At 47.0% G+C, this 46,578-nt stretch carries 36 protein-coding genes and 1 pseudogene; 7 read left to right on the forward strand and 30 right to left on the reverse strand.

The features are described from left to right. Positions 1-569: 569 nt before the first annotated feature. Together Psfp_RS13110 and Psfp_RS13115 are read left to right on the forward strand one after the other, a co-directional pair. On the forward strand, positions 570-869 hold the full coding sequence (locus Psfp_RS13110) for a type II toxin-antitoxin system RelB/DinJ family antitoxin (RefSeq protein ID WP_134218995.1): 300 nt from the start codon (positions 570-572) through the stop codon (positions 867-869). Between the two features lie 3 nt (positions 870-872). Then, on the forward strand, positions 873-1,211 hold the full coding sequence (locus Psfp_RS13115; RefSeq protein WP_134218996.1) for a type II toxin-antitoxin system RelE/ParE family toxin: 339 nt from the start codon (positions 873-875) through the stop codon (positions 1,209-1,211). A gap of 276 nt (positions 1,212-1,487) precedes the next feature. Here the strand turns inward: Psfp_RS13115 and Psfp_RS13120 are convergent, their stop codons facing one another. From Psfp_RS13120 to Psfp_RS13140, 5 genes are all read right to left on the reverse strand, one after another. Then, positions 1,488-1,895, reverse strand: coding sequence for a hypothetical protein (locus Psfp_RS13120; protein ID WP_134218997.1), 408 nt, complete (start codon positions 1,893-1,895; stop codon positions 1,488-1,490). A 316-nt stretch (positions 1,896-2,211) separates the two neighbouring features. Next, entirely contained in the window at positions 2,212-3,840 is a 1,629-nt protein-coding gene (locus Psfp_RS13125) for an ATP-binding protein (RefSeq protein WP_134218998.1), read from the reverse strand. A gap of 62 nt (positions 3,841-3,902) precedes the next feature. Beyond that, positions 3,903-4,034, reverse strand: coding sequence for a cyclic lactone autoinducer peptide (locus tag Psfp_RS13130; RefSeq protein ID WP_134218999.1), 132 nt, complete (start codon positions 4,032-4,034; stop codon positions 3,903-3,905). Next, positions 4,018-4,674, reverse strand: coding sequence for an accessory gene regulator B family protein (locus Psfp_RS13135; protein WP_134219000.1), 657 nt, complete (start codon positions 4,672-4,674; stop codon positions 4,018-4,020). Before Psfp_RS13135 ends, Psfp_RS13130 begins: the two co-directional genes overlap by 17 nt. After that, entirely contained in the window at positions 4,671-5,138 is a 468-nt protein-coding gene (locus Psfp_RS13140) for a hypothetical protein (RefSeq protein WP_134219001.1), read from the reverse strand. The genes Psfp_RS13135 and Psfp_RS13140 overlap by 4 nt, the downstream gene beginning before the upstream one ends. Before the next feature lie 659 nt (positions 5,139-5,797). Here Psfp_RS13140 and Psfp_RS22270 point away from each other — a divergent pair. The 4 genes from Psfp_RS22270 (at position 5,798) to Psfp_RS13160 (ending at position 9,861) form a co-directional block, all read left to right on the forward strand. Further along, positions 5,798-5,962: an aldehyde dehydrogenase family protein gene (locus Psfp_RS22270; RefSeq protein ID WP_348981146.1), complete on the forward strand. Its 165-nt coding sequence runs from the start codon at positions 5,798-5,800 to the stop codon at positions 5,960-5,962. Positions 5,963-6,166: 204 nt separating this feature from the next. Further along, entirely contained in the window at positions 6,167-6,664 is a 498-nt protein-coding gene (locus tag Psfp_RS13150; RefSeq protein ID WP_134219003.1) for a cation:proton antiporter regulatory subunit, read from the forward strand. Between the two features lie 3 nt (positions 6,665-6,667). Then, positions 6,668-7,918: a cation:proton antiporter gene (locus Psfp_RS13155; protein ID WP_134219004.1), complete on the forward strand. Its 1,251-nt coding sequence runs from the start codon at positions 6,668-6,670 to the stop codon at positions 7,916-7,918. Between the two features lie 284 nt (positions 7,919-8,202). Continuing rightward, the gene (locus tag Psfp_RS13160; RefSeq protein ID WP_243120640.1) at positions 8,203-9,861 is read left to right on the forward strand and encodes a malonate decarboxylase subunit alpha; all 1,659 of its coding nucleotides are present in this window, start codon (positions 8,203-8,205) and stop codon (positions 9,859-9,861) included. A gap of 222 nt (positions 9,862-10,083) precedes the next feature. Here Psfp_RS13160 and Psfp_RS13165 read toward each other — a convergent pair whose 3' ends face one another. The 15 genes from Psfp_RS13165 to Psfp_RS13240 all read right to left on the reverse strand — a co-directional run bounded on the left by Psfp_RS13165 (position 10,084) and on the right by Psfp_RS13240 (position 33,071). After that, entirely contained in the window at positions 10,084-11,229 is a 1,146-nt protein-coding gene (locus Psfp_RS13165; protein ID WP_134219006.1) for an acyl-CoA dehydrogenase family protein, read from the reverse strand. 30 nt (positions 11,230-11,259) lie between these two features. Beyond that, positions 11,260-12,396 (reverse strand): acyl-CoA dehydrogenase family protein, encoded by a 1,137-nt coding sequence (locus Psfp_RS13170; protein WP_134219007.1) that lies wholly within the window; start codon positions 12,394-12,396, stop codon positions 11,260-11,262. A 14-nt stretch (positions 12,397-12,410) separates the two neighbouring features. Then, positions 12,411-13,391, reverse strand: coding sequence for an integrase core domain-containing protein (locus Psfp_RS13175; RefSeq protein WP_192895423.1), 981 nt, complete (start codon positions 13,389-13,391; stop codon positions 12,411-12,413). A 335-nt stretch (positions 13,392-13,726) separates the two neighbouring features. After that, complete coding sequence (locus Psfp_RS13180; RefSeq protein WP_134219009.1) at positions 13,727-14,962, reverse strand: OFA family MFS transporter; 1,236 nt, start codon at positions 14,960-14,962, stop codon at positions 13,727-13,729. Positions 14,963-15,574: 612 nt separating this feature from the next. After that, a complete protein-coding gene (locus Psfp_RS13185; RefSeq protein ID WP_134219010.1) occupies positions 15,575-17,131 on the reverse strand; it encodes a malonate decarboxylase subunit alpha in 1,557 nt (518 codons plus the stop codon). Between the two features lie 132 nt (positions 17,132-17,263). Continuing rightward, positions 17,264-19,684: a xanthine dehydrogenase family protein molybdopterin-binding subunit gene (locus tag Psfp_RS13190; RefSeq protein WP_134219011.1), complete on the reverse strand. Its 2,421-nt coding sequence runs from the start codon at positions 19,682-19,684 to the stop codon at positions 17,264-17,266. Beyond that, positions 19,684-20,157: a (2Fe-2S)-binding protein gene (locus tag Psfp_RS13195; RefSeq protein ID WP_134219012.1), complete on the reverse strand. Its 474-nt coding sequence runs from the start codon at positions 20,155-20,157 to the stop codon at positions 19,684-19,686. The genes Psfp_RS13190 and Psfp_RS13195 overlap by 1 nt, the downstream gene beginning before the upstream one ends. Positions 20,158-20,160: 3 nt before the next feature. Beyond that, complete coding sequence (locus Psfp_RS13200) at positions 20,161-21,042, reverse strand: xanthine dehydrogenase family protein subunit M (protein ID WP_134219013.1); 882 nt, start codon at positions 21,040-21,042, stop codon at positions 20,161-20,163. A gap of 348 nt (positions 21,043-21,390) precedes the next feature. Continuing rightward, positions 21,391-22,914 (reverse strand): acyl-CoA dehydrogenase family protein, encoded by a 1,524-nt coding sequence (locus tag Psfp_RS13210; RefSeq protein WP_134219015.1) that lies wholly within the window; start codon positions 22,912-22,914, stop codon positions 21,391-21,393. 183 nt (positions 22,915-23,097) lie between these two features. Beyond that, entirely contained in the window at positions 23,098-24,726 is a 1,629-nt protein-coding gene (locus Psfp_RS13215; protein ID WP_134219016.1) for an FAD-binding oxidoreductase, read from the reverse strand. 14 nt (positions 24,727-24,740) lie between these two features. Further along, positions 24,741-26,069 carry a (Fe-S)-binding protein gene (locus tag Psfp_RS13220; RefSeq protein ID WP_134219017.1) on the reverse strand — a complete coding sequence of 443 codons (1,329 nt, stop codon included), beginning with the start codon at positions 26,067-26,069 and terminating at the stop codon, positions 24,741-24,743. Between the two features lie 21 nt (positions 26,070-26,090). Continuing rightward, on the reverse strand, positions 26,091-27,545 hold the full coding sequence (locus Psfp_RS13225) for an FAD-binding oxidoreductase (protein WP_134219029.1): 1,455 nt from the start codon (positions 27,543-27,545) through the stop codon (positions 26,091-26,093). Positions 27,546-27,755: 210 nt separating this feature from the next. Beyond that, a complete protein-coding gene (locus Psfp_RS13230) occupies positions 27,756-29,423 on the reverse strand; it encodes an AMP-binding protein (protein WP_134219018.1) in 1,668 nt (555 codons plus the stop codon). A 610-nt stretch (positions 29,424-30,033) separates the two neighbouring features. Further along, positions 30,034-31,329: a helix-turn-helix domain-containing protein gene (locus tag Psfp_RS13235; protein WP_192895424.1), complete on the reverse strand. Its 1,296-nt coding sequence runs from the start codon at positions 31,327-31,329 to the stop codon at positions 30,034-30,036. Between the two features lie 215 nt (positions 31,330-31,544). Beyond that, entirely contained in the window at positions 31,545-33,071 is a 1,527-nt protein-coding gene (locus Psfp_RS13240) for an acyl-CoA dehydrogenase family protein (RefSeq protein ID WP_134219020.1), read from the reverse strand. Positions 33,072-33,900: 829 nt separating this feature from the next. Here Psfp_RS13240 and Psfp_RS13245 point away from each other — a divergent pair. Beyond that, entirely contained in the window at positions 33,901-34,191 is a 291-nt protein-coding gene (locus Psfp_RS13245; protein WP_134219021.1) for a CC/Se motif family (seleno)protein, read from the forward strand. A 1,008-nt stretch (positions 34,192-35,199) separates the two neighbouring features. Here the strand turns inward: Psfp_RS13245 and Psfp_RS13250 are convergent. From Psfp_RS13250 to Psfp_RS13295, 10 genes and pseudogenes are all read right to left on the reverse strand, one after another. Next, positions 35,200-36,819, reverse strand: coding sequence for a CoA-transferase (locus Psfp_RS13250; RefSeq protein ID WP_134219022.1), 1,620 nt, complete (start codon positions 36,817-36,819; stop codon positions 35,200-35,202). Between the two features lie 75 nt (positions 36,820-36,894). After that, positions 36,895-38,418: an acyl-CoA dehydrogenase family protein gene (locus tag Psfp_RS13255; protein ID WP_134219023.1), complete on the reverse strand. Its 1,524-nt coding sequence runs from the start codon at positions 38,416-38,418 to the stop codon at positions 36,895-36,897. Between the two features lie 151 nt (positions 38,419-38,569). Beyond that, the gene (locus tag Psfp_RS13260) at positions 38,570-40,177 is read right to left on the reverse strand and encodes an FAD-binding oxidoreductase (RefSeq protein ID WP_134219024.1); all 1,608 of its coding nucleotides are present in this window, start codon (positions 40,175-40,177) and stop codon (positions 38,570-38,572) included. Positions 40,178-40,189: 12 nt separating this feature from the next. Continuing rightward, on the reverse strand, positions 40,190-41,566 hold the full coding sequence (locus tag Psfp_RS13265) for a (Fe-S)-binding protein (protein WP_134219025.1): 1,377 nt from the start codon (positions 41,564-41,566) through the stop codon (positions 40,190-40,192). Positions 41,567-41,585: 19 nt separating this feature from the next. After that, entirely contained in the window at positions 41,586-43,040 is a 1,455-nt protein-coding gene (locus Psfp_RS13270) for an FAD-binding oxidoreductase (protein WP_190258595.1), read from the reverse strand. Between the two features lie 686 nt (positions 43,041-43,726). After that, positions 43,727-44,290 (reverse strand): hypothetical protein, encoded by a 564-nt coding sequence (locus tag Psfp_RS13275; protein ID WP_134219026.1) that lies wholly within the window; start codon positions 44,288-44,290, stop codon positions 43,727-43,729. A gap of 33 nt (positions 44,291-44,323) precedes the next feature. Continuing rightward, positions 44,324-45,307: a VWA domain-containing protein gene (locus Psfp_RS13280; RefSeq protein WP_134219027.1), complete on the reverse strand. Its 984-nt coding sequence runs from the start codon at positions 45,305-45,307 to the stop codon at positions 44,324-44,326. After that, a complete protein-coding gene (locus tag Psfp_RS13285) occupies positions 45,286-46,218 on the reverse strand; it encodes a MoxR family ATPase (RefSeq protein WP_243120641.1) in 933 nt (310 codons plus the stop codon). Before Psfp_RS13285 ends, Psfp_RS13280 begins: the two co-directional genes overlap by 22 nt. Positions 46,219-46,253: 35 nt before the next feature. Next, a complete protein-coding gene (locus tag Psfp_RS13290; RefSeq protein ID WP_134219028.1) occupies positions 46,254-46,433 on the reverse strand; it encodes a hypothetical protein in 180 nt (59 codons plus the stop codon). Between the two features lie 14 nt (positions 46,434-46,447). After that, a pseudogene (locus Psfp_RS13295) lies at positions 46,448-46,578 on the reverse strand (electron transfer flavoprotein subunit alpha/FixB family protein); the annotation flags it as partial.

Raw genomic sequence — 46,578 nt, forward strand, 5'->3', positions numbered from 1 at the left:
TCACGATCTGCTTCATTTGCATGCATTTTTCAGCTTCCCTAAGAGAAAAGAGCATCCTGATAAGCTCTTCTGCCCTCATGATGCTCTTTTGCCTTGCCGACTCTTTGCTTATCTTAATGACATTGCCCGGTAGGGGGGGTATTTTTTCACTTTAAAAAATGAGAACGAACTTTTATCCGTCTTGGGCGCCACTTAGGGCTTGTTTTCGGTACTTTTTTATTTCTTTTAACTACCAATTGGCCCGCAGTGTCGGGCATCCGGTTAAACCGGTTAAGTAAGCAGGAGAGCCATAAAGGCGCGGTTCAATAGGGAAACTTAATGAACCATACCCCAAACCGATACGGAAAAGCAGGAGAGAGGTGCTATCCCTTGCGGGACAACGCCTCTCTCTTATTATTATTTGCGAAGTTCTAAACCATTTATTACTTAATGCATATCGATTAAAGTTTCAATACTTAATGATAGAATATTCGAAACGTTGAAATTCGGAGTCAGAAATAAACTTGAATAATGTATTGCTAAACGTTATACAATAGAATATAATATTTAAAAAGAAAGGTGGTGGTATTATGGCTGCTAAAACAGCAAATGTCCTCGCTCGTGTCGAGCCAGAAATAAAGGAAAAAGCGGAAGCGATCATGTCAAAACTGGGGATTCCGGCTTCCGTTGTTATCAATATGCTCTACAAGCAAATTGTTATGACCAAAAGCATTCCGTTTTCCCTGTCGCTTCCCGCCGCTCCAATGGCACGGGATGAAATGGATGCAGATACGTTCAATACAATCATGCAGAATGGTTTGAATGAAGCAAAAGCCGACCATTCTCGTCCAGCTTCTGAGGTGTTCGCTGATTTGAGACGAGGATTATAGCTTATGGCAGACAATACGTATACGGTTAAAATCACTACACAGGCGGAGGAACAACTGCAGGAAATCGTAGATTACGTCGCTTCCGAATTAAAAGCACCAAAAGCTGCCCTGCGTCTGCTCAACGAAATGGAACGCTCGATTTCGTCACTTTCACAGTTCCCGCAGCGGGTTGCGTTGACCGAGGAAGAGCCGTGGCGCACCTGCGGCGTTCGCAAAATGCCTGTGAAAAACTTTCTTATTTATTTCTGGATTGACGAAGAAAATAGTAAAGTGCAGGTTACCGCTGTTATTTACGGCAAGCGTGACCAGCTAAAACAGCTTTCGAGGATGGAAATGGAGTAAAATACTGCAGATAAAAGGTTTTTATCATTAATAGGGCTTGGCCTCGTTTGAAGCTAAGCTCTTTTGCGCATATTTACATTAAATGCAGAGCAGATAATTATAGATACCATATTTACTTTTACCCATGGTTCAATAAAAAAACAAAAAGAAGTCCGCGAAAGGGTCTCCTTTATTTTTTGCAAAACAAAGGGGCTGTAACAAGGTTCTGCAGGATGCTCTAAAAGAGAGGCCAGGTGTATGGCACAGGCACAATGGATGTCGGTTGTGCTGCAACCTCTACCTCGCTTTATTGCTGAATTTTTTGTAGAACTTCTTAGTCAAATAGAGTGTTGCTTTTATCGCCAAAAACACGCTAAGTATAGCTATAAACCCCCATAGTCCTGAAACGATGTCGGCAAATTCCATGGCGCCTCTTCCGGTTATTTTTTGCTCAATTTCCAGTCCAAACACGACCACTATCAGGACCGTACAAGTATAAATGAAAGAAATAACTGAGATACTCCATCTGGTAACATACCTGAAAATTAGATCAGACAGTACAAAGATTGCTGTGCCAATAATCCCAACGAACCAGAAATGAAGGTCTTTATCTGTTAAACCGAAGCCCAGGAATCTAAAAATGTTTACTATAAAATCATGCAAGTAATTTATGACGTTAACCAAAATCAATAAAGCTTTTTCCAAGTTAGCGCACCCCGTAGAATCTATTTTAAGCTGGTAATACTACATTATACTATACCTGCCTTTTTAGATATGAAAATTTAGCAAAATTGCCGCCTTCCCGGCGGCAAAATTATTTCACCTGAATATTAGCTTACCTGGGCGTATATCCTGGAGGTATCTAGAGCTTTGAGTGACCAAGATTGCCCTGGCTATACGCCAGCGGAGCGCCCCAATTGAGTAGGTATATTGCGGATGCCGGTTCTGGGGAGCTCCCTGTAACCGGCGTTATGCATAGTTCCAGATTATGTAGAGAAAGCGAGAAATACGGAAACTGCGGCTAATCAGCTTCACAGGAGCCTTTAAACCTGACAAAAAATTGCGTACCGTCAGGACTTGTCTTAAATTCAATCCTGGAATTATGGCGTTCGGCAATGCTGTAGCAAACAGCCAAGCCTAGACCTGTGCCGGTTTCCTTTGTGGTATAAAACGGTGTTCCGATTTTTGACAGTATATCATCCGGGATCCCTTTACCCTGATCCTGAACTGCCAAAACAACTTCCCCCGCGTCCCGGTAGGTTTTTATCGTAATTGTACCCCGGTGTTCCATGGCTTCTATCCCGTTGCGCACAAGGTTAAAGATGATTTGCTTTATTTCCTTTTCATCAAGAGACATATCCGGAATTTCGGCCAACTCGAAGACAACGTTATAGTCGCTTTTAGTAGCATCGGCTTGCAGTAAAGGAGCAATCGAACGAATAATGCTGTTAAGGTTATGCATCTTTTTTTCTATCGCCTTATTTTTAGCCAGAGATAAAAATTCGGTTATAATCGAATTAGCCCGATCCAGTTCGTCCATCATCAGGGTGAAATATTCTTTGTCTGTAGAGTAAAGTTCTTTTTTCCCAAGCAGCTGTAAAAATCCCCTTACCGTTGTCATGGGGTTCCTGACCTCGTGGCCGATTGCCGCAGCCATTTCACCCACCAGGTTTAATCTGTCCAAACGGGCCATCTCCAGTTGCAAGCCCTTCTTTTCTGTAATATCCTCTGATATCTTCAGGAAATTGGTTGTCATCCCAGCGGCGTTTTTAAAAGGAGTAAAATACGTATGCTCCCAGAACGAATCGGAGTTTTTTTTCTTGATCAGCAGTTCACCGCTCCATTCTTTCCCTTCCCGTACTTCTTCATATATTTGCTCATAGAATTCAGCGGGTTCGCTGCCCAGGCGGCTGATATTGAAACCGGTTATGTCTTCACTTGCATATCCGGTAACCCGGGTGAACTGCGGATTGACAAATTCAATATTTCCATCTGTATCCGTTAATACAATGCTCGCCGGGCTCTGTTCCACAATGCGGGATAATTTAAAGGTCTGTTCCTCTGCAAACTTGCGCCTTTCGATTTCTCCCTGTAATTCGTCCAAATTTTCCTGCAGCCGCTTCCGGCTCTCCGCTTCAAGATTGGTGATGCTGCCGATAAACCAGCCCATCAAAAACGTTACGCTGATGAGAATAAGATTTTGCTCAAGTGCCTGTATAAGGGGTTTACGATCGAAAAACACGCTGCTCCAGGTCAGGAAGGCGGAACCCAAAAAAGCAATGAACAGGCCGCCGTTTTTACCCAGTACGGTGGCAGCCACAATAACAGGCAGCAGTATTGCCACCTGTTTTCCGTATGGGCCGTGCGGGACCTGCAGCAAGACAAATGCCGTAATGAGAATGGGAAACATAACATACGCTACTTTTATATATAGAATTTTCTTTTGATTTAACAATCTTTCCAAAAACCTATACAAAAAAGCTGCCACAACACCTATTGTTCCTGTAATAAGAGCAAGACTGTGACTAAAGGAAACGCTAAAGCCCTTGCCCAAAGAAAAGGAAACAAAAAAAATCAATATGCAGGCCATCTGAGCCCCGACAATATATTCAAAGACTTCCCACTCCCTGGTTTTTTTGATATCCGTCATAAAACCATTCCCCTTTATCCAGATACGATGAAAAGAGGTGGTTGCCCACCCCTTTTCATGTGCTATTTTCTGAGCGATTCAGGGACTTCAGGCTGGTACTGGATTGAACCGCAAGCGCTGGCGGAAGCTATCACGGCGAGGAATGTCATCACCGTTACCGCCAAAAAAAACAGCCTGTTAACCAAACCCTTCATTTTTTTCACCCCCTTTTCGCAAAATAAAGGTGCGATCAATCCAATGCAGCAAGCGATGTCCGGGCCCGGTCAGCATAAAACTGACCCAGAGAAGAGAAAGAGCGAGGCTTGCCCGTACCACTTGGGCGTGTTCCCAGACACTGTCGCGCAAAATAAGCGTGATTGCTGCCGCCAGCAAAAAGACCACCAGGGCATATCTCTTGAGTTTTTTGCGCCTGAGCGGGGAAACAACCGGCGCGGCGGGGTTGTCAACCGGAGCCAGTGTAACGAGCGCGGTAAAACCTGTTAGCAATGCAAGGAAAGAGATGATATCAATACCAGTTTGACTGTATTCGGAAAAAGACACGGCGCCCACAGACATGAGGGTGGTCGACGATATTGTTATTATAGCGCAGCGCCAGGGAGAATCGGAGTGCGCGCCGCCGGCGGTGTGGCGGAACAAAAATAAGGTGGCCAGGATGGCAATCGTGGCCGGTAAAATCCCCAGCAAAAAGCCGATCAGCAGTATAGCGGCGAGGTTTAGCAGGTTGATGATGATGATGTCGGCGGCATAGGCCAGGACCGTTTCTTTTTCCGGAGAAACGCCGGTTTTGGCGCGCAAGTAGCTTGCCCAGCGCCTGCTGACAGCCATGTAACTCATATTTTCCACATGCCCTCCCCGGGTTTTTTAAATTTTGCGTACAGGATCGCCAGTAGCATCAGAACTACGGCCTGGGGAAAGCCAATCATTTTCCACAGAACCCAATTGGCGTCCGGCAGGGTGCTGATATCTAAATTGAAAAAGCGTGAAAACAGGATGTTGTTTAAGGATTCAATTATTGCTAATATCGATTCACTGACAAAAGCAGCAATAAATGCGCTTGATAATTTTGCTTTGGTTGCTGTGCACGACAGCACAACCATGGAAAGGAGTAAGAACGCCGTGTGCACCCCAAAAGAAGCGCCGGCTGTCCTAATCAGATATATGGCGGTACAAACGACAGCCGCGGCGGGTATAACGAGCAGCCACCGGATCCGTACCCTTAAAATAGCCAACGCCAAGGCAAACGTGCCAGTTATTTCGGGAATCCCCTGCACCAGAAACCAAACAAATTGTGTGTCCATGGGTCTGCCTCACTCACAAGACTTCTTACTTAATTGTTTCGACAAAAAGCTGATATCACCTAGCAATATAACTTAAAATATTCAGACACATTTTGATAAATTTCGACATTATTCCGAGGATCATATACCCCCCATACGTTGATTGGTTTCTATACGTCTCTTGGGATTGTCCATACCATATTTCTATATAAAAATAAAAAAACCGGATTGGTTTATCCGGATCCCCAACAAAACACATTGTTTCATGGTGGAAATATCCGCCGGGGGATATTGGTTATCCCGCTCAGCCAGATGGAAAACCCCTCCATAGAGGGGGCAAAGTTTATTGTTTTTCCTCACTTGCTAATATTTTTATTGCCTCTGTTTCTTCAACTGTTTTAAGGCATTTTTTCAATTGATCGGTCTCAATTTCTCAGCAAATTATCACAACAATACTATCTTCGATTTCTATGCGGCAGTTGTATTCCTTTTCCTTCCCAATTACCACCGGTATATGCTCCCTCCTTTTTTTGAAATGAATTCCTGACTACCCTTGTCTTAAAATATACTATGACATACGATTGTAATTCATTAATAATTCCAAGAAAAAAGCTCCGGCCACAGAACCTGGAATAAAAACCGTCAAGCACAACAAGCCCCGCTCCGGAGAGCGAGGCGATATCCCGCAGAAGGACCGTTCCTGGAACCTACTATATGATGTTTCTACCTTCCGTACAGACCTTATGCCCTATGGCGGCTGGAAGGAAAGCGGCACAGGTAAAGAGGGGCCTCGTTATGCAATAGAGGAGATGACTGAAGAAAAAGTCGTTGTGATAACACTCTAGTGCCGGCATCAGCAAGAGTACACCCAAACGTCCCAGAACTACACGGCCACAGTGCCGGGGTTTTGCTTCTTATAATACTTCTTTATGATTACTTAACCAGTACATGACACAATATACAATACGAGTGCTTCAGCTATAATTTTATTGTATAATTTAAATACAACAAAATAAGAATAAAATACAATCATACCAACGGGGGATAGTATGGATTTAATTCGAGAGTCGGACCTTCCCGGAATCGGGCGAAAGTTTCAAATCAATACACGCAGTGGAGATAAGCTCGTTGTTGTTATTCACGATGACGGAAGGCGTGAAATCTTCCATTTTGATAACGATGACCCCGAAGAAAGCATATCAATGGTTACCCTTGATGACGCCGAGGCCCGCCGTGTGGCAGGTATTATCGGCGGCATGTCCTATATGCCGAGGGATTTGGAATCTGTTGACGTGTGTTTTGATGAAATGTTTATTGAATGGTACAAAGTTGAGCCTGGCGCCAAATCGGCTGGTATGACGATCGGCGGTTTGGGCATTCGCAAAAGAACAGGCGCCACTATTATTGCTATTGTGAAACGTGACCAGATCAAAATAATCAATCCCGGGCCGGAGCAAATAATCAGGGAAGGGGCAACCCTGGTGATATTGGGCGAGAGGGCAAAGGTAAAAGCCTGTAAACACTTAATCCAGCACGGGAGTCTTTAGGTAGTGGAGCAGCATTTGCTCTTTGAAGTTGGGCTGGCCCTGGGCATTATTGCGTTTGCCGGCCTATTGTCCTCCCGCTTGCGGTTTTCAATTGTACCGTTGTTAATACTGGCCGGGATGCTTGTTGGACCACAAACGCCACATTTTGGGGTTCTTGATTTTCGCTTCATAGATAGTGCTCCATTAATTGAATTCCTGGGACGTTTGGGTATACTCTTTCTTTTGTTTCACCTGGGACTCGAGTTCTCCGTCGGAAGGCTGGTAAAGGCGGGCCGTTCCATTATTCGGGGTGGAATTATTTACATGGCAATCAACCTGACCCTCGGATTGCTGTTGCCCTTTTTACTGGGATGGCCGTTTAAGGAAATCTTAATCGTGGCAGGGATTACAACAATCTCGTCAAGCGCCATCGTTGCCAAAATGGTTGTTGACTTAAAGCGTACGGTTAGGCCGGAGACAGAAATGATCCTTGGCCTTATGATGTTTCAGGATGTTTTTGTAGCTGTTTATCTTTCTGTTGTATCAGGCCTTGTCTTAACCGGGGCAACGTCTACCATGAATGTATTGGCTTCAGCAGGACTGGCGCTGGGATTTATAATTGGAATTGTCTTCCTGGGACGCAGACTTCTTTCAAAGTTAAACACCATATTAAATATTCCCTCTGATGAAGTATTTATGCTGGTGTTGTTTGCAATTCTTGTACTCATCGCCGGGTTCTCGGAAACCATCCATGTTGCAGAAGCTATCGGGGCCTTGTTGGTGGGCCTGGTACTTGGTGAGACTGAGCACCGGGAACGGATTGATAAGCTTGTGGTTCCCTTTCGAGACTTATTTGGGGCCATATTTTTCTTTAGTTTTGGGCTCAGCATCGATCCCCTTGCTCTTGGTGGAGCTGTCTTGCCTGCTTTAGCGGCTGTTGGCTTGACATTAACCGGCAACTTTGCCTCCGGGATGATCGCCGGCCGTATGTCTGGATATTCGCATATGGCCTCTACCAATGTAGGCTTGACCATAACATCGCGTGGTGAGTTCTCCATTATTTTAGCAAAACTCGCCATGGCCGGAGGTCTGTTGCCTATCCTGCAGCCTTTTGCGGCTCTTTATGTCCTTATTTTAGCAGTGCTGGGACCTTTGTTGACCAAGGAATCCAGGTGGATCTACACCAGACTGAGCCGAATATTCAGATGGCCGGCATTAAAAGGCAAAGAAAAACCAAAGCAGAAACAAAAGAAAGCAGTCGCAGAAAGTTCCTGACAAATAAAGGGATCCTCTCATATATTTAAGTCTTGGAGACACACTGCCCCCTCCCTTCCCTTCAGCTGCAGTTTGGGCTGCGGCTTACTTCCATACTATGAGACCGTCTCCAACCGTGGCAGCATTGTATGAACAGGTGCGACTGCCTGTCACGTACAGAAAGGACGACTGAATCGTGAATAGAGTATGCTTTTAGCCAGGATATAATTGCATTAGCTAAAAGAGGGGCAGCTGTCAGTTGCAGTTTTGGGCTAGCAAAAAGACGGCGTATTTCAGGGAAATGATTGTGGCAAATTTCACAAGTTACTATAGCCTATATTAAGATATGTAATAATACTACAAAAGATGGTACAATAAAACCGAAAATGTTAAGGGGTGATAGTATGGCTCAAATAATAACTGCAAAAGAAGCTGCAAATCTGATTAATGACGGGGATGTAATAGTTACAGGAGTCGATGGTCTTACCGGATGGCCTCAGGAAATCGTGGATGCTATAGAGGAACGTTTTTTACGTGAAGGACATCCAAAGAACATTACCTCTATCAGAGCATCCGGAGGAGGTAATTTTACTTCACCGACTGCAGAATCTCAATATTTGCATGAAGGAATGATGACGAAAAGTATTTCATCATTCGTAAGTGTATGTCCGGATCTTGCAAAGAAAATAACTGATAATAAAATTATGGGCTGGATGCTGCCGCTTGGAGTTTTTTATCAGATGTACCGGGAGATCGGCAGAGGCATGAATGGCGCCATGTCAAAGGTTGGACTTGGCACATTTATGGATCCGAGAAATGACGGCGGTAAATTAAATCAACTCACAATGGATAAAGGTGAAGATCTCGTTAAATATGTTCCTGATTTTATGGGTGAAGAATACCTTTACTATACGCTTCCCAAATTAAATATAGGTCTCATGCGAGCTACGACAGCTGATAAACACGGAAATATAAGCTGTGAAAAGGAGCCTATAAATATTGGACTGCTTTCGCAGGCACAGGCGGTAAAAGCAAACGGTGGAAAAGTAATATGTCAGGTAGAAAAAATAGTCGAAGTCAATGAAATACATCCCCGCATGGTAAAGGTTCCGGGCATATATATTGATTATATTGTGGTTGCGGAAAAGCCTGGCGAAATTATGCAGAACTGGATCAGAAGCAATAAAGAAGGATATAATCCAGCATTCACAGGTGAAGCAATTGCCGAATTGGAAGAAATTAAGCCAATGCCGTTAAACGATGTGAAAGTTATGTGCAGAAGAGCTATAAAGGAATTTAAACCTGGATACATAATAAATTTCGGAATTGGCATGCCAACATCTATCCCAAATGTCCTGAATGAAATGGGGCAAAGCGATATGGTTACAATGATTACCGAAACGGGATGCATAGGAGGAGTCCCTGCCCTGGGAAAGGACTTCGGATGCAGCTGGAATGTAGAAGCTTTATGTGATCATGGTGATCATTTCAGCTTATTTGACGGAGGAAACCTCGACGCGGGAATTTTTGGATTGAGCGAGGTCGATGAAAAAGGTAATGTAAACACGAGCCATCTAAATGGAAAAATTGGCGGGGTAGGCGGATTTGCTAATATTTCTTTGTCATCAAAGCATCTGATCTTTATAGGCACATTTACAGCTGTTGGGATAAAAACCAAAGTTGAAAATGGCAAAATGATAATTGTAAATGAAGGGAAATTCAAAAAGTTTATCAAAAAATGTGATAAGACAACTTTTGTTGCCGAGGAATCGCTGAAAAAAGGCAACGATATTGTATTTATTACAGAAAGATGCGTAATAAGACGGGATAAACGAGGCATGGTTCTTGAAGAGGTTGCTCCCGGTATAGACATTCAAACACAGATACTTGACCAGTGTGAGTTTAAATTAATAATACCTGACGGCGGTCCTAAACTGATGGCTCCTGAACTATTCAAGGAATAGCGTTATCTTTCAGTAGCCCTTTCTTTCTAAGGTTTATCGATGATATCTTTTTCTAGGTATTTTAAACTCCCGGTTGATGAAGAATAAAACATCATCCGGGAGTTTACATATTTTACGGGGCAGCTTACAAAGTTATTACATAGATTAAAAAGATTATGCTATAGACAAGAATAATTATATTCAAATACTAAAGGCTTTGGATACAACAATAGAAGATGAAGACTAACGCAACAACTTTTCAGCTATAATTTGTTGTGGATATTCACTGATACTTTCGAAAAGCATTGTACCTTTTACATCGCGTAACAGCCTTTCAAGAATCATTTCTCTGCCGTAGCCATAGCCTCCATGAATTTGTACCGCTGTATTGCAGACGCCAACACCTGCCTTACCGGTAAGCATCCTGGCTATGGCTGCTGCGACAGTAAAAGGCTTACCCTGCATAATCAAATAAGCAGCCTGATAAGTCACTACACGGGCCATATGCACATTGCCCGCCATGCCCGCCAACATCCATTGTATAGCTTGTAAATTAGCAATCGGGCTTCCAAATTGCACGCGTTCTTTTGCGTATCTGACTGATGCATCAAGCGCTGTCTGGCTGATGCCCACAGCTTGCGCAGCAGCTGAAACACCTGCACATGCCTGGGTCTCAATTAGAATTTCATAGCCCTGGTTTTCAGTGCCCAGCAGGTTTTCTTTAGGAACGTGCGCATTTTCAAAAACCATTTCAGTAGTCGGCAACCCGCATAGGCCCATTTTGGGAATGTGCCTGCCGACACAGAGACATGGAGCAGCAGCATCGACGATAAAGGCACTCAGCCCCTCCAGGTCTGTTGCAGAATCTTTTTGAGTGAGAGCAAAAACTATGTATACGTCGGCAACGCCGCCATTATATACGAAGTACTTCTTCCCGTTCAGTACGTAGTGATTTCCATCCAAAATCGCTACAACTTTATCCGGACCTGATGCAGGTGCGGCGCCGGGTTCGGCTAACGCAAAACCACCCAGTTTTTCCCCTGTGCACATAGCAGACAAATATTTTTCTTTCTGTTCTTCGGAACCCCACTTATAAATAGGATAAGCAGCCAGCGAGCAATGGGTCGCCACAATAGCAGCGGTTGAGGCACATGAACGGGATATCTCTTCCAGCATCAGAATGTAGCTTATGAAATCTGCTCCGGCGCCCCCATATTCCACAGGATAAAACAACCCTAAAAAGCCAAGCTCCGCCATGGCTTTTATTGCCGCAGCCGGATAACGGGATTTACGATCCGTTTCAACAGCATGGGGTTCCAGTTGTTCCCTGCCAAAATCGCGGGCAATTTGCTGGATCAATTGTTGTTCTTGGGTTAAATAGAAATCCAAAAGTGCTCCTCCTACTCTAATAGACTTGGATTATCGTTTATCTAGGACTGCTTTAGAAATAACGATTCTCTGGATCTGGTTGGTACCTTCGTAAATGGGCAGGATTCTGACATCACGCCAAACCTTTTCAATATATGCATCCTTGGTATACCCGTACGCTCCCATGATTTCCATGGCATCTGTCGCTGCTTGCACAGCCACATCGGTACAAAATAATTTGGCCATAGCGGAGTATTTCGAATAGGGCTGCTGGGAGTCTTTTAATTCTGCACCGCGGTAAACAAGTTGTCTTCCAGCTTCTATTGCAGTGGCCATCTCCGCTATCTTAAAGTCGACAGACTGATGAGCAGACAGCAGCTTACCGCTATCCACGCGCTTTTTTATATAATCCACGCATTCATCCAAGGCCCTTTGAGCGACTCCGACAGCCTGCGCAGCTACCATTAACCGGCCTGCGTCCAGCGACATCATGGCTAATTTCATCCCGTCACCTTCGTTGCCGAGCAAATGCCATGCAGGTATTCTAACATTTTCCAATATCAGTTCCACTGTATTGGAAGCGTGTATTCCCATTTTATCTTCCACTTTACCGATACTGAGTCCGGGACGATCCCGCTCTACAATAAAGGCGCTCATACCCTTAGAGCCCTTGCTTTTATCCGTTGACGCAAATAAGACATAGGTAGCCGCAACCCCGCCTTGTGTAATAAAACACTTGGTCCCGTTAAGGATATACTCGTCCCCGTCTCTTTTGGCAGTTGTTGAGATAGCACCCACATCCGACCCGGCTTTCGGTTCAGTGAGGGCGAAAGCGCCATAATTACCTGCCAACAGGGGAGCAAAATGTTTTTTCTGCTGTTCCGGCGTTCCGGCCAATAAGACCGGATAGGAACACAGGTTGTTGGCGCCAAAAGCAGTAGCAACGCCAAGTTCAGCGTAGCCAAGTTCTTCCATAACTATAGTACAGGTAACAGTATCAAGTTCGGGACCGCCAGTTTCTTTTGGCGCAACCAGGCACGCCAATCCGGCATCCGCCCATGCCTTGAAAACAGATGACGGAAGTACCCCTGTAACATCGCACTCTTTGGAAATGGGATCAATGTATGCTTTAATAAAAGCGCGTACTTTTTTTTGCAGTTTCAGTTGTTCTGGTGTAAAATTACACATCTGTTTACCATCCTTCATTCTTTTTCATTTGCATAGCAGGTTCTCGCAATACGAGAAGCAGAATTTCCGCTCATCAGGGCCATATATTTATTTATCGTATCAACAGGACATTGACCCAGGTTCCGGTAACCCCTGTGAGGTCGTTCAGTATTATAGTAAACCAACCAATTATCAAAATCAGCCTGCAAGTTTTTAATATCTTTGTAGCTTCCCTTTAGTATTTTTTGAAAAAACTCTTTCAAAGCCGTCTTTTTAAAACGCTCTAAAAAGCCGTTCGTTTGCCCATGACCGCTCTTCTTGTTGCTCCTATGCTCTTTGTTATTCTTATGTTCGATGTTATTGAGCGCCAGATATAATTCAAAAGGGTGTGTTTCCCTACCACAATACTCTCTTCCGCTGTCCGTCAGGATTGTATCTACAGCCAGACCCTTTTCCCTGTAAAAGGGAATTACCTCATTGTGCAGCACAGCAACCGCATATTCCGGTACTTTAAAGCTATGGAGGAAGCCAAAAGCATAACTACCGTAGGTATCCACCACAGCCTGCAAATAGATCTTTCCCATCCTATAAGTACCGAGATGAATAGTATCCTGAGCCAGGACTTCACCAGGCCGGCTGCTTTCGTTATTACGTTCTGTGAAGCATGGATTTGTTTGTTCTATAATTGCTCTCTGTTTATCTGTAAGTACAATATTTTCCCGGATAGCTTTCTCCTCAAGTTTTAAAATACGATCGTATCCGCACGTCATACCATTTTTATTAAAGACACTTTGGATGGCGGCAGGACTAACGCTAAACCCTTGTAATGCGAACATGTTGCTTAACATCAAGTTACCACAACTAGGATTTTCATAACTTAAAGCTAATATCATTTCGTCAGTGACTTGTGGTGTGATGCTATTATTAATATCTTCAATTGGCTGAAGATCCTTAAGTCCTTCAAATCCATACTCCTGAAATATTCTTTTATAATCACTTAATTGCGTTATAGTCATCTTGCGGTTCCGGTGAATTGATCTTATGTTTCCGAAAGTCTGCTCCAGCTCCATTACACTTAAATGACGATTTGCATACTTCGTGTCCATTTTAAGTTCCTTTCTATTTCTACCAGTTTCAATACAAACTCTTCAGAAAGCTATTCATTTTCCTTTTACTTTTATAATAAAATGATAGTCATTTATCATAACAGATGAAGCCGGCATGGTATAAGCCCAGGCCGGCTTCAAATCCAGTCCCAAAGCTACCAGGCGACTATTTTTAAAATGATTCATATCCGGATCATTTTTCAAAAGTGGCCCAGCACCTTAAAGACCCTGCGCTGCAATGACTGCTAGCCAGCTATAGTGTTGGCCTCCCGGGCTTTTATATTTCTGTAACGGACATATTGGGTTAAGAGAATAGCGATAGTACTAATAACGGCTGCAATAATAAAAGCCTGTGTGTATCCGCCGCTTGCTATTTTAATCTTGGCGGCCGTGATAGGGCCAAAATACGCGGCTAAAGCGAAACCGCAGAACATTATTCCATAGTTGACACCGTTGTTTTTTGGTCCAAATGTATCTGCCGTAAGAGCAGGGAAAATACCCATTAGACCGCCGAAACAAAAGCCTACCGCCATAACTACCAACATGAAAGGTGCAAAGGTATTCACAGTTGACAATAAAAACATACTAAGGGCTAGTATAATATACATTGCTGTTAGCGAAGCATAGCGGCCGGCGATATCGGAAACCCAACCCCAGAAAATCCGTCCTGCCATATTTGCCAAAGCCAACAGGCTTACAGCGAAAGCTGCTGTGGCCGGTGTCACTTTGATGACTTCCTGCGCGATTGGAGAGGCTTGACTGACGATCATTAAACCTGAAAAAGCACCGGCCATAAGCATGAGCATTAAAACGTAGAAAGTAGGGTCCAGCAACATCTGAGGCCAATTCTTATCCACACCCGACACTGCCGACCCGGCCGCAGGCGCCGGAGGATTCCAGCCTGCCGGCTTGTACCCCGCAGGTGCTGTCATCACAAAGAACGAACTCACTAAAACGACAACTAAAAAAACTATTCCAAGTACCTTAAAAGCGTTCAGAACACCAGAGCTGGCTATTAAGGCGTTGGCAATTGGGCCGAGAAGAACAGCCGACAAACCGTAGGCGGCTGTAACGATACCAGCTACCAGCCCCCTTTTATCAGGGAAAAACTTGACGGTATTGGCTATAGTACAGCTATAGACTGTACCAACTCCCAGTCCGGCAAAAATACCATAAAATACATACAACGTGGTTATAGAGCTAGAATATCCGCTACCAATCCATCCGATTCCAAAAAGTAGCCCTCCCACAAAGATAACCCACTTCGGTCCGAATTTGTCCTGGAGCCTTCCCCCCAACACCATAGGAATTGGTGAAATCGAGTTTGCAATAGTGAATGCCATTGCCGCAGCTGCTCCAGTAATGCCTAACAAAGCAGCCACTGGTTTGGCAAAAACACTCCATGCGTAAATCGAACCGACACATAGATTAATAAGGCAACTGGCAATTAAAACAAGCCATCTTTTAGAGTCTAAGTTCATGACAAATACCTCCTAATTAATTTTTGTCATTCCTGAAGTTCCTCATTTCGCAAGCTTTATTTTGCTGAATATACAGCAGATATAAATCCTTACTAACCTAGCATAAGAATGTCGGTACGCTTCTCTATGAATTCAGATCTTTTCCTTGCTTGATGTAGGAACCTCCGGCCTGTATTGCATAAACCTATTAAGGTATTTTTGGATTCTAGATTCTTATCACAAGCACGCAACACAGGCCGGCGTCCCACCTAATTTAATTTGATACGACATAAGAATGCTTGCTTACAAACTTTCTTATATAATAATGTGTCACATCATCAACAATTACCAGCATATTCACTCCAACTCTTATTACATAAATTACTATGAAATGGTAACTTGTATTTTCAAACAAAAAAGATTATAATGTTGAAAGTCTTGTATTACGTTTGTACTGGTTATAAATATTGCTTTTCGACGGGGAATATTTATATCAGTACTTTTTTTTGTACCGTTTTAGTTGATTCATTTCGCTACAGGATTCCCGCAAGATCAAAGATAGTCCCTTTTCAATAATATTTATTTCAGTCGTTATCTAACTAAATGTTATCATTTTTTACCGTCTTTACATTTTTAGTCTTTTTTTACGATATCTTTTAATCTACCCCATACCGGCTGGAAAATCCCCTCGTCCATAAGCTTCAAATCAGGTGAGATGATTGGTTTAAAGTCCATAAGGGCCAGGATATCTTTTTCTAAATCCACACCAGGAGCGATCTCTGTTAAGACCATTCCTTCTTTTGTAAGTTCAAAAACGGCTCTTTCTGTAATGAAAAGAGTAGGCTTGTTAATTGAGACCGCATATTTGCCGCTGTAGGAAATCTGCCCAACCTGGTCCAGGAATTTTTTCTGTCTACCCTCTTTGATAATGGCTAATTTACCGTCTTTCACCTCGAGTTGCAGCCCGCCTGCGGTAAAGGTGCCGCAAAAAACCGCCTTTTTGCAGTTCGTGGTTATGTTAATAAAACCACCGACACCCATAACCTTTCCGCCAAACTTGCTCGCGTTGACGTTACCATCTTTATCCGTTTCCGCCAGCCCGAAAAAGGCCAAATCAACACCGACGCCGTCAAACCAGCTTTGATGGAAATTATGATCAACCGTAGCTTCAGGATTCCAGTGGTGTCCGAAATCTCCGCCGACTCCCGGCAAGCCGCCGATATTTCCCAACTCGGAAATCGGTATCATAATATCCCCGACACCTTCTTCAGTAGCTACGTTGGCGATACCTTGCGGAATACCGATACCTAAGTTAACAGGACCCGGCGCCAGTTCCATAGCTGAACGACGGCAGATGACTTTGCGCTCGTCCAATGGAAGCGGGGGAACGCTACCCAGGGGTACCCTTGCATCGCCTGAAAATGAAGGATTATATACAGTAACCATGCTTTGCCATTGCGGCTTTTGAGCAACCACAATATAGTCAACCAAAACACCCGGTACTTTTACACGCTTGGGATGCAATGTTCCAGCTTTAACCAATGTTTCCACCTGCACTATGACAATGCCTCCCGAAGCTTTTACCGCCTGTGCTACCGGCAGATTATCCAAACTTTTGCCTTCTTTATCAATCGTGAAATTGCCGTTTTCATCTGCTACAGTACCCCTCAAGAGCGCTACATCAATAGGGAAGGAAGGGTAAAACATCCACTCCTCCCCTTCAAATTCAACTACTTTAAGGATATCTTCCGTGGTAATATCATTAACCTTGCCGCCTTCAATACGCGGGTCAATAAAGGTCCCCAACCCAACTTTTGACAACACGCCGGGTCCTTTTCTGCCAATTTCAAGATACAATTGGGCAATGACTCCTTGCGGGAGGAAATAACACTCTGCTTTGTTCTCTTCCACCAGGCGGGCCATGCGCGGTGATGAACCAACATGCGCTACGATCAATCTCTTAATCAGACCCTCTTCGGCCATGGCACATTCGCCTCTGCCTTTCCAGTCACCGGCTCCAGGTCCATGCACCTGGGTAATGCCTTTGGGATGCCCGGTATTCCTAAATCTTTCTCCGATGGCTAAGCCTACCTCTTCCGGCCACCCGGCAAGTCCAGACACAGCATATGCTACAGTTGCGCCGTCCTTAATAAGTTCCGCCGCTTGCGCTGCCGTAATCACTTTCGCCATACTCTTCATTCTCCTTTTTGGATTATTTTCGTTAACCTATGTTAACATTGCAAATATCTTCAATTTTTCTACCATACGCCGGTTTGGAATTAACCGGCGCATGGCAGGTAGGTAGGTAACTAATCTCCGCTATTAAGCTCCGCAGCCGCAGCCGGCTTCTTTTTCTTTCTTCTCTTTTAGGGCCTTGAGAACCATTTCCGGCGTAACCGGCACCTGGTAGAACCTTACACCAATGGCGTCGTAGATAGCGTTGACAATCGCCGGGAAGGTCGGCTGAACGGCGCCTTCACCGGTTTCCTTGACCCCAAACGGCGCGTTCGGATCGTAGCTCTCTACAATGTTGGTGTCCATTTCCGGCATCTCCATGAATGTGGGACACTTGTAGTCGTGGAAGTTGGGGTTCAGGTGCCTGCCGTTTTCATCAAATTTCATTTCTTCATAAAGGGCGGCGCCCATATTAAACACGATGGAGCCTTCCACCTGTCCGTCTACGCTCATCGGGTTGACGGCTGTGCCGCAGTCACCCGCTTCGGTTACCTTCCTGACGTATACACGTCCGGTCTCGGTATCCACATCCACTTCGTGGACCTGACAGCTAAAACCGAAGGCGGGGGAATGACCGATATTAGCGCCTTGCACCCGCTTGCCAGTCGCGAGATCAATCCCTTTGCGGCGCGGCGGAGAGAAGTGTCCGATGGCAACCAGCGCACCAACGGAGTTCATATGCTTTTTAACTACTTCCTCCCAGTCAATGGTGAACTTGGGTTCAAACATGGAATAGATCTTGCGGTCTTTGATGGTTAGTTGGTTGGCCATGCAGCCAAGCATGTTGGCAGCCGTTTCCTTTAGCTTTTCATTGATTTGTTTGGCTGCTTCCCTGATCGCAGAACCGGACGCATAGGTTAAACGGCTGGCGAAACTGCCCAGGTCAAAGCTGCCCAGCTCCGTGTCACCTACTTGAACGTGCACGTCTTCATAATTGATCCCCAGCGCCTCAGCCGCCATCTGGGCCATGACAGTGGTGCAGCCCTGGCCGATTTCAGCAGCCGCGCAGAACAGGGTCGCGCCGCCCTCGGTATCTACCCGCAGGGTTACCGAGGTATGAGGCTTGTACGCCTGGTACAGGGTATAAGCCGTACCGGAAATATAAAAGCCGCCGGCCATGCCGATGCCTTTACCAAAGGGCAGCTTGCCGTGTTTCTCGAGATAACCCGATTTGTCTACCGCAGTCTGCAGGCACTCCTTGAACTCACTATGCGGCACATGGAGATTGTTAGTGGCATAATAACCTGATTCGACAGCGTTTCTCAGCCTTATTTCCAACCCGCTGATCCCCACCATATCGGCCAGTTCATCAAGCAGGCAATCCATGGCAAACCTGGGCTGCACGCCGCCCAGACCCCGCATGGCCCCGGTCGTGGGCAAGTTGGTATAAACGTTTCTCACACGGGAGCGGACGTTGGGCACTTTGTAAGGCAGGTGCACCATCGATGCGGTGTAGAACATCACCACCACGCCCCAACCTGCGTATGCCCCCTTGTCCATCGTATTGTCAAATTCTGCAGCTTGGATATAACCGTCTTTGTCCACGCCGACTTTCAATTTCATGTAGCATGGGTGCCGGCCTTTGCTCGTGAAGAATACTTCATCACGCTCGTAGGTCACTTTGACCGGTCGGCCAATCTTGCGTGACAACAGGCAGGCCACAAATTCCGATGAGGCTGCTTCGCCCTTGCCGCCAAAACCGCCGCCCACGGTGGGCAGCGTAACCCGGATCTTGCTCATGGGCATTTCTAAAACGATGGACATCTGGCGGTGCAGATAGTGCGGAACCTGGCTGCTGGCCCACAGGTGCAGCTGCCCGCTCTGGGTGTCATAGCTGGCCACGGCCGATTGCGGCTCAATGTAGGCGTGCTGCGGCCGACCGGTTTTGAATTCTCTTTCTAAAATGTACTCGCACTTTTCAAAACCTTTGTCCACGTCGCCGAAGATCTGCTCGCCTTTGTGCATGATATTGTCGGGAGCATTGTCATGAATAGTAACTTCACCAGCGCGGGCCAGGGATTCAAACGGATCCAGCAACGCCGGCAGGGGCTCGTATTCCACTTCAATCAGTTCACAGGCTTCCTCGGCCGTTTCTTCATCAATGGCGGCAACAGCAGCCACGCCTTCACCATAAAAGCGAACCTTGTCTACCGCCAGAACGGTCTCGTTGGCCGACTGGGGAACAATACCCCATTTGTTGGGAGCTTCGTCTCCGGTGAGCACCGCTAGTACCCCCGGCAACTCAAGCGCTTTGCTGCAGTCGATCTTTTTAATTTTGGCGTGCGCGTATTCCTTGCAGCGTTTGATCTTCCCGTACACCATATCCGGCAGCACCATATCGGCGGTATAAATCGCTTGACCTTTGGCCTTGGCCGGACCGTCTACCCGCGGTACGCTCCTGCCAACCTGGCTGAACCTCCTTTCATCCAAATAGGATGGCTTTCCTTCACGTACATATGCTGGATTTCCTTCACTTGTATAAGTTTCTCTTGGATCCCAAGTTCCCATCACTTCACCCCCGTTTCAGCAGCTACTTCAATGGCTTCGATAATTCTCTTGAATCCGGTGCAGCGGCAGATGTTGCCCGACATCTCATGCTTGATGTCATATACGCTGGGCTTGGGATTCCTTTTCAGCAGCCCGGTGGCCGACATCAGCATGCCCGGTGTGCAGAAACCGCACTGAATCGCGCCGTGCTGGACAAACGCATCCTGCAGCGGGTTCAGCTCGCCGTTCGGCAGAGTCAGTCCTTCCACAGTGGTAACCTTTTTGCCGTTGCAGGCGATTGCCAGCGTGATGCAGGACAGTACGGGTTTGCCTTCCACCAGCACCGTACAGGCGCCGCAGTCGCCCATCCCGCAGCCTTTTTTGGTGCCGGTAAGCCCTACTTTTTTCCTCAGAACGTCGGCCAGAATATCCCGGGGGCTGACGACAACATCGTAAACCCGTCCGTTGATTTCCAATTCAATCAGTTGTTTCATCACTTACACCTCCTGAGCGGCGGCAAACGCCTCTTTCAGCAACCTGCGGGCCAGCACCCCTACGATCTCGCGCCGGTATTCCGCCGAGGCCCGAACGTCGCTAATCGGCTTCGCTTCGTCCTGCGCTGCTTCTGCCGCTTTCGCTGCCAATTCGTCACTGAATTTCTGCCCGGTCATGAGAGCCGGAACTGCTCTGGATATCAGCGGCTTGATGAAAACCGAACCCATGACCAGTTTCACACTCTGCACGGTCTTTTTGTCGTCTTCCAGCTCAAGGGCAACCGCCATGTTGACGCTGTCAATTTCATTGGCGTCCCTGGCCCCCATATAGGCATATTTGGCTACCAGCTTGGGGGAGGGTTCCGGCAGTTTGAACTTGGTCAGAATCTCCCCTTCCTTCAGGTCGATCTGTCTGACACCCTGAATGAACTCTTCCAGAGGCATTTCCCTTTCACCCGCGGCGCTGCTCACTACAACCGAAGCGCCGTAAGCTACCAGGGGGGCCGGGGTCTCGGCCGACGGAGAGGCGTTGCAGCTGTTGCCCCCGATGGTGCCCATATGCCTTACCTGGGAGGATCCTATCTCCCCTGCCGCATAAGCCAGCGCCGGATATTTCTGCTTGACAATCTCGGAAAACTGAATCTCGGCGTTCTTCGTGGTCGCGCCGATTTCCATCCCTTTGCCCGGCTCATATTTGATGCCTTGAAACTCTTCAATATTGGTGATGTCAATCACATTTTCCGGGCTTATGATCTTGTCCTTCATCAATATGACCAGGTCGGTCCCGCCCGCCAAAATCTTGGCCTTGCCGCCCAGACGTCCCACCAGCTCATATGCTTCGCCAGGCGTCTGCGGGGCATAATACTCAAAGGGTTTCGAATACATAGAATAAGCCACCTCCTTCAATTACTTTCAGCTTCCCATCAATATCCGCTTTCTCTATTCTTCCTGCTAAATTCCCGGCTGTTGCTTTCTTTGACATTCCCCCTTTGTTTGATGCAACGCCAGGGAAGCGTTTAAACTAAAGCCGGCTGTTCTCCAGAAGTCAGGGTATAACCCGACATAGTATAAACCACTAGAGTTAAAACCCTGACCCATCGTCTTACATCCACCATATATTGTTTGTTCATGCAGTACTTCAGATGATATTACTATCATCCAGATTGCCATTTTAAAAATTTTTCCTTGCTGATAGACTATAAGATCGTGTTTGCTGACCAATCTCTCCCCGCCTTAGAACACCCTGTCTTCAGTTGCCCAGGTCGGGAACCAGCGGTAGTGCTCTTTCGGATAGGCTTTGTTTAGGCCGTCATAAGTAGCTTTAACAAGCTGGATGCCCTTCTTGTTGCGTAACACCATGACATAGCCCTTTCCTTCCAGAGCCACAATGGCTTTTTCCAGTTCGGCATCACCGGCGGCAATGTATTCCTTAATATCACCAGGCGTCATATGCAGACCCGGGTTGATCCTGTAGTCTTCGGCTAACACAGCCAGCACGTTTTCCTCACTCGCAGGCAGTTTATTCTCTACAGGTCCAAACGCGGGAACCGGCACACCCAGTTCCTGGTCGATGACGCGGCGCGGCATCTGAATATCCTCCGTCATTAACTTGAGCGCAGATCTAAAGATGACCAGCCTGCAGGCTTCGACGGTACCGCCGGCAACATGCTCAGTCTTGGCAACTTCATAGATATTTTGGACCGGATAGAAACGGTTCACGCCATCGCCGGCCATAATCTGGGTGGCTTGCTTGGCTGACTCCAAGGTTTGTTCGGCGCCAAACGCCTTAATTGCACTGGCCTCGATAGTAATGTCTTCTTCCCTATCCCAAAGCCATGCCGTGTAATAAACCGCTATCCTGGAGATCTTCAACCTGATTACGAGATCGGCGATTTTGTCCTGGTTGGCGGGGATGTCGATAGTAGGCTTGCCAAACTGAACTCTGCGCTGCGCATAAGGGACAGCGTTGTTTAACAACAGGCGCTGCCAACCGATAGTACCTGAGGCAATGACTGTTCTTTCAAAGTTCAGCCCGGCCATCATAATCTTCCAGCCTTCACCTTCTTGACCTATCCGGTCTGCCTCGGAAACGACAACATTATCAAAGTCGAGGGAGCCGTTCTGGACATTTTCAAAGGCAAGGATTTCATTCAGTTTTTCACAAGTGAAACCTGGTGTACCCTTTTTAACGACGAAGGCGGTGAGGTGACGGCGCTTTTTATAATCTTCCGGGTTATCGCTGGTCCTGGCATACACAAAATAACGTTCCGCCACTCCGGCAGCCACGATAAAGCGTTTCTTGCCGTTTAAGATGTAATGGTTCCCCTCTTTTTTTGCTGTAACCGTTACACCGGCAGCGTCTGTACCGGCAGTCATTTCAGTAATAACCACAGCGCCAATCTCACCGCCGGCGATGTCAGGTAAGAACCTCTTCTTCTGCTCTTCCGTGCCGTATTCGATAATCTGCCGCAAACCGCCGTTCATGTTGCCCACAACGATCCTGCCGATACCCGGCATCATGCTGTGCAGTTCTTCAGACAGGATGCAGGCGCCTGTCGCGCCCAGCCCCAAACCGCCGTACTCCTTGGGAATAGCGGCGCCGATGTAACCCTTTGCACCAATCTTCTTATAGATATCAAAGGGAAACTCTCTGGTCCATCTGGTCGCTGCATCTCTGGGCGCAATTTCCTTCACGAAAGCCCTTACCTCTTCAGCAAATGCTTTCTGTTCATCTGTCCACCAGGGAAATGGTTGCAATTTTCTGTCTCCTCTCATTTTAGGTATTTACTTATTTCTAGGTTGACCGGGGGCGTTTTTGTTTGCCCCCGGGTCATACCTGTAAATCACTTACCTGTATTGCGAGCCTGTGTCAAAGTTTTAATTCCGAACAGAGATTTCACTCCCGGCAAACCAATCAGCCATCAAGACTGCCTGTTTAGATTAAAACCCAGCCTTTTTATTTGGCCATTCCTCAGGATATTTTGGTGTTTCCCAATCCTTAATTTCCATCATCCAGGGCGCCCGCTCCACAAACTCGTCGGTGCCGAGGGGAATTGGCGGGTGGCATACCCATTGCGGGTCAAGTTCTGCCTTGATTTTCAGCATCCATTCGTGATAATTCGGTCCTAATTTTGGCCCGGTCAAATACAGGGGCTGGTGGGAACCCAGTAATGACGTGTAATACCCATGTTTGATATTCATCTTAGACGTCTCCACGTAGAATTGATCCACGGGGTGGGTATCCTCGCGCTGATCCCAATAAATCAGGTACTCTGAGTAACCCATGTGGCCGCCTTCGCAAACCATGGTCCAGCCCGGGTCGCCATGATCCGGCATCAGGGGCGGCGTATACTTTGCCTTCAATTCCGCGTAAGTTGGACCATGTGTTTCAGCGTGGGGGATGGACTCCTGAATGTAGTCAACGGAAACATATGAACCACACATGAGCCACATACCCGCCGAATCGGCGTTTTTGATCCATGACTCATCTGAAGGCTTGGTGCGCCGTGGTTTACCGCCCAATTCTTTAATAAAAATATCATTCAGTACGTTTTCTTGATATACCATGTCCTCTTCCGAGGTAAAACCGATAATCAATACACGTACCAGGTGGAAATTCTTCAACGATTCAGGCGACTCCTTATCCCATAATTCCCAGAACTCTTCCTTGTCTTCCGCCTTGGCAATTACACGCCAGAATACAGGTACCTTGGTAACCGCGCCGCCGACCATGGCCTTGCCAATTTCGTACATGGCCTTGTTCTCTGCTTCTCTGCTGGGTACCTGGTAATTAATCCATTTGACCCGTTTTTCCGGCAGGGTCAACGCGGTACTGGGCGAAATCCCCTCCGGGACCAGCCTCTCTTCCTGGAAGGGCATGACCTTAACGGCCATTTTGGTAACAATACCCAAACACCCCAGCACACCGGTGTAACCTCTCAAAATACCCCGCAGGTCAGGACCTATACCTTCGCCCCAGAAACCATCATCACCCACGGCCAGCGAACCCAATTTGATCAGTTCCCCATCCGGGAGCACCAGCTCAAGCCCCAGGATCCGCCGCATCGGCAGGCCTACCCTTAAGCTTAACGGGGACCACCCGTCACTGATCAGGTTGGCTATTACCGAGCACTGGGCGCCGCCGCCGCCGACAACCGTGTAAGCGCCGCGCTTCATGCATTCCTCCTGGAAGGGTGAGAAAACGACACCCGGCTGGATGGTCGCATAAAAGTGCGCGTCATCGAACTCACAGTCTTTCATCCTCTTCATGTCGATGATGAGCTCGTTTTCCTCGTGACAGTGGGAGCGTGGTCCGTAGAACCCTGTTGAATACGGCACATAGGGCGCCTTGTAACGGTTGCATATTTTCACTATTTTCTGTACGTCTTCTGTTGTCCTTGGCAGAATCACGGCGGCAGGCAATTTTGTCATTACCCGCTCATACCCGGCTCCGGCTTCGTAGCCGCCGGCTCCGGACTTGTATGCGGCCATGATGACCGGATCATCAGAAAGATACTTTGCGCCAACGACAGTTTCCAGTGCTTGCAGCGCTTCTTTAACGATGGCCATATGCTAACCCTCCTTTATAACGAAGCCAGGATGACTTCAGATATATCCAGTACCTGCAGTTTTTCACCATTTGCTTTAGCGGTTTGCGCGAAATTGTTCTTGCAGAAAGGACAGGCTGCCACAAGGGCTTCCGCTCCTACTTCCCGGACTTCGTCCAGACGTTCTTTTGCCGAGGAATCGGCCAAATCAGGGAAGGCCTCTTTCGTGCCGCGGCCTGCGCCGCAGCAGAAGGCGTTTTCCCTCAAACGCGGCATTTCAATTAGATTAAGCCCCGGAATGGCCGTCAGGATATTCCTCGGCTGCGCATAAAGCCCTGACGTACCGCGGCGCCTGTGCAGCCTTGGTTCAACACAGCCCATCCAGCCACGCTCGCCGGACCACGGGGTCCACGGGTCACAGAGGCGGCTCACGCCGCAGGCGTCATGATAGGTAAGGTTGAGATCAACGCTCTTGGCCGGCTTCAAGCTGCCGCCGGCTAACGCCTCATCTGCAAACTCCAGCAGGTGCACGACTTTGAATCCCAGGTCATCGGTAGAGATACCGAGCATCTTCGGATAATCCACTTTCCACATCCGGTAGCACTCAGCGCAGGAGGTGAGAAGGGTTTTGGCGCCGGCTGCCTTAACTGCTTCCACATTGCGCCTGGCAATTGCTGTGGCTTCGTCGATCATGCCCACCGAGTACAGCGTATTGCCGCAGCACCACTCGTCCTGCAGCAAGCTGAAAGGAGTACCTGAGGCGTTAAGAATTTTGGCGGTCGCCTGACCGATCTCCGGATTTGTATAGGAAGCGGAGCAGCCGGCAAAATAAAGCACATCCGCTTTTTCGGCAACTTTGATATCGCTGGTAAGCCATTTGCGCCTGTTAGCATGCGGCGAACCAAACTGGTTATGGCTTTTCTCGATATTTTGCGCTATTTTTTTATGAGCGGGCATGGGACCGGCCCCATCCTGAACGGCCTTGACCCTGAGCGCTTCAAGGGCTAATCCGATCTCCAGGTCGAGATTCCTCTTGCACCCAACGTCACAAGCGCCGCAGAGCGTGCAGGCGTAAAGGACTTCCAACAGCTTATCCGACCATGCCAGCTGCTCCTCATCCACGGCAGCGCCGATTCTCATTTTGCCTGCGCAATTGTAGGCGTCAAAATCATTCCACACACCGCTTGGACAGCGGGTGGTAAATTTCATACCCGGGCTATAGGTATGATCCAACCAATAACCGCCTTTGCATTTAATGCAGTGGTCCATGTCGTATCTGAAGTTCTTTAAATTTTTTACATCTAAGGCTACTTTTTCTTTTGGCGTGTCATAGCGCTCTTTATTCAGTTCACTAATTTTGGACATATTTTTCTCCTCCTTTCTCCTCTAGAAACACAAGTTTCCGGGATTCATGATGTTGTTGGGGTCAAAGATCTTCTTAACCCGCTTCAATAATGACGTATAGGAGCCGGCCCGCTCGTACATCATCGGCGCCAGCACCCCATAGGGCCTTGTGAAATAAGCCCCCTCGCTGATAAGGGCTGCTGCGGCTTCCTTGTACAGGTTGGCGATGTTTGCCTTTTCGCTTGCATCTCCGGGATTATAGAAAAAGGTGAATTCCATCTGGCAGGCCCTGTTGTGCTCGATGGGCTGCACGTACATACCGGTATCTTCAGGTTTGTAGCCGTACTTAACAGCCACAGCCTGGACCGTATTAACATAAGCCGGGGTGGCTTTCGGCTTGCAGATAAAGAAGAGGCTCTGGGAGGCGCCTTTCCACTGGTTCTTCCAATACACTTCCCTGGGCCAGGGATTTCTTAATAGAGGCAGAAGCTTTTTCCCGATCCCGGGGAAACCGGGCAGGTTATCGGTAAGAGCAATATCCTTAAATTCGTTCTTCATTACCTGATTGAGAAATTTCTCTTCATAGGCGATTTTCTCTTCGGGCCGGCGCACGAGGCCGCAAATGACCACTACCAGGGTCCAGGGCGGCAGGGTTTTCCGCAGTGCTGCAAAATCCTCGGGCCATTTGTCGGCAAGAATCGCGGCCAGATCCACATTATTGAGCAACAGGACTTCCTCGCCAATCCTTCTCGGCAGAATTCTATAAAGGAACTCCTGGCCGCGGGCTAAATCAATAATGGGCGCGAAAAGGACCTTGTCTATCTGCGGCTTGTGTTCGATTTTAAGGTTTGACCAGGTTAACGCACCCATGGTGCCCTGTGCGCCCTGGACCAAACGGTAGAAGTCAAGGCCCGGGCCTGAGGGGTTGCTCCCGTGGGATTTGGACTGGGGGAACCCGTGTACGCTGGCTGAACCGCCTCTGAAAATATCCCCGTTGGGCCAGACAACCTCAAAACCCTGCAAGGGTTCGTTATATTCATATACTGTATTGGTGGGCACTTCCCTTTCGAGATAATCGGTAAGGACTGAACGATCCTTGTGCGGACAAAGCGGCATAACCATCCGCATCCCCTGCTTATCCAATTCCGGTACCAGTTGACCCCAGGTTACACCGGGTTCAATGCGGATCCGGCGGTCAAAGACGTCAATCTCGATAATCTTGTTCATTTTGCCAAGGTCCATGACGATTCCGCCCTGCTTGGGTATCGTACTGCCATGGAAATGCACTTTTGAACTTACCGGCACCACCGGAACATTGTTCCCGTTGGCCCATTTCACCACCGCTGAAACCTGTTCCGATGACTCGGGCTGCACCACAATATTGGCCATTCCGGCAGGCAGGAGACTTAAATCCTGCGCATACTTTTGAAGTGCATCACCCGCGTCACTAACGTTCTCCTTTCCAAGAATCTTTACCAACTCGTCCTTCATACTCATTGTGTTCCTCCTTTCATATAAAAAAGCATATATCTAGATCTTCACAGATCCGACCTGCCTTTATGAGCTCTGCTTATGAAGGTCCCTCTAATATTGACGGTTTATTGATGTTATTTAAAACCACAACGAATTTAAACTACGCCCTATTCAATTTTTAAAAAAATAAGTAAATGAAGGTTAAATTTTGATTAACTAAACACCAAGTTAATGTCATATCGATACAGCAATAGTTGCATTTTGCAACCTCAACTTTTCGACCCCTAACTCGCGAAGTTTAAACTTTTGAACTTTGCCGCTGGCCGTATAAGGGTAACTGTCAATAAACACTATATACGATGGGATTTTAATGCCGGCAATTTTACCCTTGCAGAAATCTTGCAGTTCTTCCTGTGTAAGCACCGCTCCCTCTTTTAGCTGGACAAAGGCTACCACGTCTTCTCCATATTTAGGGCTGGGTACTCCCAACACCTGGGCTTCTTTAACCAAAGGGTGGGTGCACAGGTAATTCTCTATCTCTCTGGGATATATATTTTCACCGCAGCGAATAATCATATCTTTTAACCTGCAGGTAATCCTCAAAAAACCCCCATAATCCATAATGCCCAGGTCTCCTGTGTGCAGCCATCCATCCTCATCTATGGCTTCGGCGGTAGCTGCCGGCATTTTATAGTAACCCTTCATCACATTGTAGCCGCGGGCACGGATTTCACCCTGCACACCCGGAGCTGCTTCTTGTTCTGTTGCGGGGTCGACAATTTTTACCTCAACACCGGGCAGCGGCCTTCCCACGGTCGAGAGCCTCAATTCAGGCGGATCGTCAATCCTGGTTTGGGTTATACATGGCGAAGCTTCGGTCTGCCCGTAGGCATTTACAACCTCTCGCATGTTTAAAACGCTTTCTATTTTTTTTAAGACTTTTAGCTCACATGCAGCGCCTGCAACAATTCCGGTTCGCAGGGAAGATGTATCAAACTTCTCCTTCTCCATTTGCTCCAGCAACATAATAAATATGGTTGGAACCCCATGCAAAACCGTACAGCGCTCTTTTTCAACGCTTTTCAGGACTTTTACGGGATCAAATCTTTCAGATGGGAGCACCATCGTAGCCCCTGCTGCTACACTGCATATGGTCCCTGCCACAGCACCGAAGCAGTGGAAAAAAGGAACTGGTATACAAACCCGGTCCGCAACTCTAAGGTTCATACACGCTGCCATACCTTTTGAATTCAAAATAACGTTATTGTGTGTCAGCATGACACCTTTCGGAAACCCGGTTGTACCGGAGGTGTAGATCATCATATTTACATCGTCCGGCTCCATTTGAGTTACAAGAGCAGCCAATTCTTCATTTGAAACATCTTCACCCATTTTGATTACTTCATTCCAGGTAAACATGCCGGGGTATTGTTTATCACCAATCACAATCACATTCTTCAAGAAAGGCAGTTTCTCTGATACAAGTTCTCCCGGTTTACCGTTATACAGCTCCGGGCAAAGTTTATATATGATGCTTGGGTAATCTATGTTTTTCATGCTGTCCATCATAATCAAGGTTGTTGCATCCGACTGTTTCAAAAGGTATTCCAGTTCGCTTGTCTTGTAGCTGGTATTCACTGTTACAAGGACCGCTCCAATCCTTGCGATGCCAAACTGTGCAATAACCCATTCAGGAAGGTTGGTAGCCCAAACAGCGATATGATCCCCTTTTTTTATTCCAAGCTTCAACAAACCTTTGGCAACTTGATTGCAAGCTTCCCGAAATTCCTTGTAGGTGTATCTCATACTACGTTCTGGATAAACAAGCGCATCATTATTCGGATAGGCTGCTGCTGCCTGATCAAGCAGTTGACTTAAAGTAATACTTCTTGAATCCTTCATTTTGCATCCCTCCGGGATTAATGAAAAGATTTCTGAGATCCAATAATCTCAATACTATTATTGCGCATCCTATTATAGACTATAGTAATTTGTGAAAATTGTAATTAGCTTTCCCGAAAATATGGGGGCTTTTTTGCGAGCCCCCCCTAATATTAAATGCATCCCCTAATCAATCACATTATAAACGGATGTAGAATTATTAACTATTCACGTTTCCAAGGAATATTAGCAGTAAACCAGCTTGGTTTTACTTCACTTCATACAATAGTGCATCATACTATGGTGAATTATGAGTATTGCAGCAAACTTAACTAAAAAACGGGGGCATATTTAGCATATTCCCCATATTATTCTACCGTTAGCACTTTACCGTATTTAATTTTATTATAAATAGCTGATAAATTGTATTCTATTCACATTTTCATGGAATCTTGGCAGGAAACAAGCCCGGTTTTACTTCACTTTATAGTGAAAGAATCGTATCTATTCACGTTTTCATGGAATTCGAACCGGAAATAGGCCTGTTTTTTCTTCACTTCATACGAAAAGGTCCGGCTGCCCCATATCAAGGCAGCCGGACCTTTTTTACAATCGTTCACTTGGTGAGAATTTATCTCTTTAACAGGGTCTCTCCATAATATCGATACAACTTAATGGCCAATAGGAGCTCAAGCTTTGTATCCTTGTCCTTCAAATCAAGGCCGGATATTTTTTCAGCTTTTTCCAGGCGGTATCTAAGAGTGCTTGGATGGATGAACAGCTCCCTTGCCGCACTTTGAATACAGCAATCTTGTTCCAAATAACAGGCCAGGGTTTCAATCAGGTTTGTATTATGTTCAGCACCATATTCATACAGTTTTCCAATGATACGCCGTACAAACTCCGGCAGAGTTTGATCGTTGCCCGGCTGCGGCAGAATTCCCATCAGCCGCAGGGAATGATAGTAAAACACGCCTTCCTCAGCGCCCGGTTGCGGGCCCGTTAACGAGATAACCTTGCAGGCTTCGGCAAAGGCCACCCTGTAGTCCCGCGGATAAAAACACTGGCGACCTACACCTATTTTCACCTTGCATTCTGTAAAGGTTATTTTGAGCGCTTCAAATATAACCTGAAGGTACTCAGTAACTACTGATGATTCCAGTTTTCTTCCGTCGGCTGATTGAACCAACAGCACCGCTTGCTCATCATTCACAGCGATTGCATTGGCATTCAGATCCAGGTCGCTGGTAATGCTAAATAAAACATCTTCTATTTGCTGCTGTCCGGGCGCATTTTTGATTTGGATGACTGCCAGGACCATCTCTCTGGACAGATCCAGACCGAGGATCCCTTTTTCCCACTGAATAATATCGTCCTTGCCTTTGCCTTGGTCTTTAATCAGGCCAAGGATCAATGTTCTCCTCATTTCATCTTTCAGTTCCACCTGCGCATGCCGCAGAATCACCAGAAAGGTCAGGCTGTGCAGCGCAGCTTTGATCAACTTCATTTGGTCCCAGTCTAAATCTTTTATAAATATGTGCAAATATCCTTTAATTTTGTTTTTTATTACGAAAGGGAATATTTGTCTGGGGTAGGCTACCCCGTAATCCGGCAGCTCCGGTAATTCAATAGGCTGTCCGGAACTCTTTATCAGGTGGACATAATTAATGATCCTCGGATCAACACGCTGAGGCTTTAAATATTTTTTGCCTTCTCTTTTCTGAATATGTGTAAAGGCAGTTCCATTACTATTAGACCGTGCCAGGACACGGAAAAATTCATCCTCAATTAGGATGCTCGTCTGAAACTTTTTGGCCAATAGATCCGCTATACCTTGATGACCTCGCCCGTTTACAATAATTTCCATAAACTCATCATAAAACGCGTCCATTTCAAAATCGTTGGGATTAAGCAACTTTGTCTCCATAATTCCGTTTACCCCCAATGTTATTTGTGCAAAATGCGCATAAGACATTAAGAAGCTGCCGATGGAATCCTAAACCCAACAATACGTGTTAATGTCATTATATCATTGAAGCTTAAAAAACATAACCCTGTCCGGGGTAGAAACCAGACAGGGTTATCAGTAAAACAGTTGCGCATCAAAACTCTGGTATTGTATGCTAAAACGTTATTGAGCCACTAAAACATTCTATCTTCGGTTACAAATTCCGGAGCCCACCTGTAGTATTCCTTGGGATAGGCTTTCTTCAGGCCTTTGTAGTTGGCCTTGACGAGCTGCAGTCCGCCTTTTTTAGTCCGGTAGGTCATGACCAGACCCTGTTCTTCCAGAGCGTCTATAACCTTGACCAGCGCTTCGTCATCAGCCTCGATATATTCCTTGATATCACCCAAGGTCATATGCAGACCCTGGTTTACCCTGTAGTCTTCGCCCAGCACAGCCAGGACATTTTCCTCGCTGAGCGCTAATTTCTTCTCAACAGGTCCCGCCGCCGGCACCGGCACACCAAGTCTCTCACTGATAACCCGGCGCGGCATCTGCATATCTTCAGCCATCAGCTTGAGGCCGCTTCTGAACACTACCAGCCTGCAGGCTTCCAGCGTGCCGCCTGCGATAAAGTCGGTCTTGGCAACTTCGAAAATGTTCTGGATCGGGTAGAAACGGTTCACACCGTCGCCTGCCATAACCTGAGTGGCGTCACAGCTGGAAGCAAAGGTGTTTTCAGCGCCACAGGCCTTGACCATGCTTGCTTCGATAGTGATATCCTTGCCCAGATCCCAAAGGTATGCCGTGTAGTAAACAGACATGCGCGTCGTTTTAAGCCTCATGATGATATCAGCTATTCTGGTCTGGTTTCCTGCCAAATCGATGGTGGGCCGGCCGAACTGGACTCTCCTCTGGGCGTAGGGTACGGTATATTGCAACAGTATTCTCTGCCAGCCGGCGGCTGAAGCAGAGATCAGGGTCCTTTCAAAATTAAGGCCGTGCATTAAAACCTTCCAGCCTTCGCCCTCTTTACCGATCCTGTTGGCCACAGGTACGATAACATTATCAAAGTCGAGGGAACCATTCTGGACATTCTCGAACCCGAGGATCTCATTGATCCTTTCCGAGGAAAAACCAGGTGTACCCTTTTCAACGACGAAAGCGGTGAGGTGGCGGTGTTTTTTGATATCCTCAGGGTTGCTGCTTGTCCTTGTGTACACGATGTAATGCTGGGCCACGCCGGCTCCGACGATAAAACGCTTCTTGCCGTTGAGGACATAATGGTCCCCTTCCAGTTTCGCTTCCACTTCCATACCGGAAGCATCAGTGCCCGCGGTCATTTCGGTAATACCTACACACCCGATTTGACCTTTGGCGATAGCCGGAAGATACTTCTGCTTTTGCTCTTCCGTACCGAAATCCAGGAACTGCATCACGCCGCCCATCATATTTCCAACGATGACCCTGCCCATGCCGGGGCTATAGCTGTGAACTTCTTCAGCAACGATGCAGCCGCCTGTGCAACCCAGGCCCATTCCACCATACTCCTTGGGGATGGCAGCGCCTGTAAATCCTGTTTTGCCAAACTCTTCATATAGATCGAAGGGGAATTCTCTCGCCCATCTGGTTTCCATTTCCCGACCCGCGATCTTTTGCATAAATGCTTTTACATCTTTTGCCAGCTGCTTTTGCTCTTCACTCCACCAGGGAAAGAAATCCATACTTTTTTCCTCCTTTAAGATTATAGTGCTTGATTCCAGATTTCCATTGATAATTCATATTCCTATGTGGCCGGGGTTTAAGTCGATCGTTTCCAGGTTATCCCTTAGTCCCAACTCTTGCGCTCCCGGTAATGGTCTTGTTGTCCTTCCCCCTTTGCTGCTTAATTTAACTCTAGGGAAGTCTTTTCGATAAACAGTTGGTTATTTCCCCAGGGGTTAGAATGACTGCTATAGTTGATAGTATAATTAATGGTTTTAGTATCGCCTATAGTAGTTGCCACAGAAAAAAAGCTCTATTTCAAAAACAGAAGCATGTTAAATAAAACACTTTCTATGATACTATTTTAGAAGATGTTCAGGTAAAACAACATCTACAAAGGCTAGATAGATCTTTTATTAACAATAGTAATTGTATAGTAGAGTATTTAAAAGATCAAGTCTAAATTTATCTTAAACGCTGCGCCAGGCAGGCTTTACCAACTTAAAAGTCCTGCCCGTCAGAGTCAGCCGGACAGGACTTTTAAGTACAACCTGCGTTTACTTCTTATACGATATTCTGCGCTTTTACCAATACTCTATCCTCTGTTGCCCAGGTCGGGAACCACCTGTGGTATTCCTTCGGATGCGCCACTTTCAGGCCAGTAGGTAACCTCGACAAGCTGGATGTCCTTTTTGTTCCGCAAGACCATGACATAGCCTTTTTTTCCAGGGCGGCGTCATCAGCGGCAATATATTCTTTGATATCGCCCAGCGTCATATGCAGGCCGGGGTTGATCTTGTATAATAAACTAAGGAAAGTAAGAATTAAGATATGAATGAAGGTGACTAAATGATAAAGATTGAGTTTACCAATGACGCTAAGGATTATATCCGCAAAAAAAACGCCGATTCCATAACCGTAGATATGATGTCAATATACTATGGGGGCCAATACAATGAACCTGTCGTATCACACGGCAAGCCAACTTCACCTCAAAATTACGACTTAGTAGTTGTAAACGGGATTAAAGTCTATATTTTTAAGGGCGCCGAAACCGAACCGGGTGGGATTACAATATCCGTAGGAGAAGGTAATCAAAGACTGCATGTAGCAGGGTTGGTTTATGACAAACTGGGTTAAGGTAATGGAAAGAAAAATCTAACATATAAGAGCCGGCAGCCTGATTGCATTGCATACGCTTTAGTTCTGCGTTTTGAGCCAGGGAAGAGTGCTTGCAAGGCATCGCCTCCACAAAATTTTACGCATTACCCTTTCTAAAACCGTCCGCCTTTCGATTTAAACTTTCATAAAAAGAAACCGTTCTCACGACCTCCAGTAGCTTTTTCTCCCCAAGTTAAAGTAAATAAGCCCGGCTTTATTCCGGCCTGGCCGGAATAAAGCCGGGCTTATTCCTCACTTGCTCTAACGCTTATCCCAAATCAGTTTGTGCGTATACTAACCCTGATATGCGCAGCCAATTAAATGCACTCGGCTCAACTTCCAGGAATATTTTAATTCCATCGGGTTCGGTTTCGGCGCCTTTAAACATATAGACTTCGAGCCCGTTCGCATTCACTAAATCGTACTTTGCAGTTGAAAGCGGTTTGCCTGCTGACACGGCAGGTTCCCAGAAATTTCCCCCTCATCCGCCCAAATTCATCATATCCACTGTAATCGAGTCGGCGCTTTTTTGGAGGATATAATCCATGGCATCATCGGTGAACTCAACCTTTAGCATTAATTCTTCCCTCCTTCTTTTTTACTTTCTTAGTAATATATGATATTCTACACTATATTTTAATTTTCCTCCCTCTAATACCACTTGTCTTTGTAATAGTTTTTTCGAAACGTATACGTTTCGAACCTGCTGAACAGATAAAAAAAGCCACCTAATGTTTAGGTGGTTACACAAAAAATACTGAAATAAGTATGGCACAATCATATTACCATATTTTAAGGGATTTTGCTATGCTTTATAGTATTTCTACATTAAAGCAATTCTTGAAGTTATTTGAATGCATGATAGGCATTCCCAATACCGAAATTTTTTATCTGATAACGTTTTTTAAAGAGAACTGGGGGTCTCTCATAAAGTGGCCCCCAGTTCAATAATACAATCTTAAGGCTTAAAAATATTTATGCGTCTTCTTAGATTTCACCCTTAGCTTCCAGGTAAGCCTTCAAGCCGCCCCATTTTTCCTGGAACAGCTCAGCCGGCATCAATTTCGGACCGCCTTCGGGGATGATCGGCTTGAATTCCATTTGATCCAAAATATGAGCCTGTAGATCGATGCCAGGCGCTATTTCTGACAGAAGCAGGCCCTGAGCAGTCCCTACGAATACGCATCTTTCTGTTACATACAGGATTTTGTGTCCGTCATGCACGGCTTGCTTCAAGCTGAAGGAGTTCTGTGGAATCTTTTTAACGAACTTCTTGAACTTGCCTTCTTTGTCTATAACCAGCTTGCCGTCCTCGATATGTGTTTTAATGCCGCCTGCAGTAAAGGTGCCTATAAATACCGCGAGCCTGGATGTAGCACAAATGTTCATAAATCCACCTACACCCTTTAATACGCCGCCCATTAAGCTTGTATTCAAGTCACCATTTTGGTCCACTTCGCCCAAACCGAAAGCGCCGAACTCCAATCCGCCGCCGTCGAAGAAGTTGAAGTGGTCGCCCTGGTCGGATAAGGATTCGACATTGTAGTGAGCGCCGAAGTTTATGCCTGCGGCGGGTACTCCGCCAACTGCGCCTGATTCTGAAATCAGAGTAAGGGCGCCGCTGATGCCCTCTTCAGCCAATATACTGCCAACCATCTGGGGCATACCCAGACCGAAGTTGGCTTTTGCACCAAGAGTTACTTCCATGGCAGTTCTTCTTAATGCGACTTTAACTCCATCGAACGGGATTACATCTGCGCCGGTTGATACGTCGACCCTGGCTTCCCCTGTGAATGCGGGATTATATTTTCCGCCTGTAGTGCTGAGGCGTCTTTCCGGCTGCGTCTCAACAACGATATAGTCTACATAGATTCCGGGAACTTTAACCATCTTGGGATGGATTGTGCCGGTTTCAACGACTTCTTCTACCTGGACAAAAACCTTGCCGCCGTTAGCCCTAACAGCCTGGGCAATTGTTAACATTTCAAGATTGTAGGGCTCTCTGTCGGTAGAGATGTTGCCGTTTTTGTCGGCCTTAGTTCCTCTCATCCAGCCGATGTTGAGGTCCATGCCTTTGAAAAACAGCATTTCTTCTCCCCTGAAATCAGGGATGTACTCAACAAATTGCTCTTTGCTGTCTTTAGCTAACTGGTTGATTGCTCCACCGTCCACACGGGGGTCGACATAGGTGTTAAGACCGCATTGGGACAAGGTTCCCTTCATGCCTCTGGCCTGGTCCTTGTAGACCTGTAAAAGCGTACCCAGGGGCAGGCACCAGCCTGCAATTTTATTATTCATGAGCTGTTCAGTTGTAAAATCGGAGCAGGCAGAGTGCGAGCAGACCCATCTTTCCATCAAACCGGTATGCGCCAGATGGTCTTCGCACCGGCAAAAACCATTCTCTTTAGTAGCCGCAAAGCCCCCGCCGCCTGCCGCGTGGGTATAGCCGATGCTTTTCGGATGACCGGTTTCTAAATATCTTTTTTCAACTTCCATTAAAATTTCTTCCGGCGTCCCGGAGCATCCAAATGTGGCAACTGCAATGTTGTCGCCATCATTGATTAAATACGCGGCTTCCTTAGCTGTGATAAACTTCGGTTTTGACATATATTACCTCCAATATTTCATTTACTAACGTATGCTATAGATACAACATTACACAGTAACTTTATAAAGTCTTTTCTAGAATACCCGGTCCTCAGTTGCCCAAGTCGGGAACCACCTGTAGTATTCCTTCGGATGCGCCACTTTCAGGCCATCGTAGGTAGCCTTGACAAGCTGGATGCCTTTTTTGTTCCGCAATACCATGACATAGCCCTTTTCTTCCAGGGCGACAATGGCTTTTTCCAGGGCGGCGTCATCAGCGGCAATATATTCTTTGATATCGCCCAGCGTCATATGCAAGCCCGGGTTGATCTTGTAGTCTTCAGCCAATACGGCCAGAAGATTATCTTCACTCACAGCCAGTTTCTTCTCAACAGGTCCCACTGCAGGCACAGGAACGCCCAGTTTTTCGTCGATGACACGGCGCGGCATCTGAATATCCTCCGCCATCAATTTAAGAGCAGACCTGAATATGGTCAGCCTGCAGGCTTCCACGGTACCACCTGCTACGTGCTCAGTCTTGGAAACCTCAAAAATATTCTGTACCGGGTAGAAGCGGTTCACACCGTCTCCTCCCATAATCTGAGTGGCTTCATTGGCCGACAGCAGGGTTTGTTCAGCGCCATAGGCCTTAACGGCACTGGCTTCAATGGTAACATCCTCTTCCATATCCCAAAGGTATGCCGTGTAGTATACTGCAATACGCGAGACCTTTAACCTGGTCACGATATTGGCAATTTTGTCCTGGTTAGCGGGAATATCGATGGTGGCTTTGCCGAACTGGACCCTCCGCTGTGAATAAGGAACGGCGTTGTTCAATAAGAGCCTCTGCCAGCCGATTGTGCCGGCGGAAATTACAGTTCTCTCAAAATTAAGTCCCGCCATCATTATCTTCCAGGCTTCACCCTCTTCACCGATCCTGTCTTTTTCCGAGACGATCACGTTATCAAAGTCGAGGGAGCCATTCTGCACGTTCTCAAACGCGAGGATCTCATTGAGCTTTTCGCAGCTGAAACCGGGTGTGCCCTTTTTAACCACGAAAGCAGTGAGGTGACGGCGCTTTTTGAAATCTTCCGGAGCATCGCTTGTTCTGGCATACACAAAATAACGATCAGCTACACCAGCCGCAACGATAAAGCGTTTTTTACCGTTCAGGACGTAATGATCTCCTTCTTTTTTGGCGGTTAAGGTTATTCCTGCAGCGTCAGTTCCGGCTGTCATTTCAGTGATAACAACAGCCCCAATTTCGCCGCTGGCGATAGCGGGCAGGAATCTCTTCTTCTGTTCTTCCGTACCGGCTTCAATAATCTGCCGCAAGCCGCCGTTCATATTGCCCACGACGATCCGGCCAATACCCGGCATTAATGTGTGCAATTCTTCAGCCAGGATGCAGGCGCCTGTCGCGCCCAGTCCCAAGCCGCCGTACTCTTTGGGGATAGCGGCGCCAATGTAGCCTCTTTTGCCTATCTCTTTATATATTTCAAAGGGAAATTCTCTGGTCCATCTGGTTCTCGCATCAATTGGCGCGATTTGTTTACAAAATGCTCTTACCTCTTGTTGAAAAGCTAATTGCTCTTCTGTCCACCAGGGAAATCCTTTCATTTTACTACCTCCTTTAATGTAAATACCGGATTTTGATAGTAATATACTGAATATTACTACACCTGATAATACTATATGCGAGAATCACCTCATTACAGAATTACCTGGGCTATTGTTAAAATAGCCCAGGTAATTAAACGTTCCTATATTCTTACCACTTACGCATTGGCAGTTCGTCCGGAACTTCCCAATCTTTGATTTCCTGCATCCACGGCGCCCTGTTGACAAATTCGTCATGAGCAAGGGGCACCGGCGGGTGGCTGATCCATTGCGGGTCGAATTCTTCCTTGACCTTCAAAAGCCAGGTGTGATAGTTCGGGCCATACATCGGTCCGGTCAGGAACAGCGGCTGGTGAGGTCCTAACAATGAAGTATAGTAGCGGTGTTTGATGTTCATCTTCGAGGTGTCTACATAGAACTGGTCCACACCTTTGATGTCTTCGCGATGGTCCCAGTAAATGAGGAACTCGGAGTAACCCTGGTGGCCCATTTCGAAGCCCTGGAACCAACCGGGATCGCCGAAGTCCGGCATGAGCGGCGGTGTGTATTTCCGCTTGAGTTCGGCATAGGTTTCACCATGCTGTGTGGCCTGGGTGAGAGATTCAATGATATAGTCAACTGATACGTAGGAACCGCACATGAGCCACATGCCTGCCGAGTCGGCGTTTTTAATCCAGGACTCGTCTGAAGGCTTGGTGCGAGTCTGAGTTCCGCCCAGTTCCGTCATAATGTCGTTTAAGACTCTTACCTGATAGTCGAAATCTTCTTGAGAGGTATAGCCTACCACCAGCACCCTGACGATGAAGAAGTTCCTGAGGCTTTCTTCATTTTCAACCAGCCAGAGTTTCCAGAATTCTTCTTTGTCCTCAGCCTTGGCGATAGCTCTCCAGAACTTGGGAACCTTCGTCAATGCGGCGGCGATTTCAGCATGGCCAATTTCATACATGGCCTCAACCTGTTCTTTCTTGGAAGGCATCAGGAAGTTAAACCATCTTACCCGCGGCGGCAGGGCCAGGGCAGTGTTGGGAGCAATACCGCTCGGCTCCAGCTTCTCAGGCTGGAAGGGCAGGGTCTTGATCGCCATCTTGCTGACAATACCAAGGCAGCCGCGCAGTCCGGTGAAACCTCTCAACAGACCTCTTAAGTCGGGGCCGGGACCCTCACCCCAGAACGGGTCGTCCATGACTGCCAGTGAACCCATCTTCACTACGTCGCCCTCGGGCAGAACCAGTTCGGTGCCGAGGATACGCCTGTGCGGCAGACCAATCCTGTGGCTCAGGGGGGACCAACCGTCACCGATGAGGTTACAAATGGCCGAGCACTGTGCGCCGCCGCCGCCGATAACGGAGTAGGCGCCTTTGTTCAGGGCTTCCTGCTGGCAGGCTGCCAGGGTTACGCCGCTGCCCACATCAAAGTAGAAGTGTTTCTCATCATATTCAAACTGGTTGGTCCGCTTCAGGTCGATAATCAGCTCGTTTTCCACGTGGCAGTGGGTACGGGGACCATAGAAACCTGTTGAGTACGGTACGTACGGTACATCATAGCGGGCGCAGATTTTCACGACCTTCGAGATTTCTTCTGTATTCTTGGGGAGACAAACAGCATGCGGCAGAACGGTCATAACACGCTCATAACCGGTACCGTTTTCATAGCCGGCCGGACCTGAACGGTATCCTTCCATAACAGCCGGATCTTCGGAAATATACCTATCTCCCACAACCGCTTTAATAGCGTTGTATGCTTGTCTATTGATGCTCATTGTTACACCTCCTTATATTTCAACTGAGGCAGCGATAAGCTCAGCTATATCCATAACTTTCACGCTGCCGCCGTCTTCTTTGGCAACCTGGGCAAAGTTGCTCTTGCACCACGGGCAAGCGGATACAAGAACCTCGGCTCCAACTGCTTTAACCTCTTCCAAGCGATGGTTGGCCGCAAATTTGGAGAATTCCGGATAAGCTTCTTTCGTGCCACGACCGCCGCCGCAGCAGAACGCATTCTCACGGATCCTGATCGCTTCAGTGAAGTCAGCGCCGGGGATAGCATTCAACAGGTTGCGGGTTTGCGCATAGAGGCCTTGTCTGCCACGCCTTCTCAGCATTCCGGGATAAATCATACCCATCCAGCCGCGTTCGCCCTTATAAGGTTTCCAGGGGTCGCACAGTCTGCTGACGCTGCATGCGTCATGGTAGGTGAAGCGCACGTCAACCGGTTTGGTCAACTTCAGCTTGCCTGCTGCCAGCGCTTTGTCGGCAAATTCAATCAGGTGCAGGACTTCAAAGCCAAGGTCTTCCGTGGCGATGTCGAGCATCTTCGGATAATCGACCTTCCACATACGATAGCATTCAGCGCAGCTGGTCACCAGGGTTTTAGCGCCTGTGGCCTTCACTGCAGCAACGTTGGCTTCGGCCATTTTCTTGGCTTCATCAAACATACCAATGGAGAAGGGAGTGTTGCCGCAGCACTTCTCGTCTTTCAAGAGCATGAAGGGAGTGCCGGTGGCGTTGAAGATCTTCGCCGTCGCCTGTGCGATAGCGGGATTGACATAGGCGGAAGAACACCCTACAAAGTAGAGGACATCGGCCTTGTCGGCAACTTTGATGTCTTTCGTTACCCACTTGGTTCTGCTTTCAGTGGCCCCGAAATAGTTATTCTTTTTGGCGATATTGTCGACGACCTTCTTGTGAGCCGGCAGAGGAGCGGCGCCGTCTTTGACAGCCTTGACCCTCAGGGCCTCAAGGGACAACTCGATTTCCAGGTCGAGGTTACGTTTGCAACCCACGTCACAGGCTCCGCACAGCGTACAGGCATAGAGGATTTCCAGGAGCTTGTCCGTCCATTGCAGTCTGCCTTCTTCAATGGCCAGGCCGATTCTCATTTTGCCCATGGCGCCGTAAGCGTCAAAGTCATTCCAGAGGTTGCTGGCGCATCTGACCGGGAAAGACATGCCGGGGTTGTAGGTATGCTCTACCCAGTAGCACCCTTTGCACTTAATGCAGTGCTCCATGTCATAGACAAAATTCTTCAGGTTGGTAATATCAAAAGTGAGTGGCGTTTTTGGCGTATCATAGCGGTCACCTAGTTTATCAACTACAGATGCTTCTTTTCCTAAATTATGAGGGCCCGCCAACTGATCATATTTTGCCATGTTTCTTCCTCCTTTCTCCTTAGAAACACAAGTTTCCGGGATTCATAATATTGTTGGGGTCGAATACTTTCTTAACACGCTTCAAGGTCATGGTGTAGCTGGCAGCTTTGTCGTATACCATGTCAGCGATCTCGCCGTAAGGCCTTGAGAAGAAAGCGCCGGCGTTCATGAGAGCAGCTGCGGCTTCACGGTTGATCTTGGCAACCATGGCTTTTTCCTGCTCGTCTTCCGGGTTGTAGAACAGGCTGAATTCAACCTGGGCGGCACGGTTGTGCTCGATCGGCTGGATGTATTTGCCGATATCGGCGATGGGATAACCGTTCTTGGCGGCGATTGCATCCATAATCGCAACTTGTTCTTTTGCCTTGCCAGGTCTGGTGATGTAGAAGATATCCTGGACGCCGCCTCTTAAGCGATCCTTCCAGTACTTGACATCTGCCGGCCACGGAGACCTAAGCATCGGCATAAGTTTTCTTCCCAGGCCGGGGAAGCCGGGCAGTTTATCAGAAAGCGGCATATCGGTGAATTCACCACGTAAAACTTCAGTGAGGAATTTTTCTTCGTAGGCGATTTTTTCTTCCGGCCTTCTCATAACGCCGCTGATGGTCAGGATGAGTGTCCACGGCGGGAGCTTGGCGGCGAGTTCGTCAAAATCCTCAGCCTTGTCGGCAATGATTGCGGCGAGGTCAACGTTGTTGAGGAGGAGGCATTCCTGGCCAATCCTTCTCGGAAGGATCCTGTGCAGGAAGTTGTTGGCATATTCCAGATCGGTAACCGGAGCAAAATAGATCTTGTCTATTTTGGTCTGGTGTTCAATCTTGGCGCTCATCCAGTTGACAATACCCATGGTGCCCTGGGAGCCCTGCATAAAACGGTAGAAGTCAAGGCCTGGGCCGGAGGGATTGGCGCCTCTTGATTTTGAATCGGGGAAACCGTTAACGGATGCAGAACCCATTCTAAAGATGGAACCGTCAGCCCAGGTAACTTCCATCGACTGGGTCGGCTCACCATAATCATAAACGATATTCGTCGGAACAGCCCTGTCCAAGGTGTCGGATAATACTGAACGGTCCGGGCGGGGCAGCAGCGGCATAATAGTCCGCATACCCTGTTCCTTCAAAGCAGCGCAGTACTGGCCCCACGTTACACCGGCTTCAAACCTGGCCAAGCGGTTGGCTTTGTCAATCTCGAGGATTTTATTCATCCTCTTCATATCGACAACAACGCCACCCTGTTTCGGTATGCTGGAACCGTACAAGTGTGTCCGGGAACTAACGGGCACTACAGGGATGTTATTTTCGTTGCAGTATGCAACGACCTTTCCTACTTCTTCCGAGCTACCAGGCCATACCACGGCGTCTGCCATGCCTGACGGAAGGAGACTCAAATCTTTAGCATACAGTTGAAGGTCTTCCACTGTGTCGCTGACGTTCTCCTTCCCAACAATCTTTGCTAACGCGTCCTTGATGCTCATTTTGTTCCTCCTTTCAGATAAAAAAACTTTAACCATGTATTCCCATAGACCAGTTTTTGAGAACATTCTACAAGAAGCCCTCTCACTGAATGGAAACCAAACTGGGTTTTAAATAACTGCCTATTAAATTTGCTGCATAAACTTTCAGTTGGCTAGATTTCTTCCATTCCCCCTTTCACCATTGCGTCACGCTAGCCTCCTTTTCTTCAAATACACTTACGTTTCGCAAATTAGCAACAATTTCACAGGCTATATTATTGGCTGTAATATAATACTAAGTTTTAATATTGATTATAGTAATACATGAAAAAAATAACAGCTTTCAAATAATCCTTTTTCTATATTCAATTATCAAAAAAAATATTGCGCTGTAGTATAATATATAGTAGTATTAGATATATTAGTTTAACTGCCCGCTTTGTACATTTGAGAACTATTACAACTAAATTATATCTAGAGTTGTTCGCCCAATCTATTGACTCTTTTGACAAACCTTAAGCAGAAACAGAAATTATTTTTGTTAACACTATACAAAACAGTCCGGCTGCCGGATATAACGGCAGCCGGACTGTATATTCCGTTGGATAAACCTGTCTGACCAGGGTCTTAACGGCTATCCGAAGTAATTTATTTGTATTATTATCATACAAATATGGTTTCACATTCCCCGCGATTCGATAAGCTTTTCATCTCCGGATTATGTCAAGCATCCCATATTTACACCGAAACTGGCCTCCTGCAATGGAACCATCTACTTCCTCAACTGCCACCTCCGGAGAAACAAGCCTGGTTGAAGTTGGGACAACTGCAAAACTAGCCCCGGTCCAGATTATCATCATCGGCTCTGCAGGGATCTCACCAATAATAAGTCGGCCCTTGGAGATAGAGAGTTGAGATGGTTCCACATTCAGTATTCTCTGGTTCGCCTCGGAAAAATAATCATAGATTACTTCAATGGTAATTCCCAGCAAATCCAAAAGGTCATTGGAGAACCTGGTAAGCATTGGTGGATTCGCTTTTACCGACAAATATTCATCGGCCGGAAATAGCGGATGAGAAGCAAATTCCTCAGTTGTATCCTCAGGGTCTGTTGGACCAACCGTAACATTTCTATTGGCCAGTGAAATCCTGTCGACACCAGCCTTAATCAGCGGTTCGGTTTTTATCGGAATGCCGTGCGGCACCACATAAGTATAATCATCAAGCCTCAAGACGTCAAAAGGTATATCTATTTCACGGTCATAGGACAATTTTAAGCACCTTCTCTCATAAAAATTGGGGAACTACCTGATACACACTCTTCTAACCGCCTCGGCCATACCCTCCAGGTTTTTAACATCAAACAGTCCTGTAGCTGATCCGATAAAGGGACGGACATAGGTATCAAAATAAGACATATCCTCCTCTTCGTCTACAACTACGCGGAAGATATAGAAGGCTTTTGTCTTCCGGTAAAGTTTTCTTACTTCCAGAGAAGATTTCTCGGGTTCTGAAGTAAACAGGTCTGATAGCATGAGCACAACCGTTTGAGGTGAGAACTTGTCATGGTGATCTTCCTGCAATGTTTTTAGAGCATAGTAAATACTCGTTGTGCCGCCCCAATTTTCCCTTAACTGCATGACACTGACAGTGTCCTGCCAGGTCTTCCCGAGATCTTTCGTTACATGTTCAAGATCCTGGGCAAAGATAAAGATTTCCTTTTTCGACAACTCAAGGCCGACCGCCTGAATTAGTTGGATCAGCATCTTGATCCATACCTGCATCGAACCGGAAGTGTCCAGGATGATTACGAGCCGGGGTTTTTTAATAACCCTGGTTTTATACTTAAGATCAATCATTACTCCACCCGTTTGGATGGAACGTCGCAACGACCTCCTGTAGTCAATCTGCACATTCACTTTGCTGCGCCTGCGGTTACGGGACAGCGTAGAAACCAGCCGTTGCGCAATTTTACGCATCTGGATTCTGGCATCTTGCACGTCATCTTCAGTTATCTCGTCTTCCTGAACTGTCAAATACCCACTGCTGACTCGTTCAGTATTAACGACCAGCCCCTCTCCTGATAAGGGTTTGGTACCCTTGCGGCCCTGATATACGGCAGGCTCGTCGGTAGGTATTGCTAAAACACCGCCGGGGCCGGACTTCAGCCTCTGGGTATCAGTGGGTAGTTTTTTAACAGGCAACCTGAAAAGTGCTGCAAGCCATTCCCAGTAGTTCTGGCATTGCTCTCTGATAATTTCAAGAGTTAGAGGTTTTTGCACACCCATTTCCCGCCACCTTTCTTCCTAAACGACTCTTGATCCTCCCTGGTCTTTAAAAAGAGCGAGTTCAATGTATTCAGGAACGTAGGTTCTAAGGCGGGCAACTTGATATTTACTGCAGACTGGGCCAGGTCCAGGCTTTCCGATATGGACGGGGGCTTTAAGAGCTGCAACTCTACCCGCAACAAGTGCATGGTACGGGCAATCTGCAGAGCTAAAGCAGGGCGGAGACCATCAACCTTGCGCATCAGGATGGTAGCCTCCCGGTTCATCGTCGGAAAGTCAATATATAAATAGACACACCTTCTGCGCAGCGCGTCACCTAAGTCTCTCACAGCGTTTGAAGTTAATATTACCGGGGGATGAGACGCAGCCTTTACGGTACCAAATTCCGGTATGGATACTTGAAAGTCCGAAAGGATCTCCATAAGGAAAGCCTCAAACTCCGGATCCACTTTGTCAATTTCATCAATAAGCAAAACAGGGGTTTTCTCAGCCTGAATGGCGGACAGCAGAGGTCTTGGGAGTAAATAATCCGCCCCAAAGACATCGTTTTTGCCGCCTCTTTGGATATCAAGGATTTGTTTTTGGTAGTTCCATTCATACAGCGCTTTTCCCTCATCCAGGCCTTCATAGCACTGCAGGCGAATCAACTCCGCATCCAGGAGTGTCGCCAAAACTTTCGCTACCTCTGTTTTGCCGCTGCCAGGCGGTCCTTCAACCAAAAGAGGCTTGCCCAACCCAAGCGCCATATAAACAGTGAATGCCTCTTCATCCGAGCAGATATAGGAACATTCCTTTAACATTCTTTCTTTTAGCGACTGGGGCGTCATTTGACTGATCAAATGCTGCAGCCCCTCCGTTTGGCCGGTCTTGCCCACAGTATCGACCGCTGACTTAGCCAATCTGATATTCAATTTTTATCAACTCCTTTGTCAATATTATAGGTGAATTAAGACGCTCCCCAGTGAAATATCAGGGCAATGCTGTAAGTAACAAGGATGGAGACAAACAGGCAGATGACCGAGACGCCAAATCGTTGCCATTGACTTGTGATGCTGCGGCTTAAGATATGCCCTGCAACCGGGAACGACATCCCCAATAGCGCAGCAAGAATAATGGCTTTCAACATACCACTCACCCCTTTCAGGACGCCAATAGTTTTTTGCACTCTTCAGTGAGGAGAGGCACCACCTCAAACAAATCGCCAACGATGCCGTAGTCCGCTACCTTAAAGATGTCCGCCTCGGGATCCTTGTTAATGGCCACGATGCATT

Source organism: Pelotomaculum sp. FP, assembly GCF_004369245.1.
Taxonomy (GTDB): Bacteria; Bacillota; Desulfotomaculia; order Desulfotomaculales; family Pelotomaculaceae; genus Pelotomaculum_C; species Pelotomaculum_C schinkii.

Coding starts and splice junctions, on each gene's coding strand:
- Psfp_RS13110 (WP_134218995.1), top strand. CDS start 570: ATGGCTGCTAAAACAGCAAATGTCCTCGCTCGTGTCGAGCCAGAAATA.
- Psfp_RS13115 (WP_134218996.1), top strand. CDS start 873: ATGGCAGACAATACGTATACGGTTAAAATCACTACACAGGCGGAGGAA.
- Psfp_RS13125 (WP_134218998.1), bottom strand. CDS start 3,840: ATGACGGATATCAAAAAAACCAGGGAGTGGGAAGTCTTTGAATATATT.
- Psfp_RS13130 (WP_134218999.1), bottom strand. CDS start 4,034: ATGAAGGGTTTGGTTAACAGGCTGTTTTTTTTGGCGGTAACGGTGATG.
- Psfp_RS13135 (WP_134219000.1), bottom strand. CDS start 4,674: ATGAGTTACATGGCTGTCAGCAGGCGCTGGGCAAGCTACTTGCGCGCC.
- Psfp_RS13140 (WP_134219001.1), bottom strand. CDS start 5,138: ATGGACACACAATTTGTTTGGTTTCTGGTGCAGGGGATTCCCGAAATA.
- Psfp_RS13150 (WP_134219003.1), top strand. CDS start 6,167: ATGGATTTAATTCGAGAGTCGGACCTTCCCGGAATCGGGCGAAAGTTT.
- Psfp_RS13170 (WP_134219007.1), bottom strand. CDS start 12,396: ATGTGTAATTTTACACCAGAACAACTGAAACTGCAAAAAAAAGTACGC.
- Psfp_RS13175 (WP_192895423.1), bottom strand. CDS start 13,391: ATGACTATAACGCAATTAAGTGATTATAAAAGAATATTTCAGGAGTAT.
- Psfp_RS13180 (WP_134219009.1), bottom strand. CDS start 14,962: ATGAACTTAGACTCTAAAAGATGGCTTGTTTTAATTGCCAGTTGCCTT.
- Psfp_RS13185 (WP_134219010.1), bottom strand. CDS start 17,131: ATGGCGAAAGTGATTACGGCAGCGCAAGCGGCGGAACTTATTAAGGAC.
- Psfp_RS13190 (WP_134219011.1), bottom strand. CDS start 19,684: ATGGGAACTTGGGATCCAAGAGAAACTTATACAAGTGAAGGAAATCCA.
- Psfp_RS13195 (WP_134219012.1), bottom strand. CDS start 20,157: ATGAAACAACTGATTGAATTGGAAATCAACGGACGGGTTTACGATGTT.
- Psfp_RS13200 (WP_134219013.1), bottom strand. CDS start 21,042: ATGTATTCGAAACCCTTTGAGTATTATGCCCCGCAGACGCCTGGCGAA.
- Psfp_RS13215 (WP_134219016.1), bottom strand. CDS start 24,726: ATGGCCATCGTTAAAGAAGCGCTGCAAGCACTGGAAACTGTCGTTGGC.
- Psfp_RS13220 (WP_134219017.1), bottom strand. CDS start 26,069: ATGTCCAAAATTAGTGAACTGAATAAAGAGCGCTATGACACGCCAAAA.
- Psfp_RS13225 (WP_134219029.1), bottom strand. CDS start 27,545: ATGAGTATGAAGGACGAGTTGGTAAAGATTCTTGGAAAGGAGAACGTT.
- Psfp_RS13230 (WP_134219018.1), bottom strand. CDS start 29,423: ATGAAGGATTCAAGAAGTATTACTTTAAGTCAACTGCTTGATCAGGCA.
- Psfp_RS13235 (WP_192895424.1), bottom strand. CDS start 31,329: ATGGAGACAAAGTTGCTTAATCCCAACGATTTTGAAATGGACGCGTTT.
- Psfp_RS13240 (WP_134219020.1), bottom strand. CDS start 33,071: ATGGATTTCTTTCCCTGGTGGAGTGAAGAGCAAAAGCAGCTGGCAAAA.
- Psfp_RS13245 (WP_134219021.1), top strand. CDS start 33,901: ATGATAAAGATTGAGTTTACCAATGACGCTAAGGATTATATCCGCAAA.
- Psfp_RS13250 (WP_134219022.1), bottom strand. CDS start 36,819: ATGTCAAAACCGAAGTTTATCACAGCTAAGGAAGCCGCGTATTTAATC.
- Psfp_RS13255 (WP_134219023.1), bottom strand. CDS start 38,418: ATGAAAGGATTTCCCTGGTGGACAGAAGAGCAATTAGCTTTTCAACAA.
- Psfp_RS13260 (WP_134219024.1), bottom strand. CDS start 40,177: ATGAGCATCAATAGACAAGCATACAACGCTATTAAAGCGGTTGTGGGA.
- Psfp_RS13265 (WP_134219025.1), bottom strand. CDS start 41,566: ATGGCAAAATATGATCAGTTGGCGGGCCCTCATAATTTAGGAAAAGAA.
- Psfp_RS13270 (WP_190258595.1), bottom strand. CDS start 43,040: ATGAGCATCAAGGACGCGTTAGCAAAGATTGTTGGGAAGGAGAACGTC.
- Psfp_RS13280 (WP_134219027.1), bottom strand. CDS start 45,307: ATGGGTGTGCAAAAACCTCTAACTCTTGAAATTATCAGAGAGCAATGC.
- Psfp_RS13290 (WP_134219028.1), bottom strand. CDS start 46,433: ATGTTGAAAGCCATTATTCTTGCTGCGCTATTGGGGATGTCGTTCCCG.